Origin of the sequence: Spongisporangium articulatum (assembly GCF_044465595.1) — a bacterium.
GTDB lineage: Bacteria > Actinomycetota > Actinomycetes > Actinomycetales > Kineosporiaceae > Spongisporangium > Spongisporangium articulatum.
The window spans coordinates 55,761-111,583 of record NZ_JBITLV010000003.1 but is presented as its reverse complement, the minus strand read 5'-3'; the positions used below and the strand labels follow the sequence as shown (position 1 = coordinate 111,583).

At 72.9% G+C, this 55,823-nt stretch carries 54 protein-coding genes and 2 pseudogenes (2 of these 56 cut by a window edge); 24 read left to right on the top strand and 32 right to left on the bottom strand.

Annotated features, from left to right (window positions below; translation table 11 throughout):
• The 5 genes and pseudogenes from ACIB24_RS10210 to ACIB24_RS10190 all read right to left on the bottom strand — a co-directional run.
• Positions 1-209: the 5' portion of a nitroreductase family deazaflavin-dependent oxidoreductase gene (locus ACIB24_RS10210; RefSeq protein WP_398279114.1), read on the bottom strand. It extends 283 nt beyond the left edge of the window; the window shows 209 of its 492 coding nt (coding positions 1-209); it begins with the start codon at positions 207-209; its stop codon lies off the left edge, out of view.
• Positions 206-460 (bottom strand): hypothetical protein, encoded by a 255-nt coding sequence (locus ACIB24_RS10205; protein WP_398280447.1) that lies wholly within the window; start codon positions 458-460, stop codon positions 206-208. Before ACIB24_RS10205 ends, ACIB24_RS10210 begins: the two co-directional genes overlap by 4 nt.
• Before the next feature lie 176 nt (positions 461-636).
• Positions 637-1,065 (bottom strand): annotated as a pseudogene (locus tag ACIB24_RS10200) (trehalase-like domain-containing protein); the annotation flags it as partial.
• 68 nt (positions 1,066-1,133) lie between these two features.
• Positions 1,134-1,733, bottom strand: a complete 600-nt coding sequence (locus ACIB24_RS10195; RefSeq protein WP_398279111.1) for a hypothetical protein — start codon at positions 1,731-1,733, stop codon at positions 1,134-1,136.
• Positions 1,730-2,083, bottom strand: a complete 354-nt coding sequence (locus ACIB24_RS10190; RefSeq protein ID WP_398279108.1) for an STAS domain-containing protein — start codon at positions 2,081-2,083, stop codon at positions 1,730-1,732. Before ACIB24_RS10190 ends, ACIB24_RS10195 begins: the two co-directional genes overlap by 4 nt.
• A 112-nt stretch (positions 2,084-2,195) precedes the next feature.
• On the opposite strand from ACIB24_RS10190, the gene ACIB24_RS10185 reads away from it, so the two are divergent.
• Genes ACIB24_RS10185 through ACIB24_RS10175 form a run of 3 tightly spaced genes read left to right on the top strand, consistent with a single transcriptional unit; the run spans position 2,196 to position 4,954 of the window.
• Positions 2,196-2,906, top strand: coding sequence for a response regulator transcription factor (locus tag ACIB24_RS10185; RefSeq protein WP_398279105.1), 711 nt, complete (start codon positions 2,196-2,198; stop codon positions 2,904-2,906).
• Between the two features lie 33 nt (positions 2,907-2,939).
• Positions 2,940-4,325, top strand: a complete 1,386-nt coding sequence (locus ACIB24_RS10180; protein ID WP_398279102.1) for a HAMP domain-containing sensor histidine kinase — start codon at positions 2,940-2,942, stop codon at positions 4,323-4,325.
• Positions 4,322-4,954, top strand: a complete 633-nt coding sequence (locus tag ACIB24_RS10175; RefSeq protein ID WP_398279099.1) for a GerMN domain-containing protein — start codon at positions 4,322-4,324, stop codon at positions 4,952-4,954. The genes ACIB24_RS10180 and ACIB24_RS10175 overlap by 4 nt, the downstream gene beginning before the upstream one ends.
• A gap of 56 nt (positions 4,955-5,010) precedes the next feature.
• Here the strand turns inward: ACIB24_RS10175 and ACIB24_RS10170 are convergent, their stop codons facing one another.
• The 3 genes from ACIB24_RS10170 to ACIB24_RS10160 all read right to left on the bottom strand — a co-directional run bounded on the left by ACIB24_RS10170 (position 5,011) and on the right by ACIB24_RS10160 (position 7,064).
• The gene (locus ACIB24_RS10170; RefSeq protein WP_398279096.1) at positions 5,011-6,075 is read right to left on the bottom strand and encodes an AI-2E family transporter; all 1,065 of its coding nucleotides are present in this window, start codon (positions 6,073-6,075) and stop codon (positions 5,011-5,013) included.
• A 1-nt stretch (position 6,076) separates the two neighbouring features.
• Positions 6,077-6,205, bottom strand: coding sequence for a hypothetical protein (locus ACIB24_RS10165; protein ID WP_398279092.1), 129 nt, complete (start codon positions 6,203-6,205; stop codon positions 6,077-6,079).
• Between the two features lie 340 nt (positions 6,206-6,545).
• Positions 6,546-7,064: a MarR family winged helix-turn-helix transcriptional regulator gene (locus ACIB24_RS10160; RefSeq protein WP_398279089.1), complete on the bottom strand. Its 519-nt coding sequence runs from the start codon at positions 7,062-7,064 to the stop codon at positions 6,546-6,548.
• A gap of 155 nt (positions 7,065-7,219) precedes the next feature.
• Between ACIB24_RS10160 and ACIB24_RS10155 the strand changes: the two genes are divergently transcribed.
• Entirely contained in the window at positions 7,220-7,597 is a 378-nt protein-coding gene (locus ACIB24_RS10155) for a nuclear transport factor 2 family protein (RefSeq protein WP_398279086.1), read from the top strand.
• Positions 7,598-7,613: 16 nt separating this feature from the next.
• Here the strand turns inward: ACIB24_RS10155 and ACIB24_RS10150 are convergent, their stop codons facing one another.
• The 4 genes and pseudogenes from ACIB24_RS10150 to ACIB24_RS10135 form a co-directional block, all read right to left on the bottom strand.
• Positions 7,614-9,245, bottom strand: coding sequence for a phytoene desaturase family protein (locus tag ACIB24_RS10150; RefSeq protein ID WP_398279083.1), 1,632 nt, complete (start codon positions 9,243-9,245; stop codon positions 7,614-7,616).
• Positions 9,242-9,484 (bottom strand): hypothetical protein, encoded by a 243-nt coding sequence (locus ACIB24_RS10145; protein WP_398279080.1) that lies wholly within the window; start codon positions 9,482-9,484, stop codon positions 9,242-9,244. Before ACIB24_RS10145 ends, ACIB24_RS10150 begins: the two co-directional genes overlap by 4 nt.
• A gap of 138 nt (positions 9,485-9,622) precedes the next feature.
• Positions 9,623-10,057: pseudogene (locus tag ACIB24_RS10140) on the bottom strand (sodium:calcium antiporter); the annotation flags it as partial.
• A gap of 175 nt (positions 10,058-10,232) precedes the next feature.
• Positions 10,233-11,234, bottom strand: coding sequence for a LacI family DNA-binding transcriptional regulator (locus ACIB24_RS10135; RefSeq protein ID WP_398279077.1), 1,002 nt, complete (start codon positions 11,232-11,234; stop codon positions 10,233-10,235).
• Between the two features lie 285 nt (positions 11,235-11,519).
• On the opposite strand from ACIB24_RS10135, the gene ACIB24_RS10130 reads away from it, so the two are divergent.
• The 9 genes from ACIB24_RS10130 (at position 11,520) to ACIB24_RS10090 (ending at position 22,253) form a co-directional block, all read left to right on the top strand.
• Positions 11,520-12,929, top strand: a complete 1,410-nt coding sequence (locus ACIB24_RS10130; RefSeq protein WP_398279074.1) for an L-fucose/L-arabinose isomerase family protein — start codon at positions 11,520-11,522, stop codon at positions 12,927-12,929.
• 82 nt (positions 12,930-13,011) lie between these two features.
• Positions 13,012-14,346, top strand: a complete 1,335-nt coding sequence (locus ACIB24_RS10125) for an ABC transporter substrate-binding protein (RefSeq protein WP_398279071.1) — start codon at positions 13,012-13,014, stop codon at positions 14,344-14,346.
• Positions 14,347-14,421: 75 nt separating this feature from the next.
• Positions 14,422-15,312 (top strand): carbohydrate ABC transporter permease, encoded by an 891-nt coding sequence (locus ACIB24_RS10120; RefSeq protein WP_398279069.1) that lies wholly within the window; start codon positions 14,422-14,424, stop codon positions 15,310-15,312.
• Positions 15,309-16,211 (top strand): carbohydrate ABC transporter permease, encoded by a 903-nt coding sequence (locus ACIB24_RS10115; protein WP_398279066.1) that lies wholly within the window; start codon positions 15,309-15,311, stop codon positions 16,209-16,211. The genes ACIB24_RS10120 and ACIB24_RS10115 overlap by 4 nt, the downstream gene beginning before the upstream one ends.
• Positions 16,208-17,698, top strand: a complete 1,491-nt coding sequence (locus tag ACIB24_RS10110; RefSeq protein ID WP_398279063.1) for an L-fuculokinase — start codon at positions 16,208-16,210, stop codon at positions 17,696-17,698. The genes ACIB24_RS10115 and ACIB24_RS10110 overlap by 4 nt, the downstream gene beginning before the upstream one ends.
• A complete protein-coding gene (locus tag ACIB24_RS10105) occupies positions 17,695-18,330 on the top strand; it encodes a class II aldolase/adducin family protein (protein ID WP_398279060.1) in 636 nt (211 codons plus the stop codon). Before ACIB24_RS10110 ends, ACIB24_RS10105 begins: the two co-directional genes overlap by 4 nt.
• A gap of 2 nt (positions 18,331-18,332) precedes the next feature.
• Positions 18,333-19,865, top strand: a complete 1,533-nt coding sequence (locus ACIB24_RS10100; RefSeq protein ID WP_398279058.1) for an FGGY-family carbohydrate kinase — start codon at positions 18,333-18,335, stop codon at positions 19,863-19,865.
• 91 nt (positions 19,866-19,956) lie between these two features.
• Positions 19,957-21,705 (top strand): GAF domain-containing sensor histidine kinase, encoded by a 1,749-nt coding sequence (locus ACIB24_RS10095; protein ID WP_398279055.1) that lies wholly within the window; start codon positions 19,957-19,959, stop codon positions 21,703-21,705.
• An 89-nt stretch (positions 21,706-21,794) separates the two neighbouring features.
• Entirely contained in the window at positions 21,795-22,253 is a 459-nt protein-coding gene (locus ACIB24_RS10090; RefSeq protein WP_398279052.1) for a pyridoxamine 5'-phosphate oxidase family protein, read from the top strand.
• An 11-nt stretch (positions 22,254-22,264) separates the two neighbouring features.
• On the opposite strand, the gene ACIB24_RS10085 is transcribed toward ACIB24_RS10090, so the two are convergent.
• Entirely contained in the window at positions 22,265-24,835 is a 2,571-nt protein-coding gene (locus tag ACIB24_RS10085; RefSeq protein WP_398279049.1) for a cation-translocating P-type ATPase, read from the bottom strand.
• A gap of 127 nt (positions 24,836-24,962) precedes the next feature.
• Between ACIB24_RS10085 and ACIB24_RS10080 the strand changes: the two genes are divergently transcribed.
• The 4 genes from ACIB24_RS10080 to pflA all read left to right on the top strand — a co-directional run bounded on the left by ACIB24_RS10080 (position 24,963) and on the right by pflA (position 27,804).
• On the top strand, positions 24,963-25,865 hold the full coding sequence (locus ACIB24_RS10080; RefSeq protein WP_398279046.1) for a universal stress protein: 903 nt from the start codon (positions 24,963-24,965) through the stop codon (positions 25,863-25,865).
• Positions 25,862-26,506 carry a response regulator gene (locus ACIB24_RS10075; RefSeq protein WP_398279043.1) on the top strand — a complete coding sequence of 215 codons (645 nt, stop codon included), beginning with the start codon at positions 25,862-25,864 and terminating at the stop codon, positions 26,504-26,506. Before ACIB24_RS10080 ends, ACIB24_RS10075 begins: the two co-directional genes overlap by 4 nt.
• 72 nt (positions 26,507-26,578) lie before the next feature.
• Complete coding sequence (locus tag ACIB24_RS10070; protein WP_398279040.1) at positions 26,579-27,016, top strand: DUF1003 domain-containing protein; 438 nt, start codon at positions 26,579-26,581, stop codon at positions 27,014-27,016.
• A gap of 116 nt (positions 27,017-27,132) precedes the next feature.
• Positions 27,133-27,804, top strand: coding sequence for a pyruvate formate-lyase-activating protein (pflA, locus tag ACIB24_RS10065; RefSeq protein ID WP_398280397.1), 672 nt, complete (start codon positions 27,133-27,135; stop codon positions 27,802-27,804).
• 32 nt (positions 27,805-27,836) lie between these two features.
• On the opposite strand, the gene ACIB24_RS10060 is transcribed toward pflA, so the two are convergent.
• From ACIB24_RS10060 to ACIB24_RS10025, 8 genes are all read right to left on the bottom strand, one after another.
• Positions 27,837-28,739, bottom strand: a complete 903-nt coding sequence (locus ACIB24_RS10060) for a class I fructose-bisphosphate aldolase (RefSeq protein ID WP_398279037.1) — start codon at positions 28,737-28,739, stop codon at positions 27,837-27,839.
• Between the two features lie 37 nt (positions 28,740-28,776).
• Positions 28,777-29,685 carry a universal stress protein gene (locus ACIB24_RS10055; protein ID WP_398279034.1) on the bottom strand — a complete coding sequence of 303 codons (909 nt, stop codon included), beginning with the start codon at positions 29,683-29,685 and terminating at the stop codon, positions 28,777-28,779.
• Complete coding sequence (locus ACIB24_RS10050) at positions 29,682-30,557, bottom strand: hypothetical protein (protein ID WP_398279031.1); 876 nt, start codon at positions 30,555-30,557, stop codon at positions 29,682-29,684. The genes ACIB24_RS10055 and ACIB24_RS10050 overlap by 4 nt, the downstream gene beginning before the upstream one ends.
• A complete protein-coding gene (locus ACIB24_RS10045) occupies positions 30,554-30,994 on the bottom strand; it encodes a hypothetical protein (RefSeq protein ID WP_398279028.1) in 441 nt (146 codons plus the stop codon). Before ACIB24_RS10045 ends, ACIB24_RS10050 begins: the two co-directional genes overlap by 4 nt.
• A gap of 30 nt (positions 30,995-31,024) precedes the next feature.
• Complete coding sequence (locus ACIB24_RS10040; protein ID WP_398279025.1) at positions 31,025-31,795, bottom strand: 2TM domain-containing protein; 771 nt, start codon at positions 31,793-31,795, stop codon at positions 31,025-31,027.
• Positions 31,792-34,125, bottom strand: a complete 2,334-nt coding sequence (gene ppsA, locus ACIB24_RS10035) for a phosphoenolpyruvate synthase (protein WP_398279022.1) — start codon at positions 34,123-34,125, stop codon at positions 31,792-31,794. The genes ACIB24_RS10040 and ppsA overlap by 4 nt, the downstream gene beginning before the upstream one ends.
• A complete protein-coding gene (locus ACIB24_RS10030) occupies positions 34,122-34,721 on the bottom strand; it encodes an Rv1733c family protein (protein ID WP_398279019.1) in 600 nt (199 codons plus the stop codon). The genes ppsA and ACIB24_RS10030 overlap by 4 nt, the downstream gene beginning before the upstream one ends.
• A gap of 66 nt (positions 34,722-34,787) precedes the next feature.
• Positions 34,788-35,858, bottom strand: a complete 1,071-nt coding sequence (locus tag ACIB24_RS10025) for a histidine kinase (protein WP_398279016.1) — start codon at positions 35,856-35,858, stop codon at positions 34,788-34,790.
• 183 nt (positions 35,859-36,041) lie between these two features.
• Here ACIB24_RS10025 and ACIB24_RS10020 point away from each other — a divergent pair, with 183 nt between their 5' ends.
• The 4 genes from ACIB24_RS10020 (at position 36,042) to ACIB24_RS10005 (ending at position 41,088) form a co-directional block, all read left to right on the top strand.
• On the top strand, positions 36,042-37,061 hold the full coding sequence (locus tag ACIB24_RS10020; RefSeq protein WP_398279013.1) for a zinc-dependent alcohol dehydrogenase family protein: 1,020 nt from the start codon (positions 36,042-36,044) through the stop codon (positions 37,059-37,061).
• Between the two features lie 97 nt (positions 37,062-37,158).
• Positions 37,159-38,259 carry a type I glyceraldehyde-3-phosphate dehydrogenase gene (gene gap / locus ACIB24_RS10015; protein ID WP_398279010.1) on the top strand — a complete coding sequence of 367 codons (1,101 nt, stop codon included), beginning with the start codon at positions 37,159-37,161 and terminating at the stop codon, positions 38,257-38,259.
• Positions 38,256-40,541 (top strand): formate C-acetyltransferase, encoded by a 2,286-nt coding sequence (pflB, locus tag ACIB24_RS10010; RefSeq protein WP_398279007.1) that lies wholly within the window; start codon positions 38,256-38,258, stop codon positions 40,539-40,541. Before gap ends, pflB begins: the two co-directional genes overlap by 4 nt.
• Before the next feature lie 31 nt (positions 40,542-40,572).
• Positions 40,573-41,088, top strand: coding sequence for a universal stress protein (locus tag ACIB24_RS10005; RefSeq protein WP_398279004.1), 516 nt, complete (start codon positions 40,573-40,575; stop codon positions 41,086-41,088).
• An 83-nt stretch (positions 41,089-41,171) separates the two neighbouring features.
• On the opposite strand, the gene ACIB24_RS10000 is transcribed toward ACIB24_RS10005, so the two are convergent.
• From ACIB24_RS10000 to ACIB24_RS09980, 5 genes are read right to left on the bottom strand one after another with little or no spacing between them, the layout of a single operon-like run.
• Entirely contained in the window at positions 41,172-41,624 is a 453-nt protein-coding gene (locus ACIB24_RS10000; protein ID WP_398280394.1) for a pyridoxamine 5'-phosphate oxidase family protein, read from the bottom strand.
• 18 nt (positions 41,625-41,642) lie between these two features.
• Complete coding sequence (locus tag ACIB24_RS09995; protein WP_398279001.1) at positions 41,643-42,542, bottom strand: universal stress protein; 900 nt, start codon at positions 42,540-42,542, stop codon at positions 41,643-41,645.
• A gap of 40 nt (positions 42,543-42,582) precedes the next feature.
• The gene (locus ACIB24_RS09990; RefSeq protein ID WP_398278998.1) at positions 42,583-43,407 is read right to left on the bottom strand and encodes an ABC transporter permease subunit; all 825 of its coding nucleotides are present in this window, start codon (positions 43,405-43,407) and stop codon (positions 42,583-42,585) included.
• A complete protein-coding gene (locus ACIB24_RS09985; RefSeq protein ID WP_398278995.1) occupies positions 43,404-44,423 on the bottom strand; it encodes an ABC transporter ATP-binding protein in 1,020 nt (339 codons plus the stop codon). The genes ACIB24_RS09990 and ACIB24_RS09985 overlap by 4 nt, the downstream gene beginning before the upstream one ends.
• Positions 44,420-45,925 (bottom strand): DUF4389 domain-containing protein, encoded by a 1,506-nt coding sequence (locus tag ACIB24_RS09980; RefSeq protein WP_398278992.1) that lies wholly within the window; start codon positions 45,923-45,925, stop codon positions 44,420-44,422. Before ACIB24_RS09980 ends, ACIB24_RS09985 begins: the two co-directional genes overlap by 4 nt.
• Before the next feature lie 181 nt (positions 45,926-46,106).
• On the opposite strand from ACIB24_RS09980, the gene ACIB24_RS09975 reads away from it, so the two are divergent.
• Positions 46,107-46,565, top strand: coding sequence for a hypothetical protein (locus tag ACIB24_RS09975; protein ID WP_398278989.1), 459 nt, complete (start codon positions 46,107-46,109; stop codon positions 46,563-46,565).
• 8 nt (positions 46,566-46,573) lie between these two features.
• On the opposite strand, the gene ACIB24_RS09970 is transcribed toward ACIB24_RS09975, so the two are convergent.
• From ACIB24_RS09970 to ACIB24_RS09955, 4 genes are read right to left on the bottom strand one after another with little or no spacing between them, the layout of a single operon-like run.
• On the bottom strand, positions 46,574-49,303 hold the full coding sequence (locus ACIB24_RS09970) for a bifunctional acetate--CoA ligase family protein/GNAT family N-acetyltransferase (protein WP_398278986.1): 2,730 nt from the start codon (positions 49,301-49,303) through the stop codon (positions 46,574-46,576).
• Positions 49,303-49,590: an SHOCT domain-containing protein gene (locus ACIB24_RS09965; protein WP_398278983.1), complete on the bottom strand. Its 288-nt coding sequence runs from the start codon at positions 49,588-49,590 to the stop codon at positions 49,303-49,305. Before ACIB24_RS09965 ends, ACIB24_RS09970 begins: the two co-directional genes overlap by 1 nt.
• A gap of 51 nt (positions 49,591-49,641) precedes the next feature.
• Entirely contained in the window at positions 49,642-50,652 is a 1,011-nt protein-coding gene (gene adhP / locus ACIB24_RS09960) for an alcohol dehydrogenase AdhP (RefSeq protein WP_398278981.1), read from the bottom strand.
• 28 nt (positions 50,653-50,680) lie between these two features.
• Positions 50,681-51,625: a universal stress protein gene (locus ACIB24_RS09955; protein ID WP_398278978.1), complete on the bottom strand. Its 945-nt coding sequence runs from the start codon at positions 51,623-51,625 to the stop codon at positions 50,681-50,683.
• Positions 51,626-51,792: 167 nt separating this feature from the next.
• On the opposite strand from ACIB24_RS09955, the gene ACIB24_RS09950 reads away from it, so the two are divergent.
• Positions 51,793-53,292 (top strand): bifunctional aminoglycoside phosphotransferase/ATP-binding protein, encoded by a 1,500-nt coding sequence (locus ACIB24_RS09950; RefSeq protein WP_398278975.1) that lies wholly within the window; start codon positions 51,793-51,795, stop codon positions 53,290-53,292.
• A 35-nt stretch (positions 53,293-53,327) separates the two neighbouring features.
• Here the strand turns inward: ACIB24_RS09950 and ACIB24_RS09945 are convergent, their stop codons facing one another.
• Complete coding sequence (locus ACIB24_RS09945) at positions 53,328-54,131, bottom strand: SDR family NAD(P)-dependent oxidoreductase (RefSeq protein ID WP_398278972.1); 804 nt, start codon at positions 54,129-54,131, stop codon at positions 53,328-53,330.
• Positions 54,128-55,003 carry a universal stress protein gene (locus ACIB24_RS09940; protein ID WP_398278969.1) on the bottom strand — a complete coding sequence of 292 codons (876 nt, stop codon included), beginning with the start codon at positions 55,001-55,003 and terminating at the stop codon, positions 54,128-54,130. Before ACIB24_RS09940 ends, ACIB24_RS09945 begins: the two co-directional genes overlap by 4 nt.
• Positions 55,004-55,217: 214 nt before the next feature.
• Here ACIB24_RS09940 and ACIB24_RS09935 point away from each other — a divergent pair, with 214 nt between their 5' ends.
• Positions 55,218-55,823, top strand: the 5' portion of a protein-coding gene (locus ACIB24_RS09935) for a universal stress protein (protein ID WP_398278966.1). The gene runs 381 nt beyond the window's last position; 606 of the gene's 987 nt are visible here — the first part of the coding sequence; the start codon lies at positions 55,218-55,220; its stop codon lies beyond the right edge, outside the window.

Below are 55,823 nucleotides of genomic sequence, written 5' to 3'. Positions count from 1 at the left end.
GTGGCCCCGAAACCGGCCAGCACCGCGACCTCGCCGGTCCCGGGCACGTGCGCCACCACCTCCAGCACCGTGTGATGGGTGCGACCGGTCCGCCGTCCGACGTGCTCCAGCTCGAGGAACCGCTCACCGAGCAGGAAGCCCCAACCGTGGTGGTAGAGCGCGGTCGGCAGCGCGAGGAGCCGGCGCAGCAGGGGGCCGGGCCTGCTCACGGATGGGCCACCCGCGCGTCGCCGCCCAGCAGGTCGCTGAGGCCGGCCTCGTCGATCCCGGCGCGGGAGGCACCCGGCAGGAGCAGTTCGGCGACCCCGGACGTGAACCCGTCAGGCCAGCAGGACAGCTCGACCGTGGCCCGCGTCCAGCCGCTGTCGAGCGGTTCGAGGTGTACCGAACCGGTGTAGCTCGGGCCGGTGAGCGCCGTCCAGACGATGCGCCGTTGCTCGGGGTGCACCCGCACGGCCACCCGTACCGAGCGGTCACGTCCCGGTGGGCCTCGGGCAGGTCGAGGTCGAGCTCCAGGAACTCCCCGCCGTCCGCGCGGTGCACCCGCGCGTCTGCGGCGCCGTCCAGGCGGAACCGGAGGGGGCCGCGCCGGGCGGTCCACACGTCGCGGTGCCGGCGCAGGTCCTCCAGGGGTGCCTCACCCGGATCGGCGCGCAGGTCGAGCCGTACCCGGACGTGGTTGCGGCCCGCACGCGAGAGTACCCGGCGCATCAGCACGGTCACGTCGGGGTGGCCGGGCAGGGCCAGGGCGTCCTGCGACTCGGTCACGCCGCGCACCGAGACCCAGCGCCCGTGCCAGACCAAGGATCCCGGCTCGTAGTACCCGCCCCACACCGAACGTTCCTCGGGATGGATCTGGAAGAACGACCCGCCCCCGAGCAGGGAGGTGAGGACCCCGTCGTCCGACCAGCCCGGGTGGCACAGCCACCCGATGTCACCACGCGGGCCCACGAGGGCGCCGCGCCGACCATCAGCGAGCAGCGCGTAGTCGCGCAGGACGTGGGGAGGCGGGGGCTCCGACGACGAGGCGGACGACAGAAGGACACCTCCTGCGAGAAAATCCATGTATGAATACATGAATCACTATCCGGGAAGACCGGCCGGCTGCAACCCGAGACGACCCGTCGGGCGGTTCAGGTCTGGGCGAGCATCGCGACCGCCCCGGTCGCCGGGGCCGTCAAGAGCCCTTCACGCAGCCGGAGGAGGCCGTCCGCGCCGGGGTGGTCGCGCAGCGACGCCAGCACGTCCGGGGGCTCTTCGAGGAAGGCGGCCGAGCAGAGCAGCAGTACGTCGTCCGGAGCCACCCGGCAGCGCACCCCGGGTGACGTTGCGTCGCAGAGCGTCTCGGCCGGCCGGTCGGGGTGGACCACGACCGGCGGCGGCCCGCCGCGGGAGGCGAGGTCCAGCCATCCGTCGGCCCGCAGGTCCACCACCGTCACGCCCGAACAACCCCGCCGCCACGTCGCCGGTGCGGCCAACGAGTCGGCGATCTCGTCCGGGCGCCCGTACCGGCATCGCTCGCGCAGGCGCTGACGCGCCGCCACGCCCTCGCGGCCCACCACCGGCACGAGCGTCGAACCCCACTCCAGGAGGACCACCCGCAGGCGGTCCCGACGCTCGACGGCGAAGGCATGACCGGGGGCATGGCTCGCCATCGCCGCGGACCAGGCGGTCCGGGCGTGGTGCGGTCCCGGCAGGCCCGGGCGGACCATGAGCTCCGGGCCGGCGCTCATGCGGAGGCTCGCCTCCGCACGAGCGCCGACGCAGGCTCCTCGACGGGGAGGACGCGGGCCAACCCCGACTGTTCGAGGATCCGGCGGTTGCGCCGGTCGACGCCGCTGAGCACGACCACTCCGCCCCGGGCCCGGCATCGTCGCTGGGCCCAGAGCAGGGCGGTCACCGTGGTCGAGGAGAGTTCTCCGAGTGCTGCGACGTCCACCCGCAGCACCGGCGAGCCCGAGCGCACGACATCGATCACGGCGTCCCGCAGAGCGGTCATGCCGTGTACCGGACGGGCCCGGTCGAGCCGGACCTCGATGTCGTCCCTACCGCGCTCGGGGAGCGCTCCGTCCCTCGTGTCCACGCCCTCGACGATGCCCGAGCCGCTTTGCGAACCGTCCGCCGACCGCTTTGCGGTTTCATGACGAAGGGCCTCCGGGCGCGGCGGTTTCCCGCCCCGGTGGCAGCATGAACCCGTGCGGTTGCTGCTACTGGAGGACGACGACGGCATCCGCACGACCCTGCGGATGGGGTTGGAGGACGAGGGCTACGAGGTGACGGAGCACTCTCGGGCGGAGGCGGCGCTGACCCATCTGCAGGGCGCTGGCGCCGACGTGGGGCTCATGCTCGTCGACCTGATGCTCGGCGGGATGGACGGCCTGACCTTCATCCACCGGGTCCGCCAGTTCCACGACGCACCCATCGTCGTGGTCAGTGCGCGCGACGACACGTACGACATCGTCACCGCCCTGGAGGCCGGGGCGGACGACTACGTCACCAAGCCCTTCCAGTTGCGTGAGATCACGGCGCGGCTGCGAGCGCTGCGACGGCGAGGACGCACGCAGGAGGTGGACGCCGGGCCGGCCGTCCGCCTGGACGGGCCGCCCGAGCGGCCGCTCGTGCTGTGGCCCGAGGCCGGGCGGGTCGTGCGCGGAGACCAACCGGTGAACCTGACGCTGACCGAGTTCCGGCTGCTGTGCGAGCTGGCTGCGGTGCCGGGGCGGGTGCTGGCCCGCCCGGTGCTGCTGGAGCGGGTCTGGGACCGCGGCTTCTTCGGTGACGAACGCATCGTGGACGTCCACATCCGGCGGCTGCGGACGAAGATCGAACGCGACCCGGCCGATCCGCGGGTGGTGGTGACCGTGCGCGGTCTGGGCTATCGCCTCGACGCGGAGCCGGACCCGTGAGCCGACCCGTGACCGACCCGTGAGCGGGAACGCGTGAGTGGCCGGGGGCCGCGGTTCGGGCTGCGTCGCCGGGCGACGCTCGCCTTCGCCCTCGCGGCCCTGCTCTCCTCCGTGGTGCTCGCCAGCACCACCTACGTCGTCGCGCGTGGCTACCTCCTCCAACAGCGCGAGCGATCGGCCCTGCGGCAGGCCTACGCCGAGGCGGGCTACGTCCGCGACCGGTTGCTGACGGCGGGCGTCGACCCGTCCGACGTCCTGAACGACATCGCTCCCCGCCCCGACGCGCGGATTCTCGTCGCCGTCGGCGGACAGTGGTACTCGTCGGACCTGACCGACACCAGCAAGCAGTTGCCCGGCCCGCTGACCCGCGTGGTCGGCTCCGGCCGGCCGGGGCTTTCGTGGGCGAGGCTGGACGGCGCCCACGCCCTGGCGGTCGGCGTACCGCTGCCCGCCGTGAAAGCGCAGTTCTACGAGATCAGTGCCGTCACGGAGCTCGACCGCACCCTGCGGATCCTCCGCACGGTCCTCGCCGCGGTCGGCGCCTCGACCTCGTTCGCGGCCGCGGTCCTCGGCCGCTACGTGGCCCGTCGGGTGGTGCGGCCGCTGGACGAGGTGGCCACCGCGGCGGGCGCCATCGCCGCCGGGCGGATGGATACCCGGCTGCCGCCGAGCACCGACCCCGACCTCCTTGCCATCGTCGCCTCGTTCAACGCCATGCTCGACGCGCTCCAGGACCGCATCGAGCGGGAACAGCGGTTCGCCGCGGACGTCAGTCACGAGTTGCGCTCGCCGCTGACCACCCTGGTCACAGGCGTCGAGCTGCTGGCGGCCCGCCGCGACGAACTGTCACCGCGCTCGCGCACCACTCTCGACCTGGTGCGCACCGAACTCGGGCGGTTCCAGACCACGCTGCAGGACCTCCTGGTCCTGGCCCGGCTCGACGCGGACGGCGAGGACTCCGACCGTCGCTCCGTGACCGACCTGGCGAACCTGGTCCGCGAGATCCTCCGGCGGGAGGGCCGTCCGGAGTCGCTGCTGCGCGACGAGACGCACGCCCTGCCCCCGGTCGTACGCGCCGAGAGGGCACTTCTCGAGCGGACCGTCGTCAACCTGCTGTCGAACGCCGACCACTACGCCGGAGGGCCGACCGCCGTGACGGTGCGCATCGACGCGGATCGCGCCCTGGTGCTGCTTACGGTCGAGGACGACGGTCCGGGGGTGCCCGACGCCGACAAGGACCGGATCTTCGCCCGGTTCGCCCGCATCGAGACCTCGCGGGGGTCGGTCCAGGGCACCGGTCTGGGCCTGAGCATCGTGGCCGAGACCGTTCGCCGTCATGGCGGCGTCGTCTGGTGCGAGGACGCCGCGGGCGCCGGCGCGCGCTTCGTCGTCCAGCTGCCCAGAGAGGTGGGATCGTGAGCCTGACGACGGGTCGGCGGGTCGTCGCGCGCCGGCTGGCGCCGGTCGCTGTCGTGGTGGCCGTCGCCGCCTGCGGAGTCCCGACGGGAGGCACCTCGACGGTGGCGGCCACTGCGAGGGTGCCCTACGGGCTGCTGAACACGGCGGCCCCAGATGCCGGCGCCGTCACCAGCCTCGCACCGGCCGCGGCCCGGAGGACCCGGATCGCGCTGGTCGCAGGCGACGGGCGGATCCGCATGGTGCCCAGGGCGCGACCGGTCGATGCGTCCGTGAGTACCGTGCAGAGCCTGCTCGACCAGCTGGCCGCGGGCCCATCCGATGAGGAGCGTCGCACCGGACTGGGCTCGGCGCTGCCCACCGGTGTCCGGCTGCAGGCCGGCGGTCCGCGTTCCGGCATCCTGACCGTCGACCTCTCCGAGGGGACGCCGGTGCAGGCCGCCGACCGGTTGGCGGTCGCGGTCGGCCAGATCGTGCTGACCGTGACGGCCGTCCCCGGGGTCCGCGCGGTCCGCCTGCAGCGACGCGGCCAGCCGGTGGACGCGCCGTTGCCGTCCGGAGCCCTGACGACCCGGGAACTGGTCGCCGCCGACTACCAGACCCTCCTCGACGACCCGCCCTCGGGCGGCTGACGGGGCGGCTGACGGGCGGCTGACGGGCGGCCTCGGCACCCTGGACGCGTCGGGGGTCAGCCTCCTTCGTCGTCGGGCGGTTGGTCGGGCGGCTGGTCGGGCGGCTGGTCGGGCGGGGGAGATGGCGGGGCGCCCGGCTGCTGGAGCCCGGCATGGACGGCGGCGCACAGCGGCACCGCGAACACAGCACCCTGCAGCCCCGCGATGAGCCCGCCGCCGGTGACCGCGGCCACCACGGTGATCGGGTGGAGCGAGACGAACCGCCCGACCAGGAACGGTTCCAGCAGGTGGGCCTCGATCTGGTTGTCGATGATCAATATGCCGAGGAGCACGAGGGCGCTGACCGGCCCCTGGGTGGCGAAGGTGACGAGGACGGCGACACCGCCGAACAGGAAGGCCCCCAGGATGGGGACGAAGCTGCCCAGGAACACGAGGAAGGCGAGGGACAGGAACAGCGGCACGTGCATGAGGGCCAAGGTGGCGCCCACGACCACGCCGTGGAACAGAGCCACGAGCGCGGTGGCGCGGACCCAGGCGGAGACGGCGGCCCACACCGCGAGGCCGCGGGCCTGGACGCCGGTTCGTGCCGCCGGTGGGAACAGTTCGACGAACCACCGCCATACGCCTTCGCCGTCATAGGCCAGGTAGACGGTGAAGAACAGGGTCAGGGCGAGGCCGCTCAGGGTCTCCACCCCCGTCCGGAGCCCGGACAGGACCTGGGCGGCGGCGCCTCCACGCCCCTCGGCGGCGTCCGCGGCCCGCTGCTGCCAGTCCTGCAACGTCGCCTGGTCGACGGGCAGGGTGCGCAGGGCCCGGGTGAACTCGTCGACGAGCTGCGGGGCCTGGCCGGCCACCCGGACGGCGACCCCGGCGATCGCGCACCCGACGATGAGCGCCAGGGCGAGCGCGCTGAGTGCCGCGGCCGGCCCGGGCGCCAGGCCGCGCCGGCGCAGGAAGGCCACCGGTGGGCGGATCAGCGCGACCAGGAGCAGGCTGGCGGCGAACGGGACGGTGAGCAGGCTCAGGCGCAGGAAGATCTGCAGCGCCACCCACAGGGCGACGGCCAGGATCATCAGGTGCAGCGCCCAGCCTGAGGCCCGGGTGAGCCGTTCGGGGACCATGTCAGAGCCAGTTCCGGGCGGCGCGGGCCTCGATGTCCGCGAGCCCGGCGTCGGCGGCCGCCGGGCTGACGCGACCGCGACCGCGGGCGATCAGGACCACCTCACGCTCAGCGCCGGCGGCCTCTTCCAAGGCTGCGGCATACCGCCCGGTCCGTGAGCGGGGGTCACTGCCGGTCCCGTCCCGCTCCGCGGCGGCGATGACGTCGCCCGAGCTCTTGTGGGGATCGCAACCGGCCCCGGTAGTCCTCCCGGGCCGCGCGTGAGGCGGAGTCGGCCTGGCGCCCTTGTCGCGCGACCGGTCGCTGTCACCGCCCACCTCTCGCTCCGGGGTCCGAGCGCGGGCTCAGGAGCACCGGTAGACCCGTGTACGGATACACGGATCACTATGCGGCGACGGCGGCCCCTCGCAACCGGGCCGGTCACCCTGTACCCCTGCTACCGCCCGGTCGGACGGTGCGGGGGGTTGGCGCTCAGGCGCCGATCTGCGCGGCGGCCGCCTCGTAACCGGGCTCGTCGAGAGCGACGGCGAGCAGCTGCATGCCCTCGAGCACGGTCCGTCGCTGCTGCGGGGTGAGCGGCTCCAGGGCGGCGCGGATGTGTTCCGTGCGCCGCTGCATGACCCGTGTGACCAGCCGACGGCCAGAGGCCGTCAACGACACCAATACCTCGCGGCGGCTGTTGGGGTTGGGTAGGCGCCGGACCAGGCCCGCGGCGACCAGCCGGTCGGCCGTCCGGCTGAAGGTGGACTGATGGATGCCGAGGCGCTCCGCGAGCGCACCCGTACGGCTGGGCCCGAGGGTGTCGAGCAGCACGAGCGCGCGGAACTGCGGCACGGTGACCTTGTCGAGGACGGGCTGCAGCGAGACGGCCACCACCCCGAGCAGCGCCCGGGAGGCGACCATGGCCGCCTCGGTCGCGCGGTCCAGATCACCGGGGCCGGGCGCCGGCGAGGGCGACGCTGCCGCTCGGGCGAGGGGTCGGGGAGCCATGAATCCACTATATGAGCCTCGCGGCCGGACTCCCGGTACGACGCCCGTCCCGTTGCGACGCCTGCGGCGTACGACCGGGGTCGACGGATCCGTGTCGAGCACCGACATATGCCACGATGCATGAATCGTGCAGCCGACGAGCGCGGGACGGGTGGATGGAGGAGACGTGGGGCCTCGAGGAGGAGTTCTGGGCCGCCGGCGTCACCGGTGATGTGCCCCGGTACCTGGCCCGCGTGCTGACGGCCGACGCCTTCGTGGTCCTCCCCGGAGTCGTCCTGACGCGCGAGCAGTTGTTGCGCGAGTGGGAGGCCCGTCCCCTGTGGTCCTCGTATGCGTTGGGGTCTCGCCGTGGAGTGCTGATCAATCAGGAGACGGCCGTGCTGTCGTACCGGGTGGAGGCCACGGATGCCGACGGTGTCGGCTACCGGGCGCGCGTCTCCAGCGTGTACACCTGGGTGGGGGCGTGGGCGCTGGCCATGCGCCAGCACACACCGGAACCCGGCTCGGACCTCAAGCTGTACCGGGAGCCCTGACCACGTTCCATCCGGTTCACCCGGCCAGCCAGCGGGTCGTCCGGGCCAGGGCGCGGGCGCCGCTGCCTGCGAGGGCCGCTCCGTGCAGCACCGCCGTGGCCGCGATGCCGCCCGGGCCACCGTGCACCCCGCCCCCCGGGTGGGCTCCGGCACTGGCCAGATAGAGCCCGGCGACCGGTGTCTCCGGTCGCCCGAGGCCCGGCGTCGGCCGGAACACCAGCTGCTGGAACAGCTGGGCGGTGCCCCCGTTGATGGCGCCGTCGAGGAGGTTGGCGTCGTCGGCCTCGAGATCCTGCGGGAGCTGCCGCAGGCGGGTGCCGATGAGGTCGCGGAAGCCCGGCGCATGGCGTTCGACCGTCTCCTCCATCCGCTCGGCCAGGCGTTCGGCCGCTCCGGCGTCGGGGTTACCGCGAGGGAGATGGCTGTAGGCCCAGAGGGTCTCGTGCCCTTCGGGGGCTCGGGTCGGGTCGGCGACGGCGAGTTGCCCCATCAGCTGGAACGTGATGTCGCTCGGTTGGCCGGTGCTCAGCGCCGCCGACCACAGCGCGAGCTGGCCGTTGTCGGCGCCGACGTGCAGGGTGCCGGCCTCAGCCAGCCCAGGCACTTGCCAGGGGACCCGGCCGCGCACCGCCCAGTTCACCTTCACCGTCGGTAGGTCCGCCGTGAAAAGCCCGTCGATCTCCTCCAGCAGCCGCCGGGGGACGGCGTCGGCCGGCAGGAGGCTGCGGTACAGGGTGGGCGCCGCGACGTCCGCCAGCACCGCGCGTCGGGCCCGGAGCCGGCCGCCGCCGGCCAGCCGCACGCCGACGGCCCGGCCGCCGCGGACCTCGACGCCCTCGACCTGGCAACCCGTGACGACCTGGGCGCCCGCGCTCTCGGCGCGCCGTAGCAGCGCGGCGGCCAACCGTCCGGCACCTCCCTCCGGCACCGGGAACCCGACGTCCTGGGCGAGCATGCTCATCAGCCAGCCGAACGCGCCGCTGCCCGGCGCCACGACGGGAACGTCGGCGTGCATCGCGTTGCCGGTCAGCAGGAGCGGGCCGTGCCGCCCGCCGAACAGTTCGGTGCCGAGCCGGGCGACCGGCAGCATCAGGGTGCGGGCCAGCCGAAGGGCGTCGCGGGTGCCCACGGCGCGCAGTAGCCCGACGGTCCCGCGTACGGGTGGGAAGGGCGAGAAGAGCAGGTGCAGGAAGGGTTCACGGATTCGCTGCCACTGCGCCAGCAGGTCCAGCCAGGCCCGGCCGTCGCCGGGGTGGTCCCGGTCCAGACCGTCGGCGGTCCGGTGGGGGTCGCGGTACAGGACCGCGGCGGCGTCGGCGTCGGGTCCGGACGGGTGGGCCAGGACGGCCGGGGCGTGTCGCCAGGTCAGCCCGTGGTCCTCCAGCGCCAGGGCCCGGATGTAGGGCGACGCGGCAGCCATCGGGTAGAAGGCGCTGTAGAGGTCGGTGACGTACCCGGGCTGCAGTTCCTGTGACTTCACCGCCCCGCCGACCTCGTCGGCCGCCTCCAGCACGCAGACGTCCCATCCGGCGTCCGCCAGCATCGCCGCGGCGACGAGTCCGTTGGGCCCGGCGCCGATCACCACCGCGTCCGCCGTGGCGTTCGTCGTACGCACGTCGTCCACGGTCACGTCGGTCACGTCGGTCATGTCCGTCTCCTCTCGTCGAGCACTCGCCGCCGCGATGTGCCTCGGCCGCGGATCAGCAACGCGACCGCGACGCCGACAGCGACGACGGCTCCAGCGGCGACCAGGGACCGGGGCACCCGGACGGCGGGCCCGTCCTGACCGGGCCCGGCGTCCAGGACCCGGACACCGGGGAAGGCGACCTCGGCCGCCCCGACCGCCTCCGCTCGGTCGGTGTAGGTCAGGGAGGCGGGCAGCACCACCCCCGGGGCCCGCGCTCCCGGCGGCCATGTAGCACCAGCGCCACGTGCCCGACCGCTCCTGCCATACGCGGACCGTGGCCTGCGTCGCCTCCGCAGTCACGACCGGCGCTCCCGCGCGCGACCGGAGGGCGTGGGCGCCGCCTCGGGAGTCAGGCGGAAAGCGATGAGGCTGTCGGGCAACTGGGTCCCGGCGACGACCACTGCGAGGACGGCGACGACCAGGATCGCCTCCAGGACCTGTTGCAGGGAAGCGGCGCGGTACGTCAGGGGCCGTGGGCCCCGCACCCCGAAGACGTCCAGCAGGACGAGGACGACGGTCTGGATGGCGATGCCACCCAGGATGTTCCCGACGGCCACGCCCACGTTGCCGCTCACCGCGGCGCTGGCCACGATGGCGATCTCGGGCAGGTTGGTGGCCACGGCCAGCAGGACGAGGCCGCCGAGCGCCGACCCGAGGTGCCAGCGCACGGACAGCACATCGGTCTGGTCGGACAGCTGAACGCCCGCCGCTCAGATCAGGGCCGCCGCGACCCCGAAGATCAGTAGCAGTGCGGGCAACGGCAGATCCGACATGCCTCCGGCTCCCTCGAGGTCGTCATACCCCAACCCTCACGGGTCCGGCTGGACCCGGCGACTCGGAACCAGAGAAATCCCCATGGGAGCTCAGCGAGGCCTGAGCTTTCACTCGCCGCCCCTGGGTGGTGGTGAGTCAGGGGCAGACCCACGCCCGGTAGATCTGGGCTTGGTCTCAGCGCGGTGTCGGGCGTCCAGCGCCGAGGTCCACGTTCAGCATCACGGTGCGGGCAGGGGACTCGGGGTGTTCCAGGCGGGCGAGCAACATCTGAGCGGCAGCCTTCCCCACGTCGTAGGCAGGTTGGGGGAGGACCGCGATCTGAGCGCCCAGCAGGCGGGTCCACGGCGCGTCGTCGAACGTCGTCACGTGGATGTCCTTGCCGGCCGAGAGTTCCCGCTCCGACATGACCTCGAGCAGGCCGACCGTCATCAGGCTGTTGGCAACCAGGATCGCATCGACCTCGGTGTCGTCGAGCAGTGACTCGGCCGCGGCCCGCCCGCCCGCGACGTTGTAGTCGGCGTAGCGGATCAGCTCGTCGGCACCCGCGGAGCCCACCAGCCCGGCGTCCGCCAAACCCTCGCGGTAGCCGACCGCCCGCTCCTCGGCGGTGAATACGCGCCGCGGTCCGGTCAGGCAGCCGATCCGACGAAAACCCGCGTCTGCCAGACCTTCTACGGCGGCACGGGCGGCGCGCCGCGTGTCGACCAGGACCGTGTCGACCTGCTTGCTGTGGTGCAGAGGGCGGTCCATCGCGATGACGGGGAGGTCGCGGGCGATCAGGCCCTCGATGTCGGTGTCGGGCGACGTCGGCGTGATCAGCACCCCGGTCACCCGGCTCTCGATCGCCAGGGCCAGGTAGCTGTCCTCCTTGTCGGGGCTCTCGTCGCTGTTGCACAGCAGGACCGAATAGCCGGCGGACTGGGCCACGTCCTCGACACCACGTGTGAGCTGCGTCAGGAAGGGGTTCTCGACGTCCGCGATGATCAGGGCCCACGTCATCGAACGCTGCTGGCGCAGGCTGCGGGCCACGGTGTTCGGCACGTAGTTCAGCTCGCGGGCCGCGGCCAGGACCCGCGACAGCGTCTCCGGCGCCACCCGGGTGTCGGCGCTCAGGGCTCGGGACACGGTGGCGGTGGAGACCTGGGCCCGCAGCGCGACGTCGCGGATGGTCGTCATCCCGGACTCCCCTCGTGTCGCCGACTGGTTGCGGCGTACAGCCGTCCGACGTCCATCTCGGCAGGAAGCAGGGTGCCATGAACGTCGGTGTTGAGATCGTTTACATCTGTCGAGTGGTCAAGTTGAGCACGTCTAGCTGCTGTTTTTCAATTCGTTGTGTGGAGGTTCTTGACGACTTCGGTCACAGCGAGCAGTATCCAGTGCAATCGATTACATCCGTTGCCACGGCAGCGGGTCATCACGAAATCGCGCGCGATTCGTCACCGACGACGAACAGGAGACCTCATGGCTCGCATCGGGTTGATCAGCCTTTCCGACGGCCGCGACTACGTGAACAAGGACATCGACGCCTTCATCCGCTCGGCCGAGGACCGGCTGGCGCAGGCGCTGTCCCGCGCCGGCCACGAGGTCGTCCGCACCCCCGGACCCGTCACCTCGAACCGCGACGCGACCGCCTACGCCCGAGAGGTCGCCGCACAGAAGGTCGACCTGACCGTCCTGCACTACGCCGTCTGGGCCTTCCCCCACTTCACCATGCTGGTCGCCGACGCCACCCCGGGCCCGCTGCTGCTCCTCGGCAGCCTCGACCCCGTCCAGCCCGGCATGGTCGGCCTGCTGGCCGGCGGCGGAGCGCTCGACCAGATCGGGCGCACGCACACGCGGCTGTGGGGCGATGTGGACGACGCGCTCCTCACCGCGATCGGTACCCAGGCCGCCGCCGGCGCAGCGGTCGCCGGTCTACGCGGCCAGACCTTCGGCCGGATCGGTGGCCGACCGATGGGCATGAACACCGCGGTCGCCAACACCGACGACTGGATGCGGCTCTTCGGCGTGGACGTCGAGGAGGTGGACCAGTGGGAATTGGTGCTGCGCTCCGAGAAGGTCGAGCAGTCCCGAGTCACGGCGGGTCGCGAGTGGCTGGAGAAGACCGCCGCCGGCGTGCACTACAACGGCGCCAACCTCACCCCCGAACTGCTGGAGCGCCAGATCCGCTCCTACCACGCGATGCAGAGCCTGATCGACGAGAAGGGGCTCGACTTCACCGGGATCAAGGGGCAACCCGAGCTCACGGAGAACTTCGCCACCATGGACGTGGCGGAGGCGTTCCTGAACGACCCGTACGACTGGGAGGGCCCGAAGGCCACCCATGTCTGCGCGACCGAGGCCGACATGGACGGCGCGCTGACCATGCAGATCCTGAAACTGCTGACGCAGAAACCCGTGCTGTTCGCCGACGTCCGGCACTATCACGCCGACCGCGACGTGTGGGATCTGTGCAACTCCGGCCAGCACGCCACGTGGTACGCCGCCCGCAGCGACGACCCGGCCGAGAACCTCGCCAAGGTCCACCTCTATCCGGAGGTGTTCTTCTTCCCCGCCGGGGGTGCCTCCGTGCACCACCTGGCCGCGCCGGGGGCGATGACCCTCGCCCGCCTCACCCGGCTCGACGGCCGGTACCGGCTGCACCTGATGCTCGGCGACTTCGAGCAGTACGACGAGGAGACGAACGAGCGGCTGATGAACCAGTCGACCCGTGAGTGGCCGCACGCCTTCGCACGTCTGGACACCCCGGGCGCCCGGTTCCTGGAGACCTTCGGGGCCAACCACATCCACGCCGTGCCGGGCGACGTCCGGGCCGAACTGCGCGCCGTCGCAGCCCAACTCGACATCGACCTCGACGAGATGACCCGCTGAGGCACCGAACCCCACCAGCAGCACGACTCCGCAAGACCACCGCACCACAGGCAGAGCACCACCCACCGAGAGGACGGAAGCGATGAGGCTTCGGAACAAGCTCACCGTGGCGGCACTCAGCGCCGCGACTCTGACCCTGACCGCGTGCGCCGGCGGCGCCACCTCGGGCGGAGACACCGGCGGCGGGGCCAGCGGCTCCGGCACCGTGACGTTCCGCTCGTGGAGCCCGATCGAGCAGACGACGACCCAGATGGTCGACGCCTTCACCAAGGCCAACCCGGGCACGTCGATCAACTCGACGATCTTCAACTACCCCGAGTACCTGGTGGACCTGCAGACTCGCGCCTCGTCGAACACGATGCCGGACATCGTCGGCCTCCAGCCCGGGGCGCTCACCCAGCAGTACCGGGACAAGCTGATGCCGCTGCAGGACTGCGCCGAGAAGACCTGGGGCGCTGACTGGAAGGACAAGTTCTACCCGATCGGCCTGGAGCAGGCCCGGATGGGCAACCCCGACGGCGACGAGAACTACTACGACCTGCCGATCCTCGTGCAGACCGTCAACCTGTGGGCCAACACCGACATCCTCAGCGCCAAGGGCGTGGCCATCCCCAAGACCTGGGACGAGCTGAAGGCCGCCACCCAGAAGCTGAAGGGCGGCAAGTACGCGCCGTTCATGCTGCCCGCCAAGGACAGCTGGCTGCGCAACGTCGTCTACCTGCAGATCGCCAACAACGTGGCGCCGGGCCTGGCCTACCAGGCCGAGGACGGCAGCGACTCGTGGACCAACCCGAAGCTGGTCGAGGCATTCGACTACTGGGGCAAGCTGTTCACGGACGGCATCGCGCAGAAGGGCGCGGTCGGCCTGGACGCCTACCCGTCCGGGGCCAACCAGTTCGAGGCGGGCAACGCGGCGATGATCCCGCTCGGTGCCTGGTGGATCCAGCAGTCCGACCCGAGCCGGTCCGGGACGCCGAAGCTGTCGCAGGGGATGTCCGGTTACCAGCCGTTCCTGTTCCCGACGATCCCCGGCGGCGCGGCGACGTCCCAGTACGTGGGCGGCATCGACGTCTCCCTGGGGATCGCCAAGAACACCAAGAACCCCGACCTGGCCTGCAAGGTGCTGACCGACTGGATCGCCGGCCAAGGGGCTCAGGTCCTGATCAACACCTTCAACGACCTGCCGGCGGTCAAGGGCATCAACCCGCAGAAGTTCACCAGTGACAAGCAGCAGCAGATCTGGAACACCATGACCCAGGACTGGATGCCGAACGTCAAGTACTCCCGGTACCTGAAGAGCCCCGCCGTGGACACCGCCCTGGGTGATGCACTGGCCGGGGTCGCGACAGGCGACCTCACTCCGCAGAAGGCGGCGGAGAAGGTTCAGGCGGCGCAGGTCAAGGCCAACCAGGGCTAGATCCTCGCCGTCCGTGATCGGCGGGTGCGTCGGGTTCCCCCGGCCCGGCGCACCCGCCCCACCGAGAGGAGCCTCATGATCACGCATCGGCGCGAGCGGCTCGCCGGCTTGGCCTTCCTGGTCCCGGCCCTCGTCCTGTTCGCGGTGTTCGTCGTCTATCCGATCATCTACAACGTCCAGGCCAGCACGCTGAAGTGGGACGGAGTCAACGCCGGCCAGGCGGTGGGGCTCGGCAACTACCGAGACCTGTTCCACGACCCCGTCTTCTTCACCACCCTGAAGAACTCGGGCTGGTGGATCCTGCTCACGATCGTCCCGCAGGCCGTGATCGGCTTCGCGCTGGCCTACGCGCTCAACCATCAGCTGCGGGGCCGGAACCTGTACCGGGTGATCTTCTTCGTCCCGGCCGTGCTCTCCCCGGTCGTCGTCGGCATCGTCTGGCAGCGGATCTTCGACCCGTTCAACGGCGTGTTCGCCTCGATCGGCCAGACCACCGGCATCGACGCGCTGAGCCAGCCCTGGCTGAGCGACCCCAAGACCGCGATCTTCGCCTGCATTGTCGTGAACGTCTGGATGTGGACCGGCTTCTCGATGCTCTTCTACCTGGCCGGGCTCCAGCTGGTCGACCAGAGCGTGCTCGAGGCCGCGCGCATCGACGGCGCCAGCCAGTGGCAGACGATCACGAGGATCCTCTTCCCGCTGCTGAAGTCGACGCACCTGTCACTGCTGCTCCTCGGGATCATCGGCTCCCTCAAGACGTTCGAACTGGTCTACGTGCTGACCGAGGGCGGTCCCAACCACGCCTCCGAGATGCTGCCCACCTACACCTTCAAGCAGGCCTTCCAGCTGCAGTCGGTCGGCTACGGCTCCACGATCTCGGTCGTGCTGCTGGTGATCGCGGTGGTCAGTTCCCTGTCCATGGTCCGGGCCTTCGGGGCCGGCTTCATCACCGGGGACGACGAATGAGCGCCACTGCGAACCGCACGCACCAGGCATCCCCCCGATCGCAGTCGCCGGCTGCAGCGGCCCACCGTCGCCGACTGCTCGGCCGCCGCGACCGCACGGGCCTGCTGCACATCGTGCTGTTGCCCCTGGCCGTCCTGTGGCTGGTCCCGCTCGTGATGGTGGTCGGTCTGTCGCTGCTGCCCTCCGACGACCCGGGCGTCACCGCCTGGGGGCTCGTCCCGCAGGCGCCGAGTTTCGGCAACTACGTGAACATCTGGCAGGACAACCCGATCTTCCGGAACCTGCTGAACAGCCTGCTGATCACCGTGCCGTCGGTCGCACTCGTGGTGCTGTTCGGCTCGATGGCGGCGTTCGCGCTCGCCCGTCTGCGGGTGCCGCTGAAGGCCGTGATCTTCGCCATGCTGATCCTCGCGCTGATCCTGCCGATGTCGAGCATCATCGTGGCGACGTTCAAGATCCTTCAGTCGTTCGGGCTGTACAACAACCTGCTCGGTCTGGTGCTGGTCTACACGGCGCTCGGCATGCCGTTCGCCGTCATCATCATCCGCACGGCCTTCCTCGCCGTTCCTCAGGACACCTACGAGGCAGCCCTTCTCGACGGTGCTGGACCGTGGCAGATCTACTGGCGCATCTACCTGCCGCTGGCCCGTCCGGCGCTGGCCGTCGTCGTGATCTGGCACTGCATGATGGCCTGGAACGACTTCCTGCTGCCGCTGGTCTCGATCAGCGACAACGACCTGAAACCGCTCACCCTCATCCCGCTCGCCTACCGCGGGATCTTCCTCAGCCAGCCCGGCGCCCTCTTCGCCATCCTGGTGCTGATCTCGCTGCCGATCGTGATCGTGTTCCTGTTCCTGCAGAAGTACCTGGTGAACGGGCTCGCGGGAGCCATCAAGTGAGTCTCGTCGGCCTGGACCTCGGCACGAGCGGCGTGCGGGCGGCAGCGTTCGACGTCGCCGGCCGGCCGCTGGCCGAGGTCGCCCGCGCCACCACGCTGCGCCGGCCCGGCCCCGGGCTCGCGGAACTGGACGCCGAGGAGCTGCTCGCCGCGGCGGTCGCTGTACTCCGCGAGGTCGCGGAAAGCCCTGCGGTGCGGGCCGATCCGGTCGAGGCGCTGTCATTCAGTGTCCTCGGCGAGGCCGTGGTCGGGGTGGACGACGAGGGCCGGGCGCTCGGCCCGGCGCCGGTCAGCATGGACCGCCGTGGAGCCGACCTGGCGATGGCCGTCGATCGCGAGCTCGGCGCCGACGAGGTCCAGCGGATCACCGGACAGCCGCTGCACGCCATGTTCTCGGTCTACAAGGTCGGCACGGTCGCGCAGTGGGTGGACGCCGGAGTGCGGGTGCGCACCATGGGCGAGTTCGTCGCGGCGCGGCTTGGTGCCCGAGCCGCGATCGACACGACGATGGCCGCGCGGACCGGCGCCTTCGACGTCGAGTCAGGCACGTGGTCGGCCGAAATGGCCGACGCCACCGGCGTTCCCGTGACCATCTGGCCGGACGTCGTCCCAGCCGGAACGACGATCGGCGCCGTCGGTACGGAGGCCTCCGGGGCGACCGGATTACGGCCGGGGACGCCGATCGTGGCCGGTTCCCACGACCAGGCCTGCAGCTACTGGGGGGCCGGCGGCCGGGTGGGCGCGACGTCCGTCTTCGCGTTCGGCTCCAGCGACTGCCTGACGGTGGGTTCTCCCACCCGCCCCGAGGGTCTCATCGGCACGGGCCTGGCCACTTACGCTGCGGCGCAGAATCTCTGGATCACGCTCGCCGGGACCGCGGCCGGTGGCTGGGCCCTCGAGTGGTGGAGCCGCACCGCCGGGGCGAGCGACGCGGCCGCCACGGCCGCGCTGCTCGAGGACGCGCACGACGTCCCGCCGGCCCTGCTCGTCCTGCCCTACCTGGCCGGGTCGGGGACCCTCGACAACGACGAGGCCGCCGCAGGTGCCGTGCTCGGCCTGACTCTGGAGACCTCGCGCGCGGAGCTGACCCGGGCCTTCCTGGAGGGCGCCGGGTACGAACTGGCCCGCATCGACGAGGCGCTGCGGGCCCGCGGCGTCGAAGTCGGCGCGATCCGGGCGGTCGGGACCGGGTCGCAGTTCCCGCTCGCGCTGCGGATGCGGGCCTCGGCCGCGGGTCTCGCCCTGCACGCCGTACCCGGCAACTCGTCGGCCCGCGGCGCCGCGCTGCAGGCCGGCGTCGGGATCGGGTTGTTCGGGTCGCTCGCCGACCTGCCCGAGCCGGTCCTCGGGGACGGCGGCCCCGCCGTCCCCGAGGACCAGGACTGGTACGCCGCGCAGCGCCGCCGCTACACGGACCTGGCGAAGACGATCGCCCCACTCAGCCACGGCCTGACGGCCGGACGTCACACAACCGAGGAGAAGAGATGACCGAGACCGATCTGCGGGCCGCCAAGCAGGAGATCCTGGACTACTGCCTGCGTTCCATGGAATACGGCCTCAACTTCAACACCCAGGGCAACATCAGCGTCCGGCTGCCCGAGCCGGACCGGTTCCTGATCACGCCCACCGACCTCGAGTACGACCGGATGACCGCCGACGACATCGTCGTGGTCGACGCGAACTCGAACCTGATCGAGGGTCCGCACCAGCCGTCGTCCGAGGTGACCGTGCACATGGCGGTCTACCGGCGCCGCCCCGACGTCCAGGCGATCGTGCACACCGAGCCGGTTTTCGCGAACGTGTGGGGCGTCATCGGCGAGCCGATCGAGGGCGCGCTCGTGAACATGGTCATCTACACCAAGGGCGCCGTGCCGATCATGCCGTTCGCGCTCAGCAACCGGACCGAGTTCGGCGACGCCATGTGCGACGTCATGGGGGACCTCAACGCCGTCGTGTGGGCCAATCACGGCCTGCTCACGGTCGGCCCGAACCTGCGCGACGCCTTCAAGACCTCGGTCGCGGTGGAGAGCGCCGCCCAGGTGCTGCTGCACGCACGGTCCGTCACCAGCAAGCCGATCGTCCTCGACTACGCCGGCCTCGGGATCACGGAGTCGCTCTGACGATGGATCTGCTGATCGGGATCGACGTCGGGACCGGCTCCTCGAAGGGCGTCCTGACGACGCTCGAGGGTGCCGTGGTGGCCCGCGCCGAAGCCGTCCCGGCGCGGGCGTCCGAGCGGACCGTGATGCCCGCGCCGGGGCACGTCGAGCAGGACGCAGACGCGGTCTGGTGGGACGACGTGCGTGGGCTGCTGCGGGAGCTCACCGTCGCTGCCGGTCGGGCCGGCGGGTCCGTGGCCGGGGTGTGCGTCAGCGGCATCGGCCCGACGGTGCTGCCCGCGGACGCCGCCGGGCGACCGCTGCGCCCGGCGATTCTCTACGGCGTCGACACCCGCGCGGTCGACGAGATCGCCTGGCTGGAGAAGGAACTCGGCGCCGAGGCCATCGTGGCCACCGGCGGCTCGGCGCTCAGCACCCAGTCCGCCGGGCCGAAGGTCCGGTGGCTGCAGACGCACGAGCCGGACGTCTGGGAACGCACCCGTTACCTGTTCATGGCCAACTCCTACGCCGTGTTCCGGTTGACCGGCGCCTACGTGCTCGACCACCACTCGGCCAGCCAGAGCAGCCCGCTGTACGACGTAGGCGCCCGGGCGTGGGTGCCGGAATGGGCCGCGGTCGTCGCGCCGGGGCTGGAACTGCCCGAGTTACGCTGGCCCGGCGATCTCGCCGGCCACGTCACGCCCGCGGCCGCCGCCGAGACCGGTCTGGCCGTGGGTACACCCGTGGCCGTCGGAACGGTGGACGCCTGGGCCGAGGCCGAGAGCGTGGACGTCGCCTCGCCGGGCGAGCTGATGCTGATGTACGGCTCGACGGCCTTCTTCGTCGCTCCGACCGCCGCCCCTGTGCGCCACGCGCCGCTGTGGACGACCGTCGGGGTCCGGCCCGGCGCATACTCGCTGGCCGGGGGGATGGCCTCGACCGGAAGCCTCACGGGGTGGTTCCGCCACCTGACCGACCCGGCGGGCGGTTTCGCCGAGCTGTTCGCCGAGGCGGCAGCGGTGCCCGCCGGCTCGCGAGGACTCCTGACCCTGCCGTACTTCCTCGGTGAGCGGACGCCGGTCAGCGACCCCGAGGCACGCGGAGCGATCCTCGGTCTGACCCTGCGGCACGGACGCGCTGACGTGTTCCGCTCGATCCTCGAGGGCGTCGCCTACGGCATCCGGCAGAACCTGGAGTTCATCGCCGCCAGCGGCACACCCGTCGAACTGATCGTCGCCATCGGCGGCGGCACGACCGGCGATCTGTGGACGCAGATCGTCTCGGACGTCACAGGGCTCGCCCAGCAGGTGCCGCGCGAGCGCAGCGGTGCCTGTTACGGCGACGCCAAACTGGCGGGCGTCGCCATCGGCGCCGTCGACCCGAACCAGCGATGGAACGCGCCCGGGATCACCATCACGCCTCGGGAGTCCGATGCCGACGTGTTGTCCACGGGGTACCGCTTGTACCGAGAGCTGTACCCGGCCACGGCGATGATCCAGCACGGTCTCGCCGAGCTCGAGCGATCGGCCGTCGGAGGTGCTCGTCGACCTGCGTGAGCAGCGTCGCGGGCCCAGAAGATCCGGGTCGACGTGGCCATCGCGTGGGGCGGGGTTTTCCCGAGGCGCGGCAGGGAGGATCATCATCCAGGTGGACGCGACGCCCGGCCCCGAGCCGGAGGACCGCGGGGGAGCACGGCCGGCCCGGCTTACCTTCCCCGAGCTGCAGCGCTTGGAACTGGACGACCTGCTCGGCCAGCTGATCGAGCGGGCCCAGGAGGTGCAGGCCACCCAGGGGAGGTTGCGGGGGCTCCTGCAGGCGACGGGCCTGATCGTGGGCGACCTCGACCTCGAATCGTTGTTACGGCACGTCGTGGAGGCGGCCCGCGAGCTGGTCGGGGCCCGCTACGCGGCGCTGGGTGTCGTGGGCCCGGAGGGAGGCCTGGCGCAGTTCGTGCACGTCGGCATGGACGACGACGCGGTGACCCGGATCGGTCACCTGCCGGAGGGCAAGGGGCTGCTCGGTGCCCTGATCGAGGATCCGCGCCCCATCCGGCTGGAGCGGATCGCCGATGACGACCGCTCGTCGGGTTTCCCGCCCCACCACCCGCCGATGCACAGCTTCCTGGGCGTGCCCATCGAGGCCCGGGGCCGCGTGTTCGGCAATCTCTACCTGGCCGAGAGCGACCGGGGCACCTTCAGCGCGGAGGACGAAGAACTCGCCCGGGCCCTGGCCGCGACCGCGGGCGTGGCGGTCGAGAACGCCCGGCTCTACGAATCGGCCCACCGGCGGGGCGAGTGGTTGCAGGCCAACGCCCTGATCAGCCGGTCGCTCCTGTCGGGGGATCTGGGCCGCGACGAGGTGCTGCGCCTGGTCGCTGAACGCAGCTGTGAACTCGCCGCGGCCGATTTCGTGACGGTCTGCCTGCCGGCCGAGGACGGCGCCGACCGCCTGCACGTGGCGACCGCCGCCGGCGTCGTGCCGGAGGGGGTCGCGGGCCGCCGATTCCCGATCCGGGGTTCACTGAGCGGTCAGGTCTTCGACACGGGCGTGGCCGTGCGCCTGAGCGCGCCGGAGGACTCCGGGCCGGTGCGGCCGTCCACGGGGCCGGACGTCGGACCCACCCTCGTCGTGCCGCTGCTCGGGTCGGAGGGGCCGCTGGGCGTGCTCGGCGCGTTCCGGATGCGGGGCGGTGCTCACTTCACGGCCGAGGACCTGGAGCTGGCCAGCGGCTTCGCGAACCAGGCCGCGATCGCGATCGAGTTGGCCGAGGCGCGGGCCGAGCAGCACCGCGCGGCGATGCTGGACGACCGGGAGCGGATCGCCGCCGACCTGCACGACCTGGTGATCCAGCGCCTCTTCGCCGCGGGCATCAGCCTGGAGGCCGTCGGAGGGCGCCTCGGCGCCGGTGAGACGGCCGACCGGGTCGCGCGGGTGGTCGACGACCTGGACGCCACGATCAGCCAGATCCGGACCACCATCTTCCAGTTGCAGACGACCGCGACGAACGCCCACGGCGTGCGGGCCCGCCTGCTCGACGTCGTCCACGAGGCGCGCGAGGTGCTGGGCTTCGAGCCCGCCCTGCGGTTCTCGGGGTTGCTGGACACCCTGCGCGGGGACGTCGTCGAGGATCTGCTCGCGGTGACGCGCGAGGCGTTGAGCAACACGGCCCGCCACGCTGCGGCGACCGCCGTGGCGGTCGAGGTGAGCAGGACCGCGGGGGTCGTCGTGCTGACGGTGACGGACGACGGGGTGGGCGCAGGGGAGTTCACCGGAGGCAACGGGATGGCGAACCTGCGGCGCCGGGCCGAGAGTCATGGCGGGTCGCTGGTGGTCGAGAGCCCGCCTGGTGACGGTTCCCCGCACGGTACGACCCTGCGGTGGACCGCCCAGTTGTGAACGGGGCCCGAGCCCGGGACCAAAGACTCTGACGGACAGCGGCTCCGAGCCTGCACGGTGGAGGTCTGTCGAGGACCGAGGAACCCACCATGCCCTTTGCCGATCTGCCCGCCGCCGTACCGGCCGGTCAGGAATCGCGCGTCGACGGTCGCGCCGCCGGTGGTGACCGCACGGCGCAGGAACTGAGCCGGGCCGAGTGTCTCCGGCTGCTGCGCACCACGGGTGTCGGGCGTCTGGTCTACACCGACCGCGCGCTGCCGGCCATCATCCCCGTCAACTTCGTCATCACCGATGACCACGTTGTCGTGGCACTCCGTAATGGTTCTCGCGCCGCCCAAGCCGCCAACGGCAACGTCGTGGCCTTCGAGGCAGACCGCATCGACGAGGAGACCCGCACCGGCTGGAGCGTCGTGGTGGTGGGGCCCGGGGTGGCCGAGCGGGTCGGGACGACGGACGTCCTCCTCCGTTCCTGGATCACCGGGGAGCGCGACGTCCGGCTCCTGATCGCCCTGCAGCGGGTGACCGGCCGGCGCCTGCTGTCCGCCTGAACCCTGAACCCTCACCCGGTCCGGCGCAGCCCGGCCAGGGCCACCCCGAGCTGGGCCACGACCGCCGGAGCCGTCGCGGCCCCGAGCGTCAGCCCCCACTGCGCGGCGGTCAGCGGGACGGTGCCGAGCAGCGCCTGCAGAGGCGGCACGTAGAGGCCCGCGACGACGAGGACGGCACTGAGCAGCACCGCCCCCAGCAGCATGGGGTTGCCCCAGGGGCTCAACCGCCAGACCGCCACGTGGTCCGAGCGGGTGCACAGGGCCACGCCGAGCTGTCCGAGAGCCAGGGTGGCGAACAGGACGGACTGCCACGGGCCGCCCCGGGCGTGGGTGAGCCACGCCGCGCAGATGCTGCTCAGAGCGAGAACCGCGGCCAGCACGCCGATCTCGGCCGCCAGACGGTGCCCCAGGAGGGCGGCGTCCGGACGGCGGGGCGGCCGGGCGAGGACGTCCGGCTCACGCCGCTCCTGGCCGATGGCGACGCCGGGCAGGCCGTGGGTCAGGAGGTTGATCCACAGGATCTGGGCGGGCAACAGGGGGAGCGCGAGCCCCAAGAGCGGGCCGGCCAGCATGACCAGGACCTCGGCGATGCCACCGGCCAGACCGTAACGCAGGAAGCGGCGGATGTTGTCGTACACCCGCCGCCCCTCGGCGACCGCGCGCACGATCGTGGCGAGACTGTCGTCGGTGAGCACGATGTCGGCGGCCTCACGAGCGACGTCGGTGCCCCGTCGGCCCATGGCCACCCCGACGTCCGCCGCCCGCAGGGCCGGCGCGTCGTTGACGCCGTCACCGGTCATCGCGACGACGTGGCCGTCCCGCTGCCATCCGGCGACCAGGTCGAGCTTGCCACCGGGGTCGATGCGGGCCCGGACCCGCTCCTCGGGGGCCGGACCGGGCAACGGACCCGACCGGACGTCGTCCAGGACACCGGTCCGCCGGGCCACCGCGGCCGCCGTCCCGGGGTGGTCGCCGGTGACCAGCACCGGGGTGATCCCCGCCTCGCGGCAGGCACGCAGAGCCGGCCCGGCCTCCTCGCGCACCGGGTCGGCGACCGCCAACAGGCCCGTGGTGGTGGGTGGAGCGTCGCCGCTGCGCACGACGACGGCCAGCACCCGTCGTCCCTCCCGGGCCCACCCGGCCGAGACCTCTCGGCCCAGTCGCTCGTCGTCGGCCAGGACGACGTCGGGGGCGCCCTTCGTGATCGTGAACCGGCGGCCGCCCGGGTCGACGTGGACGCTGCTCATGTCGCGGCGCTGCGCGTCGAACGGCACGACCGCGACCCGGGGGCAGGCGGCCCGCGCGCCCACGACCTCGAGTCCAGCCCCGGCCGCACCGGTCACGAGGGCGACCTCGGTCGGGTCGCCACCGCCCTGCAGCTCGGCGTCGCTGCACAGGGTCGCGAGGCGCATGAGCTCGAGGGCCCCTGCGTCGGCGGGGTTTCCGGCCTCCCAGACGCCACCGTCCGGGGTCCACGCCGCCACCAGCCGCATCCGTCCGGTGGTCAGGGTGCCGGTCTTGTCGGTGGCCAGCACCGTCACCGACCCGAGGGCCTCGACCGCCGGCAGCGATCGGACGATCGCGCCGCGCCGGGCCATCCGCCGGGCGCCGGCCGCCAGCGAGAGGGCGACGACGGCGGGCAGCGACTCGGGCACGGCGGCCACCGCGAGGCTGACCGCCGTCACGACGACGAGGCCCCAGTCCTTCCCGGCCGCGAGCTCGAGACCGGCGACCAGGAGGCACGCGAGCGCGACGCCCACGGACAGCTGCCGGCCGAGCCGCCCGAGCCGGCGTTGCAGCGGCGTGGCCGGGCTCGCCGTTCGGTGCAGCAGTTGGGAGAGACCGCCGATCGCCGTCCCGGTGCCCGTCGCCGTCACGACCGCACTGCCCTGCCCGTGCACCACCAGTGTGCCGCCGTGCACCAGGCAGCGGCGCTCGGCCGTCACGGCCGAGACGTCGACCGCGTCGACCGTCCGGGGCGAGGGCAGGGATTCTCCGGTCAGGAGCGATTCGTCGACCTCGAGGTCGTCGGCCGAAAGCAGCCGGGCGTCGGCGGCGACGACGTCGCCCTCGGCGAGCAGCAGCACGTCACCCGGCACCACCTGGGCAGCGGGCAGCTCGACCGGACGCCCGTCGCGACGGACCCTGGCGGTGGGCGCGGCCAACGCCTGGAGCGCCTCGATGTCGCGGCGGGCCCGGCGCGCCTGGGCCGTGCCGATCGCCGTGTTGACGGCGACCACGAGCAGGATCACGACCGTGTCGGCGGCGTCGCGCAGCGCGGCCGTGAGCCCGGCGGCGCCCAGCAGCACGAGGACGAGTGGGTCCCGCAGCTGGCTGAGCACCGTCTCCAGCGGCGAGACGACGGGGCCCGCCGGCACGACGTTGCGGCCGGATCCAGCCAGGCGTTCGACGGCCTCCGGTTCCGTGAGGCCCTCGACCGGGTCACTGTGCAGGGCAGCGACCACGGCCGCGGAGGGAACCGCCCACGGTGACCCCGACGGTTCGGGCGTCACGACGGGGCGCGGAGCGGTCGGGTCCGTGCCCGACGGTGTTCTGGACGGTGATGCTGACGCGCGACCCATGTCGGGGACGCTAAGCGGGCCACGACCTGTCCGGTCAGGGTCTTTGTGCCCTGGTAGCGGCGCCGTCGGGCAGGAAAGGGTGGGCGTGCCGAACGGTTGACGCCGACCCTGAGGAGGAGGGGTCACCATGAGTTCGACGGGTCCGGTCATGGTCGGAGTCGACGGTTCCCCGGCATCGCTGTGCGCCGTCGAGTGGGCCGCCGACGAGGCCGACCGGCGTGGCCTGCCGCTGGAGGTCGTGCACGTGGACCCGCGGGCGACCCGGTACGCCAGCGGCTGGCCCGCCTTCACGCGTTGGGACCGTGGGGCGAGTGCCGACGTCGCCCGGGGCATCCTGGCCGAGGCCGCTCGCGCGGCCGCCGACCGGAGTCCCGGCGTCGAGGTGACCTGCACGACCGTCGCCGAACTCCCGGTGCCGGGCCTCGTGGGGGTGGCCCGGCGGGCCGCCCTGCTGGTGCTCGGCCGCCGCCGGATCGGGGTGGCCGACGCACTGCTGGGGTTCACGGCGCGCAGCGTCGTGGAGCGGGTCTCCTGCCCGGTGATCCTGGTACCGGCCGCGGGCGGGGCGAGCCGACGGGAAACCGGACCCGGGGTCGTGGTGGCCGTCGATCCGGATGAGAACTGCCGTGCGGTGGTCGATTTCGCGTTCGAGGAGGCGTCGAGGCGACAGGTGCCGCTGTCCGCCGTCCACGCCTGGACGGCGTTGAGCCCCGGCCCGGGCCTCCAGGTCCTGGCCGACGACCCGGACCACGCCGGCTTCGAACAGCGGCGGTTGCTGGCGGAGGCCGTGGCCGGTCGGCAGGAACGGTTCCCGGACGTCGCCGTGCGGCACCACGTCGTGCGCGGCCCGGCCCGGCGGGTGGTGCCCGAGGCCGGTGACGGGGCCACCCTGCTCGTGGTGGGAGCCGGGGGCGCGCGGGTTCGGGGCCGGACGGCACTCGGACCCGTCAGCGATGCAGCGATCCGCCGGGCACCGTGCCCGGTGGCCGTCGTCCACGGATCGGACACGACGAGGGGGCCCAGGACGTGATCAAGGTATTCCTGCTCGACGACCACGAGGTCGTGCGTCAGGGACTCACCGCCATGCTGGAGGCCCAGGGCGACATCACCGTCGTGGGGGAGTCGGGGTCGGCGCAGGAGGCGACGCGCCGGATCCCGGCGCTGCGCCCCGACGTGGCGGTGCTCGACAACCGGCTGCCCGACGGCAGCGGCATCGATGTGTGTCGCAGCATCCGCTCGGTCGACCCCCGCATCCGGGCCCTCATCCTGACCTCCTTCTCGGACGACGAGGCGCTGTTCAGCGCCATCCTCGCCGGCGCGTCCGGGTACGTGCTCAAACAGATCCGCGGCGGTGACCTCGTCGACGCGGTCCGGCGGGTCGCAGCCGGGCAGAGCCTGCTCGACCCGGCCGTCACGGAACAGGTGCTGGAACGGATCCGTCACGGCGGTGACGACGACCCGGAGGAACTGGCGACGCTGACCCCGCAGGAGCGGCGGATCTTCGAGCTGATCGCGGAGGGTCTGACGAACCGGCAGATCGGCGAACAGATGCACCTCGCCGAGAAGACCATCAAGAACTACGTCTCGAACCTGCTCGCGAAGCTGGGGCTCGAACGACGCACCCAGGCGGCGGTGCTGGCCAACAAGCTCCTGACCCGTTCCCACCCCTGACGCTACGTGGTCCCCGCAGGTGCGGACCTTCGTCCCTGTCGGGGCGAGCAGGTCTGCGTCCACCCTGTTCCCATGAGCGAGCAGTCGCGGCGTCGCCCGGGCCAGCATCCGGTCGTCCGGTCCATGTCGGCGGCACGCACCGCCGACGCCCAGCTACGGCTCGCCGACCGGATCACCGCGTTCGCGGGCTCCATGCCGTTCGTCTACGTGCACGTCGTCTGGTTCGCGACCTGGATGCTCCTGGTCGAGCACGACCCCTGGCCGAAGCTGACCCTCGTGGTGTCGCTCGAGGCGATCTTCCTGTCCACGTTCGTGATGATCGGCCAGAACCGGCAGGCGGCCTTCCAGCAGGCCAAGGCCGATCACGAGTTCGTCGAGCAGGAACTCGAACTGAAGCTGAACACCGAGATCACCCGGGCCGTCCACCAGCTCGCCCTCGACCTGCACCGCAGCCTGCTCGAGCATCGGGACGAGCCGGACGCCCTGACCGCGACAGGGGACCGCTCGTGACGCTCATACCGCTCAACGATCCCGTCCCCGTGCCCGTCGACGACGACCGGCAGGGGTGCGCCGTCACCGGCTACGTCCACTCGTGGGACGTCTCGCACGGTGTGGACGGGCCCGGGATGCGCCTGTCGGTCTTCCTGGCCGGCTGCCCGCTGCGCTGCCAGTACTGCGAGAACCCGGACACGTGGCTGCCCTCCGGCGGGCGGCTGACCCCGCTCGGGGAGGTGGCCGAGCGGTTGTGGCGCTACCGGGACATGCTCGCCGCCACCGGCGGCGGCCTCACGGTCACCGGCGGCGAACCGCTCGCCCAGCCGGCCTTCACCGCGGCCCTCCTGCACCGGGCCCGGGCGCTGGGTCTGCACACGGCCGTCGACACGTCGGGCTTCCTCGGGGCGCTGGCCTCCGACCAGTTGCTGCTCGACACCGACCTGGTCCTGCTCGACATCAAGTCGTCGGACCCGGACCTGTACCGCCGGGTGACGGGCCAGGACCTGGCCCCGACCCTGCGGTTCGCCCACCGGCTGGCCGAGCTGGGCCGCCCCGCCTGGGTCCGGTTCGTGCTCGTGCCCGGGCTCACGGACGGCGAGGCGAACGTCGAGGGCGTGGCCGACATCGTCGCCGGCCTGCCCAACGTGGAGCGGGTCGACGTCCTGGGTTACCACCGGCTGGGGGTGCCCAAGTACGCGGCGCTGGGTCTGCCCTACCGGTTGGCGAAGACGCCGCAGCCCACCCCCGCGGAGCTGGACCGGGCCCGGGAGATCTTCCGGGCCCGCGGTCTGCGCACCACCTGAGCGCCGCCACCGACCGGGGCCTTCACCGGTGCTCACCGGGAGCGGGCCGGCACCGGGAACTTCTCGAGGATGCCGCGCAGCCGCTCGACGAAACGCAGGCTCTCGTCGTGCTCCCGCTGCCAGACGTTGCGGCCGAAGATCAGGCCGGTGGCCCCGGCCTCCATCGACTGCCGGGCCTTCTCGAGCATCGCCTCGTCCCCGGCCCGCGTGCCACCGGAGACCAGCAGCATGGTCCGGTTCGCGGAGCGGACGACCGCGTCGATGGCCTGCCGTGCGCTGAACCCGGTGTCGTACTCGGCCTTGACGTGTTCCCGCTTCTCGGGGTGCGGGAAGTTCACCTTGACGACGTCCGCACCGAGTTCCGAGGCGGTGCGGGCCGCGTAGTCGACTGCGTAGAACGAGTCCTTGCCGCCCTTGGCCTCGATCGCCGAACCGCGGGGGTAGGCCCAGACGATGAGGGGCATGCCCAACCGACGAGCGTCAGCCCGGACCTGGCGGTACTGGGCGAAATCGCTCTCCACGGCGGGCGTTCCGACGTACAACGTGTAGCCGACGGCGTGCGCGCCGAGCCGGACCGCGTCCTCCACGCTCGCGTGCAGTGGTGACAGCGCCTCGCCGTCGGGCGGGATGTCGGTCTTGCCGTTCAACTTCAGGACGAGCGGGATCTCGCCCGCGTACTCCGCGAAGAACTTCTCGGCCAGGCCGATCTGGAGGACGACGCCGTTGAAGCCGCCCTCGACGGCCAGGTCGAGCACGTAGCGCGGGTCCGAGGCGGCCGGATTGGCGAAGAAGTCCCGCGGTCCGTGTTCCAGGCCCTGGTCGTAGGGCAGGAAGATCGCCGTGCCGTTGCGTAGGCCGTTGCGGTACAGGATGTCGTGCAGGCGGGCCTGTTTTCCGGTGTCCAGCCCCACCTGGTCGATGGCTGCTCTCGTCATGGTCGTCACCTCTGGGTACGGATCTGAGGGCGTCCCGTCAGCGGACGACGGCGACGGGGCAGGGTGCGATGTGCAGCAACCCGTGGCTGACGGAGCCGAGCACCAGTCCCGTGAACGCTCCGCGACCTCGGCTGCCGACGACGAGGAGGGCCGCGGCGTGTGCGGCGCGGGCGAGCCCGAGGGCCGGACGCCCGTGGGTGGTCTCGGCGTCCACGGCCAGATCGGGGTGCCGTTCGCGCGCCGCCTGCGCAGCGGCCACGATCACCGACTGGGCCTCGGCCCGGATCGCCTCGTCGGACGACCAGTCGTCGAGGTGGTCGCGGTGCGGTGCGACGTCGGACCACCCGGGAGCGAAGAACTCCGGGTAGACGGCGACGACGGCGAGTCGGGCGCCGGCTCGCGCCGCGACATCGGCCGCGAACCGGACGGCTCGCATCGAGGCCTCCGAACCGTCGACGCCGACCAGTACCGGCCGGTCCGGACCGAGCGGCCGGTCGTGCTCGCCGCGCACGACGACCACGGGGCAGGCGGCATGGGCGGCCACCGCGTAGGCCGTCGAGGCGAGGACCAGGGCTTCGAGCTCGTTCGGCCCGCGGGTGCCGAGAACGAGAAGCTGGGCCTGCTTCGACCGCTCGGTCAGCGTCGTGACCGGGCCGGCGATCACGTCGTGCGTGGCCACCTCGAGGCCGGGGGCCGTCTCGAGCGCGAGTTCGCGGGCGGCGTCCAGCAGTGCCTGCCGTTCCTTCTCGAAGACGGCGTCGGGGTACGGCCCGGTGCCCAAGGGGCCGGCGACGAACGCGTACTGGGCGGCGTGGACGACGTCCAGACGTACCCCGCGCTGCCGGGCCTCGCCGGCGGCCCACGCGACGGCGCGGCCGGCGCTCGCGGAGCCGTCGTACCCGACGACGACCGGTCGGGTGTCCGCGGCATTGCTGTTCTCGGTCATGGTGTTCCTCCGATGAGGTCGGTGCGGGCTCGGGTGAACACGCGCAGGTAGGTGATCAGGGCGACCAGGGTCAGGGCGGCCAGGACCAGGAAGGGCGCGACCATCGACGACGCCACGACCGGGGAGCTCGGGTCCGCGCGGGAGCCGAACCACTGGTCCACCGCGACCGACACGCCCTCGAGGGTCCACATCGCCAGGTACGCGCCGCCCAGGACCACACCCCACGGACGGGACCGCCAGAGCAGGACGACGGTCAGCACGCCCAGCGGCAACCAGAACGAGAAGTCCTGCACGTAGATGGGGTTCGTCGTCAGTCCGGTCCCGACCAGGAACTGCGGGGCGTCGGCGTGCGCCAGCCCGGGGACGACGTCCGACAGCCAGATCGCGGTATTCGCGACCACGAGCACCCCGAGGAACGCAGCGAGGCCTCGAGCAGCGCCCGGCGAACGCCAGCGGTCCGCAACGGCTTTCGTGTCCACCGAGGCGGTCAGGGTGACGAGCGCCGCCAGGGTCAGCGCCGTCATGCTGGTGTACAGCAGGAACAGCTCGTTGAACGGGGTGGCGAACAGGAACAGCACGCACTGGTAGAGCACGTAGCCCAGCACCCCCAACCACACCGGTCGCAGCCACGCGACGGCGGGGGTCCTCGTCGCGACCAGGACGAGACAGGGCAGCCCGAGCAGCAGCAGCACGAGGGCCGTGCCCCGGGCTGAGCCGTTCATGGCCGGGTTGCCGTGCAGGAGAGAGGGCCGCACGAGCGTCAGGGCCGCCGCCGGGGCGGCGGGCGCCACCAGGGCCAGGCTCAGCCAGGACGGCGCCCGCCCCGCCCGCGGCCGGGCCCGGCGGTCCTCGTGGAGATGTAGCTGACTCATCGCCACGACCTCCCGCGCACCAGATCCCGGCCGGAGAGGCGTGCGACGGGGCCGAGGGCCGGTTCCGTCCGGTGCGCCCACAGCGCCAGGGCCATGACCAGCAGGCCGAAACCGAGCATGACCGGCTGGAGCACGTGGTAGAGCTGGAACACGTACAGCTGTGCGGCGATCCAGGCCACCTGAGCGCCGCCCGCGGCCAGTGAGGCGGGCGCGGCCCAGGGTGAGGCGCGCAGCTCCAGCACCGCCGCGACCGTCATGGGGGCCGCGACGACGAGCAGCAGCAGGACGCCGGGCCACAGCCATGAGTGGAACGGCGAGCCGGCCAGCCAGGAGTCGAGCATCCCCAGCCGGTTGTCCCAGGCCAGGCCGACCCCGCCGTAGACGGCGGCCGCGGCGACCAGGAGCTCGATCGCGGCCAGTACCCGGTTCCAACGCATCGTCGACACCTCTCCGTCTCCGGCCGCGACTCAGCGCCGGGCGATCCGGGCCATCTCGGCCTGGACCTGGGCCTCGGACGGGCCGGGTGAGTAGACGTCCCAGGCGTTGAAGGCCACCCCGATACCCCAGCCGAAGAGCGGGAAGACGGGCCAGAAGAAGGTGTGGGGGGTCGCGGTGGCCCAGATGACGATCAGCAGGGCGTTCACCATCACGTAGGCCAGGAGGTGGCCCTGGAAGTCACGCTTCTTCTTCAACCGGGCCAGGGCGGCCCGGCGGAGCTGGTCCTCGGGCGACTCGGGGGTCGGCGTGGGGGCTTCGTCGCTCATGGTCGTACCTTCCGAGAGATGGTGTGAGTCAATGGTTTGGGGGTGCCGACCGGGGGAGACCAGCTGGCCGAGGCTCGTCAGGAAACCGATCGCCGAACCCGCGACGCCGATCACCAGCAGGACGACGACCACGCCTCTCCACGGCTGGTCGAGGTCGAACGGGAAGACCGCGAGGATGCGCGCCGAGCCCATTGCCCCGATGACGGAGGTGACCAGCCCGCACAGGGCCTTGAACCGGCGTCCGTCGTGCGCGATCCACAGCAGGTTGGTCACGACGCCCGCCACGAGGCCGGCGTCGACCCAGCCGATGACCCGCTCCGTGTCGGCGGTGAGGAACGGGACGGCGTCCCAGCCCGGGTTCACCTCCACGAGGTACAGCAGGACCGCGTTGATCAGCGCGCCGACGACGTACCCGCCGCGCCGGGCGGCGGCCCCGCCGGCTGGGTCGGCCCGGTCGGCCCGGTCGGTGCTCACGGCCGGCTCCCGGCCCGGGCCGCCTCCAGGAGGACGGCGCGTTCGGCGGCGGCGATCGCGCGCCGGGTCGCGGGCACCGCGTCCGGGTTCACCGAGATCGACGTGATGCCTTCCCGGACGAGGAATTCCGCGAAACGGGGGTCGTTCGACGGCGCCTGGCCGCACAGCGACGAGGTCAGCCCGTGGTCGTGGCAGGCGTGGATGATCCGGCTGATCGTGTCGAGCACCGCGGGATCGGCGGTGTCGAAGAGTTCCTGGCACGTCTCGGAGTCACGGTCGACCCCGAGCACCAACTGGGTGAGGTCGTTGGAACCGATCGAGACGCCGTCGATGCCCAGGGCGGCGTACGTCGGCAGCCAGTAGGCCACCGACGGCACCTCCGCCATCACCCACCGCTTGAGGCCGCGACGGCGTCCCAGGGGGCTGGCGTCGATCAGCGCCAGGCACGCCTCCAGCTCCCAGCGGGTGCGCACGAACGGGATCATCAGCTGGAGGTTCGGCGTCTCCTCGTGCACGCGCGCGAGGGCGGCCAGCTCCAGCTGGAAGACCTCCGGGTCGCGCACGTAGCGGTAGCAGCCGCGGTAGCCGATCATCGGATTGGCCTCGGCCGGTTCGTAGGCCTCGCCACCGGCCAGGCCACGGAACTCGTTGCTGCGGAAGTCGGTCGTGCGGTAGACGACGGGCCGCGGCGCGAACGGTCGGGTGATCCGCAGCAGCTGCGCCGCCAGGCGTTCCACGAACTCGTCGCCGTGCCCGTCGGCCAGCAGCTGCTTCGGGTGCCGTCCGCCCAGGGCGTCCGTCAGCATGAACTCGGCCCGCACCAGCCCCACGCCGTCCACGGGCTGGGCGGCCACCTCCTCGGCGTGGTCGGCCATCGCCAGGTTCACATACAACCGGGTGGCCGTGGCCTGGACCGCGGGCTCGCCCGTCCGTCCGGCGTCCGGCGTCCCCGCGGCGACCGCGGCGACCGTGGCCGACGCCGGGGCGACCGGTGCCCGCCCGGCCTCGACGAAGCCGCGGCGCCCGTCGACGGTGACCTCCTGACCGTCGTGCAGGACGTGAGTGGCGGTGCGGGTCCCGACCACGCAGGGCACGCCGAGTTCGCGGCTGACGATGGCGGCGTGGCACGTGCTGCCTCCCCCGTCGGTGACCAGCGCGGCGGCCCGTCGCATGATCGGCAGCCAGTCGGGAGAGGTCATGGGGGCGACGAGGATCTCGCCGTCCTGGAAGCGCACGGCCTGTTCCAGGGACGTGAGCACCCGCACCCGACCGGACGCGGTGCCCGGGGAGGCGCCCTGCCCGGCGACCAGGCGGTAACGCGGGGCGGCCTCGGCCGGGGTCTCGGGCCGCCCGTCCAACGTGGTGATCGGCCGGGACTGGACCAGGTAGGTGCGCCCGCCCTCGATCGCCCACTCCATGTCCTGCGGCGCGCCGTAGTGCTGCTCGACGCGCAGGGCGAGCCGGGCCAGGTCGACGGCCTCCTCGTCGCTCAGGACACGGCGGGTGGCGGTGTCGGGGTCGAGCTCCTCACGCACGTCGGCGCCGCTGGGACCCGCGACGATGCGGTGCGTCTTGTACCCGATCCGGACCTCGAGGAGCCGGGGCCCGGACTTGTCGAGAACGTAGGTGTCCGGGACGAGTTGACCGCCGACCACGACCTCGCCCAGGCCGAAGGCGCCCTCGACGACCACGTGGCCCCGGTCACCGGTCGCCGGGTCGGCCGAGAACATCACGCCCGACCGTTCGGAGTGGACCATCCGCTGGACGACGACGGCCACGGCGGGTTCGTCGGCGACCCCCTGGCTCGCGCGGTACGCGATCACCCGGGCCCCGTAGGCCGACGCCCAGCACTCGCGCAGCATGGCCAGCAGGGCGGCCTCGCCGCGGACGTCGGTGAACGTCTCGTTCATGCCGGCGAACGACGTCCCGCCGGTGTCCTCACCGGTGGCCGAGGACCGGACGGCGACGTCGGGCGCGCCCAGCTCCCGGTACTGGGCGAGGACGGCCGCCTCGAGGTCCGACGGCAGCGCGACCGCCCGGATGCGGGCCTGGAGGCCCCGGGCCAGGGCGTCGAGCGCGGCGGGGTCGTCCAGCGGTGGGGCGGCGGCGTCGTCCAGCAGACCACGCCGGATCCCCGCCTCGTCGAGGGTGCGCAGGTAGGCGCCCGCGGTGACGACGAACCCGGGCGGCACGGGGAAACCCGCCCGCGTGAGTTCACCGAGGTTGGCGCCCTTGCCGCCCGCGACCGAGGTGTCGTGCACCCCGAGCTCGGCGAAGGTGCGGACCAGCTCTGCGGTGGGTGCGGTCCGGGAGGTTGCTGTCGTGGTCATGACTGCTCCGGGGGTCGGTGGGAGGACGGGGCGCGGTTGAAGCGGCGCCACTCCGCGTCGAGCGCGCGGTGCCGGCCCCGGTCCAGGAAGCGGTTCGTGGCCCGAGCCGCCAGCACCAGTGCGCCCAGCGCCAGGGCCGCGACCCCGAGCCCGGCGGCGGTCGCGGTGACGGCCACGTCGCCCGCGCTCTGCGGCGTCACGGCCGGCTCACCGGTGGCGTCGAGCCAGACGGTGAGGTGGTCACCGATCCGGGTGTCGCCGGGCACCCAGGCGTCGTACGTGCGGCGACGGCCCGAGGCGTCGATCCAGGTGAGCACCCGGTCGCGCGCCCACTGGGCCGTGGACGGGTTGGCGATGACCGTGGCGTCCACCCGGTGCAGCGCGGCGCGTTGCGAGTCGGCGCGGGCGCCCAGTTGGCGGAAGGCCAGCATGGCCACCATCAGCGCCAGCACCACCGCGACCAGGCCGAGTACGGTGAGCATCAGCAGCACGGCCGCCTCGACCCGGTCGCTGCTGCGGCGCAACGGGTTTCGCCCGACGGCGTAGTGCACCCGCAGTGCGCCGCGAGCTCGCTCGAGCAGGTGGCCGGTTCTCATGGTCCGATTCCACCCGGCCCGGGCGGCTCGTCACAGTGGCCTAGTGCCCGGCTTCCGGGACCTTGGTCATGGAGTCCTGGCGGAGACCGGCTGGCTCAGCCGGATCACGATGTCGCGCAGTTTCAGCACGCTGGCCTCCACGACCCCGAGGACGCGGTCGAGGCGCCCCCGCAGGTCATCGCTCGCCGGCTGCGCCGACAGCTCGTAGCTCAGGGCGATCAGGTCCTGCATCACGGTGTCGTTCAGGTCCCGGGCGATGCGGTGCCGCTCCTGCAGCACCGCGAGTTGCTCCTGGTCGACCAGCGCGTCACCCAGTTCCACCGCGAGTCCCGCCTGCCGGGCCAGTCCCGACAGGACGTCCACCTCGTCCGTGGCCAGAGGCTGCGCGACCTCGCGCGTCACCAGCAGCACTCCGTGCGTGCGCGGATGCTCGCTGAGCCACACCGCGACGGTCTCGGCCGGCGGCCGCCTGGATGCGAAGTCCATCAGTTCCTGCTCGCGCAACCGGTCCGCGTCCAACAGCCGCCGGACCCGGTCGTGGCCGACGTGTCGCGAACCCGACCCGGCCGACCACGGGCCGGCCACCGCGAGCGGCACGAGCAGACCGTCGTCGGGCACGGGCAGCCCCACGAAGACGTCCACCGCCTCGAACGTGGCCGCCACATCGTCGACCAGGGTCCGGTAGACCTCGGCGGTGTCCCCGCCCGACAGCACACTGGTGGCCAGCCGGGCCGCCGACTCCGCGGTGGCGGCGCGTTGCCCGCGCATGCGCTGGGCCTCGTGGTCGGCCGTCGCGTCCAGGACGTGGACGAGGACGAGGACGTCGCGGCCCGTGTCCCGGGGCACGTCCAACACAGCGTGCCAGGTCCGCAGCCAGCGGACGCGCCCATCCGGATGCCGGTACGGGAACGGGTCTTTCAACGACCCCGCCAACCGTCGCAGGTCCTCGGACGGCAGGCTCTGCACGGGCCGCCCGAGCGTCGACTCCAGCGCCGCGTTGGCCTGGACGACGACGGGTGGGCCGCCGTCCTGGCGCAGCAGGACCATCCCCGTCGGCGACTGCTCGAAGGCCGCCGCCAGCAGTTCCTGGCTGACGGCCAGACGGGCCTCGAAGCCGATGTCGTCAGACGCGGTCATCGCGCACCTCGCCTCCACACCTCCGGGGATGCCCGCGGTCGCGGCCGAAAGCGTGAGTCAACGCTCGGGGCGGGCCCGGCGACGCACCAGGGGCATGGTGTCCTCCCCCAGGGGACCAAAGACCCGGGCGCCCGGTACCGCCGGCGCCTGGCCGCCGGTCGGCGCGCGGGTGAGACTCGAGACATGAAGGCATGGGTGGTGGACAGGTCGCGCCCCGGCGCGGCCCGGGCCGGCGGGGTCGAGGCTCTGGAGCCGGTGGACCTGCCGGAGCCGGCTCCCGGCCCGGGCGAGGTAAGGGTACGGGTACTGGCCTGCGGTGTCTGCCGCACCGATCTGCACCTCGTCCAGGGCGATCTCGCACCGCGCCGGCCACGCACGGTCCCCGGTCACGAGGTGGTCGGGATCGTCGACGCGGTGGGGCCGGGGGCCACGCGGTTCGCGATGGGTGACCGGCTCGGCATCGCCTGGTTGCGCGGCACCTGCGGCCGGTGCCGCTGGTGCCGGAGCGGGCGCGAGAACCTCTGTGCGGCAGCTGTGTTCACCGGTTGGGACGCCGACGGGGGTTTCGGCGAGTACGCAGTCGTGCCCGAGGCCTTCGCCTATCGGCTCCCGGCGGAGCTGGACGACGTGACCGCCGCCCCGCTGCTGTGTGCCGGCATCGTGGGCTACCGGGCCCTGAAACGCGCCGAGCTCCCGCCGGGCGGGCGGTTGGGCATCTACGGGTTCGGTGCCTCGGCGCACGTCGTGGCCCAGGTGGCGCTCGCCCAGGGGGCGACCGTGCACGTGTGCACCCGGGGCGGCGCCGCGCGCGAACTGGCCCTCCAGCTCGGTGCGGCCTCCGCGGGCGACGCGTACGCCGTCCCGCCGGAACCGCTCGACAGCGCGATCGTGTTCGCGCCGGCCGGGGAACTCGTGCCGGTGGCGTTGCGGGCGCTGGACCGCGGCGGCGTCCTGAGCCTGGCCGGCATCCACCTCAGCGACGTACCGGTCCTCAACTACGAGCGGGAGCTCTTCTACGAGAAGGAGGTCCGCAGCGTGACGGCGAACACCCGCGCCGACGGCGAGGAGTTCCTACGGCTCGCCGCCGCGCTCGACGTCCGGCCGAGAGTCCTCACCCGCCCGATGTCCGCGGCGGCCGAGACGCTGCGCGACCTGGACGCCGGGGCCTACGCCGGCGCGGCGGTGCTGGTGACCGACGGCTGATCGGCGGGAGGCCCGCGAACCCGGGCCCTTGGTCCCTGGTCGGCCGCCACTGCGGCGGGGAGGCTCCCGGTAGGACGACGGCCGGAGGGCGGAGCTCATGACCTACCGAGTGGCGATCAACGGGTTCGGGCGCATCGGTCGCAACGTCCTGCGGGCCGGTCTCCACCGCGGACTGCTGGAGGACGGCGTCGAGATCGTGGCCGTCAACGACCTGTGGCCGGTACCGGCTCTGGCCGAACTGCTGCGGTGGGACTCGACCTTCGGGCGGCCGCCCGCCGAGGTGGACGTCGTCGACGGCGGTCTGTCGGTGGCCGGGCACCGCATCCCGGTCTCCGCCGAACGCGACCCCGCCCGCCTGCCGTGGACGGAGCTGGACGTCGACCTGGTGATCGAGTCCACCGGGCGGTTCCGCACCCGAGCGGCGGCCGCCGCGCACCTGCAGGCCGGTGCCGACAAGGTGCTGATCTCCGCCCCCGGCAAGGGGGTCGATGCCACCGTCGTGCTCGGGGTGAGCGACGACCTGGGTGTCGACCCGCGCTGCGAGATCGTCTCGGCGGCGTCGTGTACGACCAACTGCGTGGCCCCCATGATCGACGTGCTGCACCGGGGGTTCGGTGTCCGGCACGGGTTCCTGACCACCGTGCACGCCTACACGAACGACCAGTCCCTGCTCGACGGCCCGCACAAGGACCCGCGCCGCGCCCGGTCCGCCGCCGTGAACATGATCCCGACCAGCACGGGCGCGGCGAAGGCGGTCGGGGAGGTGATCCCGGCCCTCGCCGGTCGGCTGGGCGGCGTCGCCGTCCGGGTGCCGGTCGAGAACGGGTCGATCACCGACCTGACCGTGCAGCTCGAACGAGACGTGTCGGTACGCGAGGTGAACGAGGCGTTCGAGCAGGCGGCGCACCTGAGGCTGTCGGGGATCCTGCGCTGCAGCCACGACCCCCTGGTCTCCCGGGACGTGATCGGGGACAGCGTCTCGTGCATCGTCGACAGCGCCCTGACCCAGGTCGACGGGGACTTGGTCAAGGTCTTCGGTTGGTACGACAACGAGTGGGGTTACACCAACCGGTTGCTGGACCTCGTCGAGATCTACGCCGACGTGCTGGACGAACCGCGGCTCGGCACCGAGACCGAACCGCTCGAGACGGCTGAGGCGCCTGAGGCGCCTGAGGCGGAAGCGGCGGCCCAGTCATGACCGCCGTCGCGAGCCGGCCGGGTCCCGGACCGGCGCCCGAGTGGCCCGGGACCGGCGACGCAGGGTGGGCCGGCTTCCGCCCCGGACCGTGGTGCGACGGCATCGACGTGGCCGACTTCATCCGGCGCAACGTCACGCCGTACACGGGTGAGCCCACGTTCCTCGTAGGGCCCACGAAGCGCACCGAACGGGTCCACGACGCCTACCGGCGCCTGCGGGCGGACGAGCAGGAACACGGCGTCCTCGACGTCGACACCGCGACGCCCTCGAGTATCACCTCGCACCGGCCGGGGTACCTGCTGCGCGGGGACGAGTTGATCGTCGGCTTGCAGACCGACGCCCCGTTGCAACGGGCGATCATGCCGCGTGGAGGCCTGCGTATGGTCGAAACGTCTCTGCGAGCATATGGTTTCGAGCCGGACCCCCGGGTGGTCGAGATCTTCACCCGGTACCGCAAGACCCACAACGACGGTGTCTTCGACGCCTACACGCCGCGGATCCGGGCCGCCCGCCGGTCCGGCATCCTCACCGGTCTCCCTGACGCCTACGGCCGCGGGCGCATCATCGGCGACTACCGCCGGGTGGCGCTGTACGGTGTCGACGCGCTGCGGGCGGCGAAGGCGGCCGAGCGCCGGGCCCTCGACGAGCAGGCGTCCACGCCGGACGTCGTGCGTGATCGGGAGGAGCTCGCCGAACAGGTCCGCGCCCTCGACGAACTGGTCGAGATGGCGGCTGAGTACGGGTTCGACGTGCGCCGCCCGGCCGCCACCGCTCAGGAGGCCGTCCAGTGGCTGTACCTGGCCTACCTGGCGGCGGTGAAGGAGCAGAACGGCGCCGCCATGTCGCTGGGGCGGACGTCGACCTTCCTCGACGTCTACCTGCAGCGGGATCTCGACGCGGGCCGGATCACCGAGGAGCGGGCCCAGGAGCTGGTCGACGACCTCGTGCTGAAGCTGCGGATGGTCCGGTTCCTGCGCACCCCCGAGTACGACGCGCTGTTCTCCGGAGACCCGACGTGGGTGACCGAGAGCATCGGTGGCCTCGCGCTGGACGGCACGCCGTTGGTGACGCGCAGTTCGTACCGGTTCCTGCAGACGCTCTACAACCTCGGCCCCGCGCCCGAGCCCAACCTCACGGTGCTGTGGTCTCCCGACCTGCCGGCCCCCTTCCGGCGCTTCTGCGCCCGGGTCTCGATCGACACCAGCGCGATCCAGTACATCAGCGACGAACTCCTGCGCCCGCGCTACGGCGACGACACCGCCATCGCGTGCTGCGTCTCCGCCACCCCGGTGGGCCGCAGCATGCAGTTCTTCGGGGCGCGGGCCAACCTCGCGAAGGCGTTGCTCTACGCGATCAACGGGGGCCGTGACGAGCTGACCGGCGAGCAGGTCGGGCCCGCGGCGCCGCCGGTCACGGGGGAGGTCCTCGAGTACGACGAGGTCGTCGACCGCCTGCTGCCGATGCTCGACTGGCTGGCCGAGACCTACGTCGAGGCGCTGAACGTCATCCACCAGATGCACGACAAGTACGCCTACGAGCGCATCCAGATGGCCCTGCACGACCACCCCGTGGAGCGGACGATGGCCTGCGGGATCGCGGGGTTGTCGGTCGTCGTCGACTCGCTGTCGGCAATCCGGTCGGCCCGGGTCCGGCCGGTGCGGGACGCCACGGGGCTGGTCGTCGACTACGAGGTGGACGGCGCGTTCCCGACGTTCGGCAACGACGACCCGGAAGTCGACGAGCTCGCCGCCCGGCTCGTGCACGAGTTCGTCACCCGGCTGCGCCGGCAGCCCACCTACCGGGACGCCGAGCCCACCCTGTCCGTCCTGACCATCACGTCGAACGTGGTGTACGGGAACGCGACGGGCAACACCCCCGACGGCCGCCGGGCGGGCGAACCCTTCGCGCCGGGGGCCAACCCGATGAACGGGCGCGACACCCACGGGTTGATCCCGGCGGCCCGCAGCGTCGCCGCGATCGACTACGACGACGCCCGCGACGGCATCTCCCTGACGACCTCCGTGGTGCCGACCGCGCTGGGCCGCACGCCGGAGGAGCGCGTGGACAACCTGGTGAACATCCTCGACGAGTTCGTCCGGTTCCGCGGCTTCCACCTCAACGTGAACGTCCTGCGCCGGGAGACGTTGCTGGACGCCATGTCCCATCCCGAGCGGTACCCGGACCTGACCATCCGGGTGTCGGGCTACGCCGTGAACTTCGTGAAGCTCACCCCCGAGCAGCAGCGGGACGTCGTCTCGCGCACCTTCCACACCCGCGCCTGAGGGCGCGGTCGACCCACCCCGAGGAGAGATGATGAGTACGACCAGAAGCGGTGCGACGCCGGGGATCATCGTCGTCGGCCTGGACGGCGGCGAGCACGGCGACGACGCCCTGCGATTCGCCCTCGACGAGGCGGCTCGCACCGGTGACACGGTGGAGGTGATCACCACCTGGGAGGTGCCGGCCGAGCTGTCACCTCTGACCGTCCTGGAGGGCGCGGTCAGCCTCGACGGTCTGGAGGCGGAGGCCCGGGAACGGCAGGACGCCGCCGTGGCCCGGGTCCGGGCCGGCCGACCGGAGACGGAGATCTCCGCCCGGCTGATGCGCGGCGACGCCGGGGTTCTGCTGGTCCAGGCAGCGCGCAACGCGCGGTTGCTGGTGGTCGGCAGCCGGGGTCTGGGGCCTTTCCGCGCGGTGATGCTGGGCTCGGTCGGCCAGTACTGCGCACGGCACGCCGTGTGCCCGGTGGTCGTCGTGCCCAGCCACCCCGGGGCCGCGACCGAGAAGGCGCACGCCCGGTCGGCGCAGGTGGCTCTGACGGACTCCTGAGCGGACGGGCTCCCGAGCGGCCACGCGGAGGGGACGGCGGCGGCATCCGGGCGCGCACCCGGGGCCGCCGCCGGTGCGGCGTCCTACTCCAGTCCGCTCGGCCACGTCCTGTGCAGGGGCGACGCCGAGGCCGTGGGGGCGGCGCGGGTGAACCGGCGGCCGTGGACCTCGTCCGGCTCGAGCCGGATCAGCAGGTTCTTGGGGCCGGCCTGCCACGGGAAGATCGGCAGCCCGGCGCCGGCGACCAGTTCGTGCAGATTGCGGACCTGAATGCAGCGTCCCTTGACGGTCACGCTCCACGCCCGGTCCACGTCGCGGGTGTAGCCGTCCACCTGGAACGCGACGACGCCCGCGGCCGTGGCCGCCGCGACCAGGGAGTCCGGTGCCGTACGGAACACCAGGGAGCCGTGGTCGACGACATGGTTGACGGGCAGGACGTGGGGACGCTCGTCGACCCACAGCACGAGCCGCCCGTAGGGGGCCTCGCGCACGAGTCGCCAGCACTCCGCCGTCCCCAGGTGTTCGACCTCGTGCATCTCCACCTCCGGCACGGTTCAGCGGACGACGGCCACCGGGCAGGGCGCCCGGTGCAGAAGGGAGTGGCTCACCGAGCCGAGGATCAGCCCGCTGAACGTCCCGTGCCCGCGGGTCCCGACGACCAGGAGGCCGAAACCCTGCGCGCAGTGCGCGATCGTGGCGCCCGAGTGGCCGCACGCCACCATCTCGCCGACGGTCAGGTCGGGGTGCTCGGCGCGTGCGGTGTCGGCGGCCCGCCGGACGAGTTCCTGCGCCTCCTTGCGGACGCCCTCGTCGAAGATCCACGGGGACTCGGCGTCGAACAGCGAGTCGGTCCAGCCGGGATAGCGGGGCATCGGGTACACGGTCATCACGGTGAGGCTGGCTCCCGCGCGGAGCGCGGCCTCCGCGGCGAAGCGGAGCGCCACGAGGGCCCCCGGCGATCCGTCCACGGCGACCATGACCGGGCCGTCGAGGCCCGGCCGCCGCTCCGAGTCACCGCGCACGACGACCACGGGGCAGGCGGCGTGCGACGTCACGGGGTAGACGGTGGAGCCGAGCGCCAGGGCGCCGAGCTCGCCGTACCCGTGGGTCCCCAGCACGAGAAGCTCCGCCTCGCGGGATGCTTCGACCAACGCGGGCACCGTCGCCTCGCTCACCGCCTCGGTGTGGAACTGGACGTCGGGCGCGGCGCCGGCGGCCAGCAGGCGGGCCTCGCCGAGCACCTTCGACGTGGTGTGCTCGAAGACGTCGGCGCGGTAGGGCACCGAGCCGAGCGGCCCCGGCACCAGCGCGTACTCCACGGCGTGCAGGATCTTCAGCCACGTCCCGCGGCTGCGTGCCTCGCGCGCGGCCCAGCGTACGGCTGCGTCGGCGGGCCCGACCCCGCCGTAGCCGACGACGACCGGTGCCTGGTGGCTTGTGGGTCCGGTCTCCATGGTGTCCTCCAAGTCCTCTGATGCCCTCTGGCGCACTGATTCACGAGTGAAGATCGCGACGCTCCAGCACGATCGCCCCCGCGGCGACGAGAACGGCCGCCGCGCCCAGGAGCACCCCGGCCCCGGCCCAGTCGAGGCCGTTGACGACCGCCGGGGAACGCGCGTACCAGTGGAACGGGGACAGCGGGCGCAGCGGCTCGAGGGCGTCGGCCATCGGGGCCAGGACGTTCACCAGGTAGCCCAGGACGGCCACCACGCCGCACACCGCCCGGGCCGCGCCGGCCTGGCCCGTCGCCGCGCCCGCGGCGATCGCGAGGGCACCGAAGAACGTGGCCAGCGCGCCGAGCTGGACGCACGCCGCGACGAGATGGCCTACGGGGACGTCGAGTTCGAACGGGTCCCGGACGACCAGCAGGACCGTGAGGGTGGCGGCGCACAGCCCGGCGGTGCCCACGACGACCGTCGCCACCTGCACGAGGTACCACCGGGTCCGCCCGAGCGGCCCCGCCAGCAGGGTCTCCAACCGGGTTCCACGTTCCCAGCCCACGGTCAGGCCGGTCCCGAGGGCCACCGCCTGGACGATCAGGAGGAGCGGGGCGGTCAGGGCGAACGTCTCGGCCTGCAGGTAGCCGGCCGCTGTCGTCAGGTCGATCCCGCCGGAGGCATCGATGATCGACCGATAGGCCTTCGGCATCTGATCGAGAATGTCTGCGTAGGAAGAGTTCCCGCTGATCGACGGCCAAAGTGCGGCGTACAGCACGTCGAGGGCGGCCAGCGCGAGCCCCCACAGGACCAGGCCGCGCAGGTGCAGCCGGACGTTGAGCCGGGCGAGGCCGTGCGCCGGGTCCAGACTCAGGGTGCTCATCGTCCACCTCCGCCGTGCGCCCGCGCCCGGGTGAAACCGTCGAGCGCGTCGTCGAACCACTCGTCGAGGCTCGTGTCCTCGACGCTCAGGTCCAGCACCGGCCGCGCCGCCAGGGTGTGGACCACGTCGTTCATCACCGTGCTGGAGAACCGGCACCGCACCGTCCGGTCCTCGACCTCCACGGCTCCCACCCCGGGCGTGTGGCCCAGCGCCTCGGCCAGGTCGACGGCCTGCGCCGCGGTCGCCACGATCGCCTTCAGCCGGTGCGGGGTCCGACGCCACAGCTCCGCCATGTCGGCCCGGTCGATCACGCGACCGTGATGGAGCAGCACGACGCGCCGGGCCAGCTGCTGGACCTCGCTCAGCACGTGGGACGAGAACAGCACCGCTGCGCCGTCGTCCGCGGCGCCGGTCACGAGGTCGTGCATCACGTCCTGCGCGAGAGGGTCCAGTCCGGTGCTCGGTTCGTCGAGCAGCAGGACGTCGGGGCGGTGCCACAGGGCCAGGGCGAGTGCGAGCTTCTGCCGGTTGCCGCGGGAGAGTTCGCCCACCCGGCGCCCGGTGTCGATGCCGAGCCTCTGGACGGTCCGTTTCCGGGCCTCGCGGTCGGCGGCCCGGTCCCGACCGCGCAGGCGCCCGGACAGGCTCAGCAGTTCGGCCCCGGTCAGGCGGGGGTCGTAGTCCGGCTCCGACGGCACGTAACCGAGTCGTTCGTGCGCGCGACGGCGGTCGGACCAGCAGTCGTGCCCGAAGAGGCTGGCACTGCCCTCCGACGGCCTCAGGGCGCCGGTGAGCAGTCGCAGCGTGGTCGTCTTCCCCGACCCGTTGGGTCCGAGGTACCCGACCACGTCGCCGGGCCCGATCCGCAGGTCGAGTCCGTCGAGGGCCTGCATGCTGCCGTACCGCTTGCCGAGTCCGCGGCACAGCAGGGGCACGTCGGTCGGTAGGTCGGTCTCGACGCCCATCGCGACCGCGTCGACCGGGTCGACGGCCTGCACGGTCCGGTCGGCGCTCACGGGCCGACCCCGATCGATTCCTGCCGGGCCGCGGCCGGGGACGACGGGGTGGGGGACGGCGGCGCCGGCTGCGCGTCGGCGTGGCCGCGCCCGATACCGGCTGCGCCCCAGGCGATCAGGGCGACACCGAGAAGCAGGACGATCAGCCCGCCGGCCAGGAGCCCGGAGGAGACGCCGGTCAACGACGGGATTTTGGCGCCCACCGCCGCGCGGGCGTTCACGGCTCCCGTGCCGTCGGCCGTGGCGATGACCAGCGTCCAGTCGCCCGTGCGTGGGCGCCAGGTCAGCTGCTGCGATCCGGTCCCGGTCACCGACGCGCTCCAGAAGCTCTGGGCCGTGGGTGCCGCCACGGGGGTCAGACCGGCGTGCCGCTCGTAACGCAATGAGCCGGAACGGAAGTCGGTGATCTCGTCATGCGCCCGGCCGGCGAGCCACCCGTCGACGGCGGCCTGCGGCGCGATGCCGACGAACAGGGCCTGCGGGGAGCGGTCCTCGATCCGGATCCGCACCTGACCCAGGTCGTTCTCGTCCAGCCAGGTGGCGGCCGCGCGATCGATGTCTAGGTGTACCCCCTCCACCGTCACCACGGGGGCCGGGCGGGCGACGGAGGTGGTGTCGGTGCTCACGAAACCGGCGTCGTCCCGCTGGGTGTCGAGCCACAGTCCGGCCCCGCCGACGCCGGCCACGGCCAGCCCCGGGAGCACCAGGAGGACCCCGAGGACCAGCGCCACGACGTGTCCCGTGGCCGACGTCGGTCGCGCGGCGGTCGAGTCCCCTCCGCTCGGCGCCGGCGGGGCGCCGGGGACGCCGGGCTCCTCACCGCCCTGGTCCAGTCGGAAGGGCGGGTAGGTGTCCGACATGAGGGTGGCGTACACGAAGACCCGGGTGCTCCAGCGGTTCACGCCCATGAGGAGGTCGAACAGGCCGTGCGGGTAACGGCCGGCGCGGAACAGCAGCGAGACGCCCACGATGGCCACGGTCACGCCGAGCAGGCTCACGCCGCCGGTGACCGATCGGCCGTCGCGGTCGGCGGCCACGGCCAGGCCGCCGCTGATCGCGGCGAGCAGCAGGTAATGAGGCAGGGCCAGCAGCCACCACTTGACGAGTACGAGCCCACGCGACAGGTGCGCCGGGTACTCCAGCTCGAGCCGGGCCGGGTAGTCCGGCACGTCGGCCAGGATGAACGGCGGGTACCGATCGGTGCCCAGTGCGGAGTAGCCGTAGTACGACACCCGCCAGCTCCACCGCAACACGCCCCGGTTGAAACCGAAGAGGGTGTGGGGGTACCGGCCCGTGAACAGGATCGCGAAGAACGCGACGACGGTGACCACCGCGAAGCCGACCCAGAGAAACGCCAGGATCACGAGATGCGGTATCAGCAAGAGCCATTTCACGAGCCAGAGGCCGCGGCTGAGTGGCTGCTCGAGCCGACCCGTGAGACGTAGCGGGTGAACCGGTGCTGGCTGCGCCGCGCTGGGTGGCGGCTGCTCGACGTCCGACATCACTTCTCCCCGAGTTCGACGGTCCGGTGGTCCGGGCTTCGACGCTAGGCGCCGGCACAGCCCGTGCCGAGGGCAGAAGGTCCCTATCGGGCAGGGACTTTGACGACCGCCTTCGACCGGCGGGGGATCTCGGTCCGGTGAGGACCAACAGCCCTGGGCCGCGCCCGGGTCGTTTGGTCGAGTGGAGGTGAAGGACAGTCCCGGAGAAGGAGACAAGATCATGTCCTGGCTCGAATGCGTATGCCTCTCGGCGCCCGACCACATGCGGGTCGCGGTCTTCGGCACGGCCGGACGAGACGGCATGGGGCTGGTGCGGGAAGGAATGAACGGCGCTCACCGTGCGGCTCCCGACCGCCCGTTGGTCATCGATCTGCGCGGCGTCGACCATCTCTGCGCCGCGTCGGTCTGGGAGCTCGACCGAGCCGTCTCGACGATGGAAAGGCTCGGGACGAGGGTCGTCGTCGTGGGTCTGGACCCGACCGCTCTCGTCCTGCGAGAACGGTCGCCCTTTGCGTCCGTCCTGGAGGAGGCTGTGCTGGAGCCCGCGGGAGACTCGGAGGTGTGGCACGAGACGGAGCCGATGGCCGTGCGCTCCGATGCCTTGAATGTTCTGCCCTCCGGTGCAGATGCCGCAGCCTGAGCGGGCTCTCAGGTCGGCTGGTCCAGGGCGCGGGACCACACGTCGACCACCGAGTCCGGGGTGCGGTGCTGCCCGGGCGTGAGCAGGCGGACCTTCACGTCGACGGCGACCACGCCGGCGGGCGTCACGATGAGCGGGTTCAGGTCCAGCTCGCAGATCTCCGGCACGACGTCCGCCAGCCGGGAGATCCGCTCGAGCACGGAGACGACGGCCGCCCGGTCGAGCGGGGGAGTTCCGCGGAAGCCCGAGAACACCGGCGCGAGACGGAGTTCGGCCAGCATCCGGGCCGCCGTCCCGCGTTCCAGCGGCAGCGAGCGCATGGCGTGGTCGGCGAGCAGGCTCTCCTGGACGCCTCCGGCCCCCACCACCACGACGGGTAGTCCGCCCGCCGGTGCGGACACCCCGACCAGGAGCTCGAACCCACCGGCGCGCCGCTCCTGGACCAGGACGTCCGTGCACCCGGTCGCGGCCATCACCTCCCGGCACGCCGCGGCGGCCGCGTCCGGGTCCGGGACGTCGAGCACGACCCCACCGGCCCCCGTGCGGTGCCCCGGTCCACCCGTGCCGGACTTCACCACGACCGGCACCGCCCATCGCCGGGCCAGGCGCGCGGCCTCGACCGGGCCGGTGACCACGTCGGTCCGGGCGTGGGGCACACCGATCAGGTCCAGCAGCCCGAGGGCGTCGCCGGCTGCGACGCGCCCCTCGTCGTTCCGGGCGCACGTGGTGACCCACCGGCGCAGCCCGGCCGTGTCGAGGCCCGGGCGGCCGTCGTCCGGAACGTCCGACAGCGGCGCGTGGTCCCGGGCCCGCCACCGACCGGCGTCCCCGGCCCGCACCAGCGCGAGGGCAGCCCCCTCCGGGAACTCGAACCACGGCACGCACGAGTCGACGGGCGCCGGTGAACCGATCAGGACGGCCGCCGTCGGCAGCGCACCCGGCCGGGCGGCCTCCGCCTCCACGGCCGCGACCACTCCTCCGGCGGGCCGGGTCCGGACCGTGGCGTGCACGGCGAGCACGGCGTCGACCTGACCCGATGCGTAGACCGCCCGCAGGGCGTGCCGGTAGCCGTCGGCGTCGGCTCCCGCGCCCAGGTCCAGCGGGTTGTCGACGGCCGGGGCGTCCGGGACGGCGCGGTGCAGTTCGGCGCCCGTCCGGTCGTCGAGGACGGGAACGGTGCCGCCGGCCCGCACGACCGCGTCGGCGGCGAGCGCACCCGGCCCACCGGCGTTGCCGAGTACCGCGACCCGGGTGCCGGCGGGCAGGGGCTGCCGGGTCAGGAGATGCAGCACGTCGAGCAGTTGCTCGCTCGTGTCGGCCGCGATGACGCCACTGTCGCGCAGCAGGGCGGCGGCCACCGCGTCCGGCCGGGCGACGGCGGCCGTGTGCGACGCGGTGGCCCGCGCGCCCGCCGCTGTGCGGCCGCTGCGCAGGGCCACGACCGGGGTCGCGGCCGCCGTCTGCGCCGCGATCCGCCGGAACCGCCGCGGGTTGCCGATGGACTCCAGGTAGAGCCCGACGACCCGCACGTGCGGGTCGTGCCGCCAGGCCAGCAGGAGGTCGTTGCCGCTCACATCGACCTTGTCGCCGAGTGACACGAACGCCGCCACCGGCAGGTGCCGCCGGGCGGCGGCGTCGAGAACGGCGATGCCCAGCCCGCCCGACTGCGAGGCCAACGCGACGCCGGACGCGACCTCGGGCGTCAGCGGCAACGAGTCGAATGTGGCGTTCAGCCGCACGTCGGGATCGCTGTTCAGTACCCCGAGGCAGTTCGGCCCCACCAGACGCATGCCGTACCGGTGGGCGAGGGTGGCCAGGCCCCGCGCGGCCGATCGCTCGAAACCCGACGACAGGACGACGGCCGCGCCGGCCCCCGCCCGACCGGCGTCCTCCAGCACAGCGGCGGCCTGGGAGGCGGGCACCGCGACGACGACCAGGTCGAGGGGCCAGGGGATCTCGGACAGCGATCGGAACACCGGCACGCCGTCGAGCGTCGACCCGCGGGACAGGTGCTGGTTCACGGCGGCCACGGGGCCGGGGAAGCCGCCGTCCACGAGGTTGGCGAGGACCGCCTTGCCCACCCCGTGGCCGTGACGCCCGACGCCGACCACGGCCACGCTGTCGGGCGCCAGCACCGAGGCCATCGACAGTTGCTCGGCGATCTGCTCGCGTTCGCGCAGGAACGCGTCGGACAGCTCGGTGCGCCCCAGGTTCACGGTCAGGGACCGGACGCCGGCCGTCGTCCCCGCGTCGTGGAGGTCCAGTCCGACGCCGCGGAAGACGTCGAGCATCGCCGCGTTGTCGGACAACAGGTCGGCCGTGAACGCGGTGATCCCGGCCGCCCGCCCGGCCGCGGCCAGGTGTTCGAGCAAGAGGGTGCCGACCCCGTGTCCCTGCCAGGGCTCGGCCACCAGCAGCGCCACCTCGGCCGTGGTGGGACCGGTCGGCTTCTCGTCGCCCACCTCGCGCGGGAGTTCGGCCGACCCCACACCGATGATCTCGTCGTCCGTCACCGCCACCAGGGCGAGATGGTCGCTGCTGCGGGCGAGGTGCTCGGCGTACCGGCGGGCTCCGGACCGCCCGAGGGTGAAGAACCGGGTGCGCAGGCTGGCGTCCGAGGCGGCCTCGTGCAGCCGGGCGAGTGCCGGTTCGTCGCCGGGCCGCACGGGCCGGATCCGGGTCACCCGCCCGTCGGCCAGCAGCGCCTCGATGCCCTCCGACAGGCGGGATCCGTCCATCAGGGGTGTCCCCGGACCTGACCGGGGTCGTCCTGCGGGGCCGTGCCGTCACGCAGGGTGCGCAGCCGGGACCGGTACTCCTCGGCGTCGATCTCACCGCGGGCGAACCGGTCCCGCAGCACCTGCTCGGCATCGCGGCCGGGGGCCCGGCCGGGGGCACGGCCGGGGTGCGGGGTCAGCCAGTACCAGATGACGGCTCCGGCCACGAGAAGGAGCAGCAGCCAGAGCCCGATCCCGGCGCCGTCGTCGTGCATCGGCATGTCGTTCCACCAGTTCATGTTTCCCATCACGCCCACCTTCAGAGCCGTTCAGAACCCTTCAGAGCCCTTCAGAACCGTTCAGAACTCGAACACGACGCGGGCCGGGACGTGGCCGGCCAGCACCTCGGCGATGCAGTCGTTGACGTCGTCGAGCTTGCGGTGCTCGGACAGGACCGACGTGCGGCCTGCGGCGTGCAGCGCGAAGACCTCGGCCAGGTCCTGCCGGGTGCCGACGATGGAGCCGATGATGCTGATCCCCTTCAGCACCGTGTCGAAGATCGGGATCTCCATCGTGCCGCCGGCCGGCAGGCCGACGCAGACGAGCCGGCCGCCGCGGCGCAGGGACCGGAAGGCCTGCTCGAACGACTCGGGTGCGGCCGCCAGCGCGATGGCGACGTCCACCCCGCCCTGCGCCTGGAGCGCCTCGACCGCGTCGGTCGCGGCCGCGTTCACGACGTCGTCCGCACCGAGATCCCTGGCGAGTTCGAGCTTCTCGTCTACGACGTCGACGGCGGTCACCAGCGCCCCGCGCAACCGTGCGTACTGCAGCGCGAGGTGGCCCAGCCCGCCGATCCCGAACACGGCGACCCGTTCGGCCGGGCGGATGTCGGCGACCTTCACGGCCTTGTAGGTGGTGACGCCGGCGCACGTGAGCGGGGCGGCGTCCAGCGACGAGAGGGCGTCGGGGACGGGCACGACGTAGTCGGCGTCCGCGACGGCGTACTCGGCGAGCGCGCCGTCCACGGAGTAGCCGCTGTTGCGCTGCTGCAGGCACAGGGTCTCCCAGCCGCTGACGCAGTAGTCGCAGTGGCCGCAGGCGTGCCCCAGCCAGGCGATCGCCACGCGGTCGCCCGGACGGCGGGTGGTGACCCCGGAGCCGAGTTCGACCACGGTGCCGATGCCCTCGTGGCCGGGGGTGAAGGGGAGGGAGGGCTTCACGGGCCAGTCGCCACGGGCGGCGTGGATGTCGGTGTGACACAGCCCGGACGCCTCCATCCGCACGAGGACCTGGCCGGGGCCGGGTTCCGGGCGCGGGATCTCTCGCACGTGCAGGGGTTCGCCGAAATCGGTGACCACGGCTGCCTTCATCATGTCTCCCTGGGTCGGGCCCGGCCCCTCAACGGGTCGGGGTGGAGGCCGCCGGTCGGGGCGACCGGCGGATGGACCGGGTCAGCGCCTGCTCCTGCAGGAGCGCGTCCTCGGCACGCACGACGAGGACCGGGCACTGGGCCGAGGCGACGACGGTCCGGCTGACCGATCCCATGACGGCCCCGGTCAGGGATCCGGCCCGGCTGCCGAGCACGATCAGATGCGCGGTGCGCGAGGCCCGCAGGAGGCACCCGACCGCCGGCTCCCGGGTCAGGGTGATGTCGACGACGCCACCCGACTCGGTCTGCGCGGGAAGGGCGGGGATCGAGGCGGCCACGGCGTCCAGACCGCGCACGGCCGCGCGCCCGAGCGGCTCGTCCGAATCCGCCAGGCTGTGCACGACGTGCAGCCCGTCGTCGCGGCGCAGCGCCTCACGGGCGGCGATCTCCCCGACGCCGCTGTCCGAGGCCTCACCCGAGAGGGCGGCCACGATCTGGCCCACGCCGAGCCGGGGCTCGCGTGCGAGGGCCGCCTCGGTCAGCGTCAGGACCGGGCAGCCCATCGCGGCGAGGAACCGGTTGCTCGCGGAGTCGGGGGCGAACGCGAGGTGCCCGTGCAGATCTCGGGCTCCGATCACGAGCAGACTCGCCCGGGACAGGACGGGCTGGCCCGGCGCGACGTCGCGGTAGTCCAGGCAGTGCGTCGCGACCGGCAGCGTCGGGAAGTGTTGGGCGAGGTCGTCGCCGATGCGGGCGAGGCGGATGCTCACGGCGCCCGGCCCGGTCCACCGGTTCTCGTCCGTCGGCGTCGGCGCGTCGTCGGCCGGGGTGTGGACGAGCGTGACGATCGACAGGGCCTGGCGGCGCCGCAACGCCTCGGCGGCGGCCAGCGTCAGCAGTTTCTCGGGTTGCCATCCGGCGTCGAAGGCCACGACGACCCGGTCGGGTGCCTCACCGGTGCTCTGCGCGCGCATCGCCTGTCCTTTCGTGGTCGTGCCTTCCACCCTTCACTGCGGCCGGTGCGCGGCCCAGGGCAGTTCGTCCCGACGACCGGCCCGAGGCACTCGGGACCTTCCCGGGACCTACGGCCCGTGCCGCCGTGCCGTCCGGGGTGATGACCTGGGTCGCGAGGAGGTCTCCCATGCCCGTGCCCATGCCCGTGCCCGCGCTCCGCGCAGACGTGGCCCGCTCCAGCGGGGTCGTCGAAACCCATTGCGCTACCGTCTTCTTCACCGGCGATCTCGCCGTCAAGGTGAAGAAGGCGCTCGATCTCGGCTTCGTCGACTGGCGTACGGGGGCCGCCCGCGAGCGGGCCTGTCGTGACGAGGTGACGCTCAACCGCCGCTTCGCCCCCGACGTGTACCTCGGCGTCGCCGACGTCCGGCTCACCCAGCGTCCCGACGGGACGTCGTCACCGGACGCGTGTGAGTGGGCCGTGGTGATGCGGCGGATGCCCGGCGACCGGCGGCTGTCCGCGCTGATCGCCGCGGGCGAGGACGTCGACGACGGCCTGCGCGTGGTGGCCCGGTTGCTGGCCGCGCACCACGCCACGGCGCGGCGGTCGGGGTCGATCGACGCGCAGGGCACCCCGGAGGCCCTGGGCCGGCGGTGGACCGACAACCTCGACGCCCTCGACGGTTTCGTCGGACGGGTGGTCGACCCCGAGCCGCTCGAGCAGGTCCGGGAGCTGGCCCTGCGCTACGTGGCCGGCCGGCACCGGCTGCTGACGTCGCGGATCGAGCACGGTCACGTCCGCGACGGGCACGGCGACCTGCTGGCGGACGACATCTTCTGCCTCGACGACGGCCCGCGGGTGCTGGACTGCCTGGAGTTCGACCCGGCCCTGCGCGCGCTCGACGCCCTGGACGACGCCGCGTGCCTGGCCATGGACCTGGAGCGCCTCGGGGCGGGGCGCCACGCGGTCCGCTTCCTGCGCTGGTTCGGCGAGTTCTCGGGTGACCCGGGCCCCGCCGGACTCGGCGATCACTACGTGGCCTACCGGGCGACGATGCGGGCCAAGGTCGCGGCGCTGCGCTGGGCGCAGGGCGACGCGGCGGCGGCCGACACCGCCCGGCAGCTCGTGGATCTCGCGCTGCGACGGTTGCGGCGGGCCGAGCCGCGGATGGTCCTGGTGGGCGGTGCGCCCGGGACCGGCAAGTCCACCGTGGCGGCCGGTGTGGCCGACCGGATGGGGGCGGTCCTCCTGCGCTCCGACCGGATCCGGAAGGAGTCGGCGGGCCTGGACCCGCTGGGTCCGGCCGGCGCGGCCCTCGGCCGGGGGCTGTACACACCGGCCGCCACCGACGCCACGTACGCGACGATGATCGCGCGCGCGGGGGAGTTGCTCGGCCTCGGCGAATCGGTGGTGCTGGACGCGACGTGGGGGAGGAGCGAGCACCGGTGGCAGGCGGAGGCCGTCGCCACCGCGACGGCCTCGCGCCTGGAACAGTTCCGGTGCCGGACCTCCCCGGCGACCGCCCGCGACCGGCTGGCCCGGCGTCGGGGGGACGCCTCCGACGCCGGACCGGCCGTCGGTGCCGCCCTGGCCGCGGCGTTCGAGCCCTGGCCCGAGGCGCAGGACGTGGATACCGAGGCAGCGGTGGAGGATTCGGTGCAGTCCGTCGTCGGGGGCTGCACCTGATGTCAGCCTGACGTCAGCCTGACGTCAGCCTGACGTCAGCGCAGCAGGACGCCCCCGTCGACGACCAGCTGGGCGCCGGTGACGTAGGAGGACAGGTCGCTGGCCAGGAACAGCGCCGCCCGCGCGATGTCGTCGGGCTCGCCGAGCCGGCCCATCGGGATGCGGGCCGTGAACGCCGCCATCAGCTGCTCGAGGTCGACGGCGCCCATCGCCGCCGTGGACTGTTGCACCCCGGGGGTGGCGACCCCGCCCGGAGCGAGGGCGTTGACCCAGATCCGGTGTGGCGCCAGCTCGAGCGCGGTGTTCTTCGTGTAGCCCCACACGCCGTGCTTCGACGCGTCGTAGGCGGCGAGTCCGATCGACGACGGGTGCAGCGCGTCGATCGACGTCACGTTGACGATCCGCCCACCCCGGCCCTGGGTGATCATCTGCCGGGCCGCGGCCTGGGTGGCCAGGTGCACGCCACGCAGGTTGACCGCGAGGACCCGGTCGAACTGGTCCGGGGTGATCTCCAGCATCGAGAGGTTCGGGTAGATGCCGGCGTTGTTGACCAGGACGTCGAGGCCGCCGAACGTCCGCACGGCCGTGGCGACCATCTCCTGCGCCGCGCCCGGGTCACTCACGTCACCGCAGAACTCGGCGACCCGCAGTCCGGCGTCCGTGAGTTCCTTGGCCGCGCCCGCCACGGCCTCCGCCTCCACGTCGGCCAGGACGACACCCGCGCCGGCCTCGGCCAGGCGGGTGGCCACGGCGAGGCCGATGCCCATGGCGGCGCCGGTGACCACCGCGGTCCGTCCCTCGAGGCCGACCAGTTGTTCGATGGTGGGGTGCGCAGTCATGACACGGTCCTGTCCGTGAGTCGGATCTCGTGGTGTTGTTGGGATGTTCGGGGGACGACCAGGACCGGGACCGGGCTCTGCTCGATCGCGGTCCGGCTGATCGAGTCGCGGACCAGGCCGTAGACCGCGGCCGGTCGCGCGCCGACGACCAGCAGCCCGGCGTCCGGCAGCTGCTCCTGCAGTGCGGTCGCCGCGGTCTGTCGGGTCAGGGTGAACGAGGTCCGGTCGGGCAGGGCAGCGGCGGTGGCGATCGTGGCGGTGAGCTCGCACCAGGCGCGGGCGACGTCGGCGTCGGCGCTCGCCGCGTGCGTCGGGTGGGCGTGGACGACGTGCAGCGGCCAGCCGCGCTGGTGGGCCTCGGCCGCGGCGGCGTGCACGACACCGGCGTCGTCCGGGTGCTCACCGACGCAGGCCAGGACGACGGGTGGGCGGGTCCGGCGGCCCGCGTCGGGGCCCGGCGCCGTGGGCCGTTCGGGCACGAAGAGCACCGGTGAGGCGGCCGCCTTCAGCAGTACCCGGCCGAGCGACGTCAGGCCCAGCGGCATCCGGTCGTAGCGACCCCGCGAGCCGAGGACCACCAGACGCGCCTCGCGCAGGGGGCCGGTACCGGCGCGGACGTCGTCCTCGCTCCAGCAGAAGATGCCCACCGGCCGCCCGCGCAGGGCGGGCGACCCGGCCACCGCGTGGCGCAGGTGCTCCAGGGGCGGCTGCCGGTCGTCGCCCGCGCCCGGGACCACCGTGACGACGCTGAGGCGGGCGTGCAGTCGGTCGGCCTCCACGCAGGCCGCGAGGAACATCTGTTCGGGGTCGGACATCCCGTCCACCCCGACCAGGACGTGCCCGTCGCGCAGGTCGATCTCCGGTGCAGCCATCCGTCTCTCCGTCCGTGCGAGGTGTGGGCTCCATTCCGTCACCCGCACCGGGGCGCGGACAGGGTCCTTCGTCCCGGGGTGTCCGGACGGTGGTCGCCGACGACCGCAGGCGGCGGGACCTTAGCCCCTGGCCGGGGTCCTTCCGGGCGACGCATCCTCGACGCAGCGGCGGACCACGGGGCGCGACGCGTAACGGTCCGCACCGGGAGCAGGCATGGAAAACGACAGTGCAGCCGAGGTTCTCGACACCCAGGCCGGTCGGATCGTCGTCGGTTACGACGGTTCGGCCCCGGGTCGGGTCGCGTTGGACTGGGCGGCCGGTGAGGCGCGGCGTGCACACCGGCCGCTCACCGTCCTGCACGTGAGTGATCCGCTCGCCGGAGCGTTCGGGCTGCCGCCGGCGAGGTTCGCCCCCGGGGCCGACGTCGCCAGGGCGCCTGGTTCCCAGGCCGGGACGGCGGAGACGGGGGCGCGCCGGGCCCGGGAACGGGCGCCGGGGGTGGATGTCGCCGCGCTGGCGGCGACCGCCCGGGTGGCCACGACGCTGGTGCGCGCCTCGCGTTCGGCGGACCTGCTGGTGCTCGGCACCCACGGTCACGTGGATCCGGCCTCCGGAGTGCTCGGTTCGGTGGCGTACGCCGTTGCCGTGCACGCCCTCTGCCCGGTAGTCGTGGCCCGGGGCGACGCCGGCCGGGTCCCCGGGCCCACGCGTCCGGTGGTCGTCGGGGTGGACGGGTCGTCCGCCTCGGGCGTGGCGCTCGCGGCCGCCGCCGAGGCGGCCGAGCGCGCCGGTGCGGAGTTGATCGTCGTCACCGCCTAT

Excerpts from the sequence above, each read along its gene's own strand:
- ACIB24_RS10100 (WP_398279058.1), top strand. The coding sequence starts at position 18,333 with ATGGATCTGCTGATCGGGATCGACGTCGGGACCGGCTCCTCGAAGGGC.
- ACIB24_RS10025 (WP_398279016.1), bottom strand. The coding sequence starts at position 35,858 with ATGACCGCGTCTGACGACATCGGCTTCGAGGCCCGTCTGGCCGTCAGC.
- ACIB24_RS09945 (WP_398278972.1), bottom strand. The coding sequence starts at position 54,131 with ATGACTGCGCACCCCACCATCGAACAACTGGTCGGCCTCGAGGGACGG.
- ACIB24_RS10160 (WP_398279089.1), bottom strand. The coding sequence starts at position 7,064 with ATGGCTCCCCGACCCCTCGCCCGAGCGGCAGCGTCGCCCTCGCCGGCG.
- ACIB24_RS09990 (WP_398278998.1), bottom strand. The coding sequence starts at position 43,407 with ATGAGCACCCTGAGTCTGGACCCGGCGCACGGCCTCGCCCGGCTCAAC.
- ACIB24_RS10120 (WP_398279069.1), top strand. The coding sequence starts at position 14,422 with ATGATCACGCATCGGCGCGAGCGGCTCGCCGGCTTGGCCTTCCTGGTC.
- ACIB24_RS10020 (WP_398279013.1), top strand. The coding sequence starts at position 36,042 with ATGAAGGCATGGGTGGTGGACAGGTCGCGCCCCGGCGCGGCCCGGGCC.
- ACIB24_RS09965 (WP_398278983.1), bottom strand. The coding sequence starts at position 49,590 with ATGGGAAACATGAACTGGTGGAACGACATGCCGATGCACGACGACGGC.
- ACIB24_RS10000 (WP_398280394.1), bottom strand. The coding sequence starts at position 41,624 with ATGCACGAGGTCGAACACCTGGGGACGGCGGAGTGCTGGCGACTCGTG.
- pflB (WP_398279007.1), top strand. The coding sequence starts at position 38,256 with ATGACCGCCGTCGCGAGCCGGCCGGGTCCCGGACCGGCGCCCGAGTGG.
- ACIB24_RS09980 (WP_398278992.1), bottom strand. The coding sequence starts at position 45,925 with ATGTCGGACGTCGAGCAGCCGCCACCCAGCGCGGCGCAGCCAGCACCG.
- ACIB24_RS10125 (WP_398279071.1), top strand. The coding sequence starts at position 13,012 with ATGAGGCTTCGGAACAAGCTCACCGTGGCGGCACTCAGCGCCGCGACT.
- ACIB24_RS10090 (WP_398279052.1), top strand. The coding sequence starts at position 21,795 with ATGCCCTTTGCCGATCTGCCCGCCGCCGTACCGGCCGGTCAGGAATCG.
- ACIB24_RS10070 (WP_398279040.1), top strand. The coding sequence starts at position 26,579 with ATGAGCGAGCAGTCGCGGCGTCGCCCGGGCCAGCATCCGGTCGTCCGG.
- ACIB24_RS10170 (WP_398279096.1), bottom strand. The coding sequence starts at position 6,075 with ATGGTCCCCGAACGGCTCACCCGGGCCTCAGGCTGGGCGCTGCACCTG.
- ACIB24_RS10060 (WP_398279037.1), bottom strand. The coding sequence starts at position 28,739 with ATGACGAGAGCAGCCATCGACCAGGTGGGGCTGGACACCGGAAAACAG.
- ACIB24_RS10155 (WP_398279086.1), top strand. The coding sequence starts at position 7,220 with ATGGAGGAGACGTGGGGCCTCGAGGAGGAGTTCTGGGCCGCCGGCGTC.
- ACIB24_RS09995 (WP_398279001.1), bottom strand. The coding sequence starts at position 42,542 with ATGGAGACCGGACCCACAAGCCACCAGGCACCGGTCGTCGTCGGCTAC.
- ACIB24_RS09955 (WP_398278978.1), bottom strand. The coding sequence starts at position 51,625 with ATGCGCGCGCAGAGCACCGGTGAGGCACCCGACCGGGTCGTCGTGGCC.
- ACIB24_RS09940 (WP_398278969.1), bottom strand. The coding sequence starts at position 55,003 with ATGGCTGCACCGGAGATCGACCTGCGCGACGGGCACGTCCTGGTCGGG.
- ACIB24_RS09950 (WP_398278975.1), top strand. The coding sequence starts at position 51,793 with ATGCCCGTGCCCATGCCCGTGCCCGCGCTCCGCGCAGACGTGGCCCGC.
- ACIB24_RS10045 (WP_398279028.1), bottom strand. The coding sequence starts at position 30,994 with ATGCGTTGGAACCGGGTACTGGCCGCGATCGAGCTCCTGGTCGCCGCG.
- ACIB24_RS10050 (WP_398279031.1), bottom strand. The coding sequence starts at position 30,557 with ATGAGTCAGCTACATCTCCACGAGGACCGCCGGGCCCGGCCGCGGGCG.
- ACIB24_RS10135 (WP_398279077.1), bottom strand. The coding sequence starts at position 11,234 with ATGACGACCATCCGCGACGTCGCGCTGCGGGCCCAGGTCTCCACCGCC.
- ACIB24_RS10115 (WP_398279066.1), top strand. The coding sequence starts at position 15,309 with ATGAGCGCCACTGCGAACCGCACGCACCAGGCATCCCCCCGATCGCAG.
- ACIB24_RS10080 (WP_398279046.1), top strand. The coding sequence starts at position 24,963 with ATGAGTTCGACGGGTCCGGTCATGGTCGGAGTCGACGGTTCCCCGGCA.
- ACIB24_RS10085 (WP_398279049.1), bottom strand. The coding sequence starts at position 24,835 with ATGGGTCGCGCGTCAGCATCACCGTCCAGAACACCGTCGGGCACGGAC.
- ACIB24_RS10105 (WP_398279060.1), top strand. The coding sequence starts at position 17,695 with ATGACCGAGACCGATCTGCGGGCCGCCAAGCAGGAGATCCTGGACTAC.
- ACIB24_RS10130 (WP_398279074.1), top strand. The coding sequence starts at position 11,520 with ATGGCTCGCATCGGGTTGATCAGCCTTTCCGACGGCCGCGACTACGTG.
- ACIB24_RS09970 (WP_398278986.1), bottom strand. The coding sequence starts at position 49,303 with ATGGACGGATCCCGCCTGTCGGAGGGCATCGAGGCGCTGCTGGCCGAC.
- gap (WP_398279010.1), top strand. The coding sequence starts at position 37,159 with ATGACCTACCGAGTGGCGATCAACGGGTTCGGGCGCATCGGTCGCAAC.
- ACIB24_RS10195 (WP_398279111.1), bottom strand. The coding sequence starts at position 1,733 with ATGAGCGCCGGCCCGGAGCTCATGGTCCGCCCGGGCCTGCCGGGACCG.
- ACIB24_RS10005 (WP_398279004.1), top strand. The coding sequence starts at position 40,573 with ATGAGTACGACCAGAAGCGGTGCGACGCCGGGGATCATCGTCGTCGGC.
- ACIB24_RS10030 (WP_398279019.1), bottom strand. The coding sequence starts at position 34,721 with ATGAGAACCGGCCACCTGCTCGAGCGAGCTCGCGGCGCACTGCGGGTG.
- adhP (WP_398278981.1), bottom strand. The coding sequence starts at position 50,652 with ATGAAGGCAGCCGTGGTCACCGATTTCGGCGAACCCCTGCACGTGCGA.
- ACIB24_RS10055 (WP_398279034.1), bottom strand. The coding sequence starts at position 29,685 with ATGACCGAGAACAGCAATGCCGCGGACACCCGACCGGTCGTCGTCGGG.
- pflA (WP_398280397.1), top strand. The coding sequence starts at position 27,133 with ATGCGCCTGTCGGTCTTCCTGGCCGGCTGCCCGCTGCGCTGCCAGTAC.
- ppsA (WP_398279022.1), bottom strand. The coding sequence starts at position 34,125 with ATGACCACGACAGCAACCTCCCGGACCGCACCCACCGCAGAGCTGGTC.
- ACIB24_RS10150 (WP_398279083.1), bottom strand. The coding sequence starts at position 9,245 with ATGACCGACGTGACCGACGTGACCGTGGACGACGTGCGTACGACGAAC.